Origin of the sequence: Nocardia sp. NPDC058114 (assembly GCF_042884695.1) — a bacterium.
GTDB lineage: Bacteria > Actinomycetota > Actinomycetes > Mycobacteriales > Mycobacteriaceae > Nocardia.
Genome location: NZ_JBHVTK010000004.1, coordinates 519045 through 576715, shown reverse-complemented (window position 1 = coordinate 576715; position 57671 = coordinate 519045). Strand labels below are relative to the sequence as shown.

At 67.5% G+C, this 57671-nt stretch carries 52 protein-coding genes (2 of these 52 cut by a window edge); 33 read left to right on the top strand and 19 right to left on the bottom strand.

Annotation, left to right across the window (positions count from 1 at the left end; translation table 11 throughout):
* Positions 1 to 805: the 3' portion of an ABC transporter ATP-binding protein gene (locus tag ACFVVI_RS18720; RefSeq protein ID WP_379314159.1), read on the top strand. It extends 275 nt beyond the left edge of the window; the window shows 805 of its 1080 coding nt (coding positions 276-1080); its start codon lies beyond the left edge, outside the window; it ends in the stop codon at positions 803 to 805.
* A 146-nt stretch (positions 806 to 951) separates the two neighbouring features.
* Complete coding sequence (locus ACFVVI_RS18715; protein ID WP_378989251.1) at positions 952 to 1599, top strand: NADPH-dependent F420 reductase; 648 nt, start codon at positions 952 to 954, stop codon at positions 1597 to 1599.
* Here the strand turns inward: ACFVVI_RS18715 and ACFVVI_RS18710 are convergent.
* A complete protein-coding gene (locus ACFVVI_RS18710) occupies positions 1596 to 2126 on the bottom strand; it encodes a winged helix-turn-helix transcriptional regulator (protein WP_378989252.1) in 531 nt (176 codons plus the stop codon). The two genes, ACFVVI_RS18715 and ACFVVI_RS18710, sit on opposite strands and share 4 nt — an antisense overlap.
* 84 nt (positions 2127 to 2210) lie before the next feature.
* Between ACFVVI_RS18710 and ACFVVI_RS18705 the strand changes: the two genes are divergently transcribed.
* Positions 2211 to 3380, top strand: coding sequence for a thiolase family protein (locus tag ACFVVI_RS18705; RefSeq protein ID WP_387446100.1), 1170 nt, complete (start codon positions 2211 to 2213; stop codon positions 3378 to 3380).
* 73 nt (positions 3381 to 3453) lie between these two features.
* Positions 3454 to 4419: an o-succinylbenzoate synthase gene (locus tag ACFVVI_RS18700; RefSeq protein ID WP_387446099.1), complete on the top strand. Its 966-nt coding sequence runs from the start codon at positions 3454 to 3456 to the stop codon at positions 4417 to 4419.
* Positions 4420 to 4431: 12 nt separating this feature from the next.
* Here the strand turns inward: ACFVVI_RS18700 and ACFVVI_RS18695 are convergent, their stop codons facing one another.
* The gene (locus tag ACFVVI_RS18695; protein WP_387446098.1) at positions 4432 to 4962 is read right to left on the bottom strand and encodes a TIGR04338 family metallohydrolase; all 531 of its coding nucleotides are present in this window, start codon (positions 4960 to 4962) and stop codon (positions 4432 to 4434) included.
* 84 nt (positions 4963 to 5046) lie between these two features.
* The gene (locus ACFVVI_RS18690) at positions 5047 to 5847 is read right to left on the bottom strand and encodes a DUF2786 domain-containing protein (RefSeq protein ID WP_379314161.1); all 801 of its coding nucleotides are present in this window, start codon (positions 5845 to 5847) and stop codon (positions 5047 to 5049) included.
* 271 nt (positions 5848 to 6118) lie between these two features.
* Between ACFVVI_RS18690 and ACFVVI_RS18685 the strand changes: the two genes are divergently transcribed.
* The 6 genes from ACFVVI_RS18685 (at position 6119) to ACFVVI_RS18660 (ending at position 12753) form a co-directional block, all read left to right on the top strand.
* Entirely contained in the window at positions 6119 to 7396 is a 1278-nt protein-coding gene (locus tag ACFVVI_RS18685) for an ABC transporter substrate-binding protein (protein WP_056823877.1), read from the top strand.
* Between the two features lie 45 nt (positions 7397 to 7441).
* Complete coding sequence (locus tag ACFVVI_RS18680; protein WP_378989256.1) at positions 7442 to 8419, top strand: carbohydrate ABC transporter permease; 978 nt, start codon at positions 7442 to 7444, stop codon at positions 8417 to 8419.
* 11 nt (positions 8420 to 8430) lie between these two features.
* The gene (locus ACFVVI_RS18675; protein ID WP_378989257.1) at positions 8431 to 9318 is read left to right on the top strand and encodes a carbohydrate ABC transporter permease; all 888 of its coding nucleotides are present in this window, start codon (positions 8431 to 8433) and stop codon (positions 9316 to 9318) included.
* A gap of 97 nt (positions 9319 to 9415) precedes the next feature.
* Positions 9416 to 11689 carry a transglycosylase domain-containing protein gene (locus tag ACFVVI_RS18670; RefSeq protein WP_378989258.1) on the top strand — a complete coding sequence of 758 codons (2274 nt, stop codon included), beginning with the start codon at positions 9416 to 9418 and terminating at the stop codon, positions 11687 to 11689.
* 177 nt (positions 11690 to 11866) lie between these two features.
* Positions 11867 to 12322 carry a GyrI-like domain-containing protein gene (locus ACFVVI_RS18665; RefSeq protein ID WP_358066940.1) on the top strand — a complete coding sequence of 152 codons (456 nt, stop codon included), beginning with the start codon at positions 11867 to 11869 and terminating at the stop codon, positions 12320 to 12322.
* Positions 12322 to 12753 (top strand): GyrI-like domain-containing protein, encoded by a 432-nt coding sequence (locus ACFVVI_RS18660; RefSeq protein ID WP_378989259.1) that lies wholly within the window; start codon positions 12322 to 12324, stop codon positions 12751 to 12753. The genes ACFVVI_RS18665 and ACFVVI_RS18660 overlap by 1 nt, the downstream gene beginning before the upstream one ends.
* A gap of 59 nt (positions 12754 to 12812) precedes the next feature.
* Here the strand turns inward: ACFVVI_RS18660 and ACFVVI_RS18655 are convergent, their stop codons facing one another.
* The 3 genes from ACFVVI_RS18655 to ACFVVI_RS18645 all read right to left on the bottom strand — a co-directional run bounded on the left by ACFVVI_RS18655 (position 12813) and on the right by ACFVVI_RS18645 (position 14796).
* Complete coding sequence (locus tag ACFVVI_RS18655; RefSeq protein WP_378989260.1) at positions 12813 to 13922, bottom strand: inositol-3-phosphate synthase; 1110 nt, start codon at positions 13920 to 13922, stop codon at positions 12813 to 12815.
* Complete coding sequence (locus ACFVVI_RS18650; RefSeq protein ID WP_056823890.1) at positions 13915 to 14472, bottom strand: PadR family transcriptional regulator; 558 nt, start codon at positions 14470 to 14472, stop codon at positions 13915 to 13917. The genes ACFVVI_RS18655 and ACFVVI_RS18650 overlap by 8 nt, the downstream gene beginning before the upstream one ends.
* A 156-nt stretch (positions 14473 to 14628) precedes the next feature.
* On the bottom strand, positions 14629 to 14796 hold the full coding sequence (locus ACFVVI_RS18645) for a hypothetical protein (protein WP_378989261.1): 168 nt from the start codon (positions 14794 to 14796) through the stop codon (positions 14629 to 14631).
* Between the two features lie 123 nt (positions 14797 to 14919).
* Here ACFVVI_RS18645 and ACFVVI_RS18640 point away from each other — a divergent pair, with 123 nt between their 5' ends.
* The 3 genes from ACFVVI_RS18640 to ACFVVI_RS18630 all read left to right on the top strand — a co-directional run bounded on the left by ACFVVI_RS18640 (position 14920) and on the right by ACFVVI_RS18630 (position 20220).
* A complete protein-coding gene (locus ACFVVI_RS18640) occupies positions 14920 to 15336 on the top strand; it encodes a DUF5318 domain-containing protein (protein WP_170112103.1) in 417 nt (138 codons plus the stop codon).
* A 942-nt stretch (positions 15337 to 16278) separates the two neighbouring features.
* Positions 16279 to 18459 (top strand): transglycosylase domain-containing protein, encoded by a 2181-nt coding sequence (locus ACFVVI_RS18635; protein WP_378989539.1) that lies wholly within the window; start codon positions 16279 to 16281, stop codon positions 18457 to 18459.
* Positions 18460 to 18480: 21 nt separating this feature from the next.
* Complete coding sequence (locus ACFVVI_RS18630; RefSeq protein ID WP_378989262.1) at positions 18481 to 20220, top strand: glycosyltransferase family 87 protein; 1740 nt, start codon at positions 18481 to 18483, stop codon at positions 20218 to 20220.
* Between the two features lie 23 nt (positions 20221 to 20243).
* Here ACFVVI_RS18630 and ACFVVI_RS18625 read toward each other — a convergent pair whose 3' ends face one another.
* Positions 20244 to 21797, bottom strand: a complete 1554-nt coding sequence (locus ACFVVI_RS18625) for a TerD family protein (protein WP_387446097.1) — start codon at positions 21795 to 21797, stop codon at positions 20244 to 20246.
* A gap of 20 nt (positions 21798 to 21817) precedes the next feature.
* A complete protein-coding gene (locus ACFVVI_RS18620; protein WP_378989264.1) occupies positions 21818 to 23173 on the bottom strand; it encodes a TerD family protein in 1356 nt (451 codons plus the stop codon).
* A 184-nt stretch (positions 23174 to 23357) separates the two neighbouring features.
* Between ACFVVI_RS18620 and ACFVVI_RS18615 the strand changes: the two genes are divergently transcribed.
* The 3 genes from ACFVVI_RS18615 to ACFVVI_RS18605 are packed head-to-tail and all read left to right on the top strand — an operon-like array spanning position 23358 to position 25461.
* Positions 23358 to 23981, top strand: a complete 624-nt coding sequence (locus tag ACFVVI_RS18615; protein WP_378989265.1) for an AIM24 family protein — start codon at positions 23358 to 23360, stop codon at positions 23979 to 23981.
* A gap of 9 nt (positions 23982 to 23990) precedes the next feature.
* Entirely contained in the window at positions 23991 to 24692 is a 702-nt protein-coding gene (locus ACFVVI_RS18610) for an AIM24 family protein (protein ID WP_378989266.1), read from the top strand.
* A 4-nt stretch (positions 24693 to 24696) separates the two neighbouring features.
* Positions 24697 to 25461: an AIM24 family protein gene (locus ACFVVI_RS18605; RefSeq protein WP_062990545.1), complete on the top strand. Its 765-nt coding sequence runs from the start codon at positions 24697 to 24699 to the stop codon at positions 25459 to 25461.
* Positions 25462 to 25507: 46 nt separating this feature from the next.
* Here ACFVVI_RS18605 and ACFVVI_RS18600 read toward each other — a convergent pair whose 3' ends face one another.
* Genes ACFVVI_RS18600 through ACFVVI_RS18585 form a run of 4 tightly spaced genes read right to left on the bottom strand, consistent with a single transcriptional unit; the run spans position 25508 to position 31410 of the window.
* Complete coding sequence (locus ACFVVI_RS18600) at positions 25508 to 26302, bottom strand: HAD family hydrolase (RefSeq protein ID WP_387446178.1); 795 nt, start codon at positions 26300 to 26302, stop codon at positions 25508 to 25510.
* Positions 26303 to 26340: 38 nt separating this feature from the next.
* Positions 26341 to 29049: a phosphoribosyltransferase gene (locus ACFVVI_RS18595; protein ID WP_387446096.1), complete on the bottom strand. Its 2709-nt coding sequence runs from the start codon at positions 29047 to 29049 to the stop codon at positions 26341 to 26343.
* Complete coding sequence (locus tag ACFVVI_RS18590) at positions 29046 to 30257, bottom strand: HpcH/HpaI aldolase/citrate lyase family protein (protein ID WP_387446095.1); 1212 nt, start codon at positions 30255 to 30257, stop codon at positions 29046 to 29048. Before ACFVVI_RS18590 ends, ACFVVI_RS18595 begins: the two co-directional genes overlap by 4 nt.
* Positions 30258 to 30291: 34 nt before the next feature.
* Positions 30292 to 31410: a hypothetical protein gene (locus tag ACFVVI_RS18585; RefSeq protein ID WP_387446094.1), complete on the bottom strand. Its 1119-nt coding sequence runs from the start codon at positions 31408 to 31410 to the stop codon at positions 30292 to 30294.
* 287 nt (positions 31411 to 31697) lie between these two features.
* Here ACFVVI_RS18585 and ACFVVI_RS18580 point away from each other — a divergent pair, with 287 nt between their 5' ends.
* Complete coding sequence (locus ACFVVI_RS18580) at positions 31698 to 32273, top strand: TerD family protein (protein WP_062990541.1); 576 nt, start codon at positions 31698 to 31700, stop codon at positions 32271 to 32273.
* A gap of 69 nt (positions 32274 to 32342) precedes the next feature.
* A complete protein-coding gene (locus ACFVVI_RS18575; protein ID WP_378634866.1) occupies positions 32343 to 33452 on the top strand; it encodes a DUF475 domain-containing protein in 1110 nt (369 codons plus the stop codon).
* Between the two features lie 60 nt (positions 33453 to 33512).
* Here the strand turns inward: ACFVVI_RS18575 and ACFVVI_RS18570 are convergent, their stop codons facing one another.
* Entirely contained in the window at positions 33513 to 34889 is a 1377-nt protein-coding gene (locus ACFVVI_RS18570) for a hypothetical protein (RefSeq protein WP_387446093.1), read from the bottom strand.
* A 170-nt stretch (positions 34890 to 35059) separates the two neighbouring features.
* Here ACFVVI_RS18570 and rpsF point away from each other — a divergent pair, with 170 nt between their 5' ends.
* The 5 genes from rpsF to dnaB all read left to right on the top strand — a co-directional run bounded on the left by rpsF (position 35060) and on the right by dnaB (position 39941).
* Complete coding sequence (rpsF, locus tag ACFVVI_RS18565; RefSeq protein WP_056823926.1) at positions 35060 to 35347, top strand: 30S ribosomal protein S6; 288 nt, start codon at positions 35060 to 35062, stop codon at positions 35345 to 35347.
* 89 nt (positions 35348 to 35436) lie between these two features.
* Positions 35437 to 36009, top strand: coding sequence for a single-stranded DNA-binding protein (locus tag ACFVVI_RS18560; RefSeq protein ID WP_378904447.1), 573 nt, complete (start codon positions 35437 to 35439; stop codon positions 36007 to 36009).
* A 32-nt stretch (positions 36010 to 36041) separates the two neighbouring features.
* On the top strand, positions 36042 to 36293 hold the full coding sequence (gene rpsR, locus ACFVVI_RS18555) for a 30S ribosomal protein S18 (RefSeq protein WP_056823934.1): 252 nt from the start codon (positions 36042 to 36044) through the stop codon (positions 36291 to 36293).
* Positions 36294 to 36310: 17 nt separating this feature from the next.
* On the top strand, positions 36311 to 36763 hold the full coding sequence (rplI, locus tag ACFVVI_RS18550; RefSeq protein WP_378634861.1) for a 50S ribosomal protein L9: 453 nt from the start codon (positions 36311 to 36313) through the stop codon (positions 36761 to 36763).
* Positions 36764 to 37346: 583 nt separating this feature from the next.
* Complete coding sequence (dnaB, locus tag ACFVVI_RS18545; RefSeq protein WP_387446092.1) at positions 37347 to 39941, top strand: replicative DNA helicase; 2595 nt, start codon at positions 37347 to 37349, stop codon at positions 39939 to 39941.
* 23 nt (positions 39942 to 39964) lie between these two features.
* Here dnaB and ACFVVI_RS18540 read toward each other — a convergent pair whose 3' ends face one another.
* Positions 39965 to 40414: an SgcJ/EcaC family oxidoreductase gene (locus ACFVVI_RS18540; RefSeq protein WP_387446091.1), complete on the bottom strand. Its 450-nt coding sequence runs from the start codon at positions 40412 to 40414 to the stop codon at positions 39965 to 39967.
* Between the two features lie 285 nt (positions 40415 to 40699).
* Here ACFVVI_RS18540 and ACFVVI_RS18535 point away from each other — a divergent pair, with 285 nt between their 5' ends.
* Both ACFVVI_RS18535 and ACFVVI_RS18530 read left to right on the top strand, forming a co-directional pair.
* Positions 40700 to 41077 carry a hypothetical protein gene (locus ACFVVI_RS18535; protein WP_378989541.1) on the top strand — a complete coding sequence of 126 codons (378 nt, stop codon included), beginning with the start codon at positions 40700 to 40702 and terminating at the stop codon, positions 41075 to 41077.
* Positions 41074 to 42213 (top strand): cation:proton antiporter, encoded by a 1140-nt coding sequence (locus ACFVVI_RS18530; RefSeq protein WP_387446090.1) that lies wholly within the window; start codon positions 41074 to 41076, stop codon positions 42211 to 42213. The genes ACFVVI_RS18535 and ACFVVI_RS18530 overlap by 4 nt, the downstream gene beginning before the upstream one ends.
* 83 nt (positions 42214 to 42296) lie before the next feature.
* On the opposite strand, the gene ACFVVI_RS18525 is transcribed toward ACFVVI_RS18530, so the two are convergent.
* The gene (locus tag ACFVVI_RS18525) at positions 42297 to 42662 is read right to left on the bottom strand and encodes a darcynin family protein (RefSeq protein WP_378989274.1); all 366 of its coding nucleotides are present in this window, start codon (positions 42660 to 42662) and stop codon (positions 42297 to 42299) included.
* A gap of 45 nt (positions 42663 to 42707) precedes the next feature.
* Entirely contained in the window at positions 42708 to 43622 is a 915-nt protein-coding gene (locus ACFVVI_RS18520) for an NAD(P)H-binding protein (protein WP_387446089.1), read from the bottom strand.
* 79 nt (positions 43623 to 43701) lie between these two features.
* Between ACFVVI_RS18520 and ACFVVI_RS18515 the strand changes: the two genes are divergently transcribed.
* Complete coding sequence (locus ACFVVI_RS18515) at positions 43702 to 44682, top strand: LysR family transcriptional regulator (RefSeq protein WP_387446088.1); 981 nt, start codon at positions 43702 to 43704, stop codon at positions 44680 to 44682.
* 88 nt (positions 44683 to 44770) lie between these two features.
* A complete protein-coding gene (locus ACFVVI_RS18510) occupies positions 44771 to 46483 on the top strand; it encodes a cutinase family protein (RefSeq protein WP_378989277.1) in 1713 nt (570 codons plus the stop codon).
* A gap of 63 nt (positions 46484 to 46546) precedes the next feature.
* Here ACFVVI_RS18510 and ACFVVI_RS18505 read toward each other — a convergent pair whose 3' ends face one another.
* A complete protein-coding gene (locus ACFVVI_RS18505) occupies positions 46547 to 47725 on the bottom strand; it encodes an MFS transporter (protein WP_387446087.1) in 1179 nt (392 codons plus the stop codon).
* A 106-nt stretch (positions 47726 to 47831) separates the two neighbouring features.
* Between ACFVVI_RS18505 and ACFVVI_RS18500 the strand changes: the two genes are divergently transcribed.
* From ACFVVI_RS18500 to ACFVVI_RS18480, 5 genes are all read left to right on the top strand, one after another.
* Positions 47832 to 48281 (top strand): MarR family winged helix-turn-helix transcriptional regulator, encoded by a 450-nt coding sequence (locus ACFVVI_RS18500; protein ID WP_387446086.1) that lies wholly within the window; start codon positions 47832 to 47834, stop codon positions 48279 to 48281.
* 67 nt (positions 48282 to 48348) lie between these two features.
* Entirely contained in the window at positions 48349 to 49209 is an 861-nt protein-coding gene (locus ACFVVI_RS18495; RefSeq protein WP_387446085.1) for a hypothetical protein, read from the top strand.
* Between the two features lie 286 nt (positions 49210 to 49495).
* Entirely contained in the window at positions 49496 to 50848 is a 1353-nt protein-coding gene (locus ACFVVI_RS18490) for a wax ester/triacylglycerol synthase family O-acyltransferase (RefSeq protein ID WP_387446084.1), read from the top strand.
* A gap of 44 nt (positions 50849 to 50892) precedes the next feature.
* Positions 50893 to 52017 (top strand): NAD(P)H-dependent flavin oxidoreductase, encoded by a 1125-nt coding sequence (locus ACFVVI_RS18485; protein WP_387446083.1) that lies wholly within the window; start codon positions 50893 to 50895, stop codon positions 52015 to 52017.
* A gap of 261 nt (positions 52018 to 52278) precedes the next feature.
* Positions 52279 to 53715 carry a threonine/serine exporter ThrE family protein gene (locus tag ACFVVI_RS18480; RefSeq protein ID WP_387446082.1) on the top strand — a complete coding sequence of 479 codons (1437 nt, stop codon included), beginning with the start codon at positions 52279 to 52281 and terminating at the stop codon, positions 53713 to 53715.
* A gap of 10 nt (positions 53716 to 53725) precedes the next feature.
* Here ACFVVI_RS18480 and ACFVVI_RS18475 read toward each other — a convergent pair whose 3' ends face one another.
* Both ACFVVI_RS18475 and ACFVVI_RS18470 read right to left on the bottom strand, forming a co-directional pair.
* Positions 53726 to 54499, bottom strand: a complete 774-nt coding sequence (locus ACFVVI_RS18475) for a GntR family transcriptional regulator (protein WP_358185311.1) — start codon at positions 54497 to 54499, stop codon at positions 53726 to 53728.
* A gap of 276 nt (positions 54500 to 54775) precedes the next feature.
* Positions 54776 to 57148 (bottom strand): lysylphosphatidylglycerol synthase domain-containing protein, encoded by a 2373-nt coding sequence (locus tag ACFVVI_RS18470; RefSeq protein WP_387446081.1) that lies wholly within the window; start codon positions 57146 to 57148, stop codon positions 54776 to 54778.
* 161 nt (positions 57149 to 57309) lie between these two features.
* On the opposite strand from ACFVVI_RS18470, the gene ACFVVI_RS18465 reads away from it, so the two are divergent.
* Positions 57310 to 57671, top strand: partial view of an NAD-dependent epimerase/dehydratase family protein gene (locus tag ACFVVI_RS18465; protein ID WP_387446080.1) — the 5' portion only. 565 nt of this gene lie beyond the right edge of the window; the window shows 362 of its 927 coding nt (coding positions 1-362); it begins with the start codon at positions 57310 to 57312; the stop codon falls past the right edge of the window.

The following is a 57671-nucleotide window of genomic DNA, read 5'->3' as shown; positions in this document are numbered from 1 at the left end:
GTCGGTCGCGGAGAACATGGGCTTCGCGCTGAAGCTGGCCAAGGTGTCCAAGGCCGAGCGCGACGAGCGGGTGCTCGAGGCAGCCAAGCTCCTCGACCTCGAGCAGTACCTCGACCGTAAGCCGAAGGCGCTCTCGGGCGGACAGCGGCAGCGCGTGGCGATGGGGCGCGCGATCGTGCGGCAGCCGCGGGTGTTCCTGATGGACGAGCCGCTGTCGAACCTCGACGCGAAGCTGCGCGTGCAGACCCGGACCCAGATCGCCCAGTTGCAGCGCCGGCTCGGCACCACCACCGTCTACGTCACGCACGACCAGGTCGAGGCGATGACGATGGGCGACCGGGTGGCGGTCCTCAAGGACGGCCTGCTCCAGCAGTGCGCCTCGCCGCGCGACCTCTACCGCGATCCGGCGAACATGTTCGTCGCCGGGTTCATGGGTTCGCCCGCGATGAACCTGTTCACCCTCCCCGTCACCGACGGGGCCGTCACCATCGGTGGCTACCCGGTACGGGTGCCGCGCGCGGTGGCCGACGCGGGAGAGGGCTCCGTGGTCCTCGGCATCCGCCCCGAACATCTCGAGGTCGGCGACGGCGGCCTCGAATTGGAGGTCGACGTCGTGGAGGAGCTGGGCTCCGACGCCTACGTCTACGGTCGCGCCCTCTCGGCGGGCGCCGGCGGGCAGACCGGGGAAACGATTGTGGCGCGCGTGGATTGGCGCAACCCGCCGTCCAAGGGCGATCGCCTCTGCCTGACCACCGACCCCGAACACGTGTACTTCTTCAGCGTGGACGGCAAGCGCCTGCGCTGATTCGGATGCGCGGGCGGCTCGTGACTCGAGTCGCCCGCGCACGATTGCGCTGTGCGCGTAGATGCTCGGCTCGATTCCGGTGCGGCCCTATGCTGATGCTCGGACCCGGTGATCGCCGGGCGGGTTTGTCGACATGGGGTAGTGACATGCGCATAGCAGTACTCGGCACCGGCCAGGTCGGTCGACGGCTGGCGAGCAAGCTGGTCGAGGTCGGGCACACGGTGACGATGGGGTCGCGGACCGCCGACAATGCCGACGCCACCGCGTGGGCAGCCGAAACCGGCGGGGCGCACGGCACTTTCGCCGAGGCGGCGGCAGCGGCCGAACTGATCGTGAATGCGACATCGGGCACGGTATCGGTAGCGGCGCTCACCGCGGCCGGGTCGGACAATCTCGCGGACAAGATCATCGTCGACGTCTCCAACGCACTCGACTTCTCGCAGGGCTTTCCGCCGAAACTCGTTGTCCCCGAGGCGGGCAGCGTCGCCGAGGAAATCCAGCGGGCCTTTCCGGCCACCCGCGTGGTGAAGACGCTCAACACCACCAACAACCAGGTGATGGTCGACCCGGCCCGAATTCCCGGACAGCACACCATCTTTCTCAGCGGTGACGACGCCGATGCCAAGTCGCAGGTGGCGCGGCTGCTGAACTCCTTCGGCTGGGCCGACGAACAGCTGATCGACCTCGGCGCGCTCAACACGGCCCGCAGCACCGAGCCGGTCGTCCTGCTGTGGGTCAGCTTGTTCCAGGCCCTCGGCACGGAGGACGTGACGATCGGCGTGTTCAGCGCCTAGCTGTCCGGGTTCTTCCTTCGGCGTTCGGCGCGGTCGCGGAGGTAGTCCTCGTTGACTCGGACCGCCAGGCGTTCCAGGGGGATCTCGGTGCCGTCGGAGGTGCGCAGGTCGACGCGGACCGGTTCGCCGGTTTCCGCGTCTACCCGCAGCAGGGGTGGCGGGCCCGGCTGGAGGTAGGCGTCGCCCCATTGCCAGAGGGCCACGACCGCGGGGAGCAGGTCCCGGCCCATCTGGGTGAGGGCGTATTCGTGCCGGGTGCGCTTGCCTTCCTCCTGGTAGGGGCGTTTTTCCAGGAGGCCGGCGGCGGTGAGTTTGCGGAGTTGGGCCGCCGCGGCGGCGTCGGTGATGCCCACTCGGTGGGCGAAGCCGTCGAAGCGGCGGGTGCCGTAGTAGGCCTCGCGCAGGATGAGCATCGCGGAGCGGGTGCCGATGAGGTCCATGGCTCTGGCGATCGAACAGCCCGCCGTTTCCCATTTACTGAGATCGGCCAGGGGTCCTTCCATCACGGCTGCCATGAGAGACATCATAGCCAATCTGACTTGAGTCGATGATAGTTAGGATCTAAGCTGGCTATTGTCAGATAGAGCCAGCGTTGGCGAAAGAGGACTTCCATGCGAGACGCGGTCATCGTCGAAGCGGTACGCACCCCGATCGGGCGGGGCAAGCCGAACGGCGCACTTCACGACGTTCATCCGGTCGATCTGCTGGCCCACAGCCTGCGGGCGGTGGTCGAGCGCAGCGGGATCGATCCGGCGCTCATCGACGATGTGATCGGCGGCATCGTCACCCAGGTCGGGGAGCAGGGATCGAATATGACCCGGCGGGCCGCGCTGGCCGCCGGATATCCGGAATCCGTGCCCGCCACGACAGTGGACCGGCAGTGCGGCAGCAGTCAGCAGGCGATTCACTTTGCCGCACAGGGGGTTATCGCGGGCGCGTACGACATCGTGGTCGCCGCCGGCGTGGAATCGATGGGGCGAGTTCCCATGGGCGCCAACCTGGTCGGCGCCACCGACCTGTCGGGCATCGCCTTCTCGCAGCGTTATCCCGAGGACCTCGTCCCACAGGGAATCAGCGCCGAACTCATCGCGGCGAAATGGGGTCTGACGCGAACCCAGCTCGACGAATTCGCTCTCGGCAGTCATGAAAAGGCCGCTCGGGCAACCAAAGACGGACTCTTCACCGCGGAACTCGCACCGATCAACGGGCTGACCACGGATGAGGGAATCCGGGTCGGCAGCACCATCGACACCCTCGCGAAACTGAAGCCCGCCTACTACGACCCCGCGATGGCGACGCGGTTCCCGCAGATCGGCTGGGAGATCACCGCCGCCTCCGCCAGCCAGGTCAGCGACGGGAGTTCCGCCGTTCTGATCATGTCCGGCGAACGCGCCGAGCAGCTCGGCCTGCGGCCGCTGGCCCGCCTGCACAGCTTCTCGGTCGCGGGCGACGACCCGTTGCTGATGCTCACCGCGGTCATTCCGGCCACCGAGAAGGTGCTGCGCCGGGCTGGTCTGGACATCGGCGACATCGACCTGTTCGAGATCAACGAGGCATTCTCGCCGGTTGTGCTGGCGTGGGCGAAAGAGACCGGGGTGGACATGAGCCGGGTCAACGTGCACGGTGGGGCGATCGCGCTCGGGCATCCGCTGGGCGCTTCCGGGGCGCGGTTGATGACCACGCTGGTCCACACGATGCAGCAGCGTGGAGCGCGCTATGGGCTGCAGACCATGTGCGAAGCGGGTGGCCTGGCCAACGCCACCATCATCGAACGCCTGTGACACCGGACGGCGGCGCTCACCGTGAGCGCCGCCGTTCGTCTCGACCCGCGTAGCGAGATCTACGATCGGTCGGGTGAGCACCGAACTGTTTGTCTATGCGATTCCGTTGCGGACACGGTTTCGGGGGATCACTGTGCGCGAGGGGATGTTGATCCGGGGCGAATTGGGGTGGGGCGAGTTCTGCCCGTTTCCCGAATACGACGATCGCGAAGCGGCCGGGTGGTTGGCTACCGCCGTCGAACAGGTGACAGTGGGGTGGCCGGCCCCGGTGCGTGATCGGATTCCGGTGAATTGCACTGTGCCCGCGGTGGATCCCACCCGAGCCCGCCGAATTGTTCGGGAATCCGGTTGCGCGACCGCGAAAGTGAAAGTGGCGGATCACCCCGACTCGCTGAGCGAGGATGTGGCTCGGGTGGCCGCGGTACGCGAAGCGATCGGGGAATCCGGGGCCGTTCGGATCGACGCGAACGCGGTGTGGGACGTGGAAACCGCCGTCCGCCATATCGGAGAGATCGACAAAGCCGCCGGGGGTTTGGAATACGTAGAACAGCCGTGCCGGACCGTGGCGGAATTGGCCGAGGTGCGTCGGCGGGTTTCGGTGCCGATCGCGGCCGACGAGTCGATTCGCCGGGCCGAGGACCCGATGCGGGTGGCGGTGGCCGGCGCCGCTGACGTGGCGGTACTCAAGTGCACGCCGCTGGGTGGGGTCCGGCGGGCATTGGCGGTCGCCGGGGCGGCCGGGCTGCCGACCGTCGTCTCGTCGGCGCTCGAGACCAGCGTCGGCCTGTCGGCGCAGCTGGCGTTGGCGGGCGCGCTGCCCGAGCTCGAATTCGCCTGTGGATTGGGCACTCTCGCACTGTTCGACGGTGATCTCGTCACAGCGTCGTTGCTGCCGGTCGACGGATGGTTGCCGGTCCCGGCCTCGCCACCGGAGCCCGACCCCACATTGCTGGACAAATACCGACACCCCGATCCAGACCGTGCCGACTGGTGGCTGCGACGCTACGAGCGAGTCAGCGCCTTGCTCGAAGACCGCTGAGCGAGCAAATCCCTAGCCGAACCGAACACCGCATCCGGCGAAAGTGGCCCGGATCAGCAATGCGGCCTCCGGGCCGATCACACCGTCCACCAATTCGATATAGCGGCTACAGAATTCGGGTCCGTGTGGCGCCTGCGCCGAATCGGGTGCCAGGTGGTGGGCGAGTTCATGCAGGACCACCAGTTCGCGAAGCGCCCACGCGGTAGAGCCGGTGTGCAGCGGGACGGCGAGGACGGCGCTCTCCGGCTCGTAGTGAGCAGCCGCGGCACCACCCCGGGCCCGGACCCTGATCGATACTGTGGCTCGCTCCCATTGCGCACGAACCCAATTCAGTGCCAGCACCTTGTCCGCATAGCTCTGTACCGACTCCACGGAGGCGAAGCGGCGCTCCACCGGCAACGTCAGTTGCGAGCCGTAGACCTCGACCGTCCGGTGGCCGAACTCGTCGGCACGATCGAATACCCCACGCACCAACTGCTCACCGTCATAGACCTTGGCACGCTGGCTGTCGCGCTGCGGCCGTGGCGAACTACCCGGCGCCACAGCCCTGCCCGCCGCTCCCCATCGGGAACGCACCGCCGAGCGGGCCGCCGACGGTCCGGCGGAATGCCGACAGCCCGGTCGATCTCATCGGCCCGACAGCTTTCCGCGTGCGGCAGGCAGTTCCGGTGAGGTGCCGAGGCGGGCGGTACGGCCCGCTCGGTCGCCCGCGCGACGAGCCGCGGCGGAGTGCCCGGTGGAGGTCTGCGGCCCACGCCAGGTTCCGCGCGCCTCGGAGGTGGCCGTGTAGAAGTCCGTGAGGGCTACTTCTTTGTCCCGCAATGCCAGGGCGGTCCCCGTCGATTCGACCACCGATTCCTCGGCGACGACTTCGGCTTTCACCTCGGCCAACCGCGCACCGATGCGGGCGGCGAAGGCCATCTGGAAGTTCAGCCGCGCGGTGACTCCCGCGACCGGTGCCTCCACCTTGCGGCGGACAGAACGGCCGAGACGCTTCTCGGTGACGACCTTGACCACTGTCGCCTCGCGGTAGGCGCCGGATTTGATGTAGTGGTCCGACGCGCGGACCATCTGGATGAGCAGACTCGCGTAGAGCGCTTCGCAGGTGTCGATGTCGGCGGCGAAACCGTAGGCGTAGACCTGGGCGGAAGTACGGGCGACATCGCAGCGAACGTCGTTGGCCGTAGCGATCGCCACGAACAGCTGGACGTAGGTACGCAGACCTTTTCGGCCCGGTTCGCCGATCGGGATGATCCGCTGCACCGGCGCCGACCTGCGCTCGCGCGAGGCCACATGTGAGCGCGCCACCGCGAGATCGATCGAGGATTTCGTCGCCAGTCGCTGCGCCGCGGCGAGGAAGGCCTCGGCCTCGTGCGCGTTGTCAGTGGACTCGGCCTTGCGCAGCAAACCGCCGATGCGGGTGAGCATCCGATCGGGCGTAGCGGCCGGCGAGGGACTTGTCACAAGCAATGACCCTAAGCCACCACACTGACAGAAAAACTGTGCAAGTCTGTGCCCGTTCTCGGCAGCCTCGATCCGGACCGACCGAAGGGTGCGACGACGGAGTGCCCGTAGGAAGGGAAGATCGAGGCCTCCCAGGCCGAGAACACGCGGCGCCCGCGCCGCCGAGAATCCTGTATGTTGCCTGTTGCACCGCACGGTGTGCTGCTGCTCACGTCTTGACCCTGGAGTGTCTGCGATGGCCTTGAAGTTTGTCCCCAGAGCGACGATGGCTGCTGCCTCGATCGCGTTGCTCACCGCGACGTTCGCCAGCGGTTGTTCCAGTGACGACGGGGGCAACGCACTCGACCAGAACCTGACGGGCCGCGGCCCGATCACCTACGTCGAGGGCAAGGACACCACCGAAACCGGTGTGGTCAAGCAGCTCATCGACCGCTGGAACGCCGCGCACCCGAACGAGCAGGTGACGTTCAAGGAGCAGTCGGCCGACGGCACCCAGCAGCACGACGACCTAGCCGAGCACTTCCGCGCCAAGCAGGACGGCTACGACGTGGTCGCCCTCGACGTGCCGAACACCGCCGAATTCGCGGCCAAGGGCTGGATCCAGCCGCTCGAGGACAGCTTCGCGATCGACACCGCGCCGCTGCTCGCGCCGACCGTGGCCAGCGCCACCTACAACGGCAAGCTGTACGCGGCGCCGAAGAACACCAACGGCGGTCTGCTGTACTACCGCAAGGACCTGGTGCCCAACCCGCCCAAGACCTGGACCGAGATGCTCGGCCAGTGCCAGGTGGCCCGCGACAACAACATCGGCTGCTACGCCGGTCAACTCGCCCCCTACGAGGGCCTGACCGTGAACACCTCCGAGGTCATCAACGCCTTCGGCGGCAGCTTCGTCGGCGCCGACGGCAAGACCCCCACCGTGAACAGCCCGGAGTCGAAGGCGGGCCTGAAGGTCCTCGTCGACGCCTACAAGAACGGTGACATCCCCAAGGAAGCCATCACCTTCAAGGAAGGCGAGAGCGCCAGCGCGTTCGAGTCGGGCAAGCTGCTGTTCCTGCGCAACTGGCCCTACCTCTTCGCCCAGGCCTCCGCCGAGGGCTCCGCGGTGAAGGACAAGTTCGGCGTCGCCCCGCTGCCGGGCAACACCGGCGTCGGCGCCTCCACCCTCGGCGGCTACAACGCCGCGATCAGCGCGTTCTCCAAGAACAAGGCCACCGCCGCCGACTTCGTTCGCTACCTGATCAGCGAAGAGGCGCAGCAGATCATCGCCTCGGGCTCGCTGCCCTCGGTGCGCTCCTCGCTCTACGACGACCCGGCCCTGATCGCGAAGATGCCGTACCTGCCCACGCTGAAGGAATCCATCGCCAGCGCCGTGCCGCGTCCGGTGACCCCGTTCTATCCCGCGGTGTCGAAGGCCATCCAGGACAACGCCTATGCTGCCCTCAACGGCACGAAGTCCGTCGACGACGCGGTCGCCGGCATGCAAAAGGGCATCGAGACCGCCGGTTCGTAGCGGTACGCGCAGCGGACCCGACCAGACCGTAGGAGAGTAGTAACGGTGTCGGATCCTTCGGGAGCCAAGCAGCGCGGGCTAGCGCTGCAACTGCGACAATCCGGCAAGGCGTGGCTGTTCGTCGCGCCCGTGCTTGTCGCGCTGGCCGTGGTCATCGGATATCCGGTGGTCGAGGCGATCTGGATGTCCTTCTCGAAGGACTCCGGCATCGACCCGGCCACCGGGATGTTCGTCGAGGGCGGCAGCGCCGGATTCAGCAACTACACGCATTGGCTGCTGCAGCAGTGTGGGTCGCTGAACGGCACGGTGTCGTGCCCCACCGGCACGCTCGGCTCGCAGTTCTGGTCGGCGGTCGGGATCACCCTGTTCTTCACCGTGGTGATGGTGTCGATCGAGGCCCTGCTCGGGCTCGGCATGGCCATGGTGATGGGCAAGACCTTCCGCGGCCGGGCGCTGTTGCGCGCCGCCGTGCTGATCCCGTGGGCGATTCCCACCGCGGTCACAGCGCGACTGTGGGAGTTCATGTTCCAGTACGACGGCGTGGTGAACCGGGTGCTCGGCACGCACATCCTGTGGACCTCGGACATGTGGGCGTCGCGGTTCGCGGTGATCGCGGCCGATGTGTGGAAGACGACGCCGTTCATGGCCCTGCTGATTCTGGCTGGGCTGCAAGTGATTCCGGCCGACGTGTACGAGGCGGCCAAAGTCGACGGCGCGACTGCCTGGCAGCGGTTCGTCCACATCACGCTGCCGTTGCTCAAGCCCGCGCTGCTGGTCGCGGTCCTGTTCCGCACCATGGACACGCTGCGCATCTACGACCTGCCCGCGATCATGACGCTGGGCAACCCGGCGACGAACACGCTGTCGATCCTGGTGGTCGAGCAGGTGCGCCAAGGGCCCAACAGCGCCGCGGCACTGTCGGTGATCACCTTCCTGCTTGTCTTCGCGATCGCGTTCATCCTGGTGAAGGTGCTGGGCGCCAACGCTGTTCGCACGCAAGAAGACCAGCGGAAGGCGAACTGATGAGCATGTCGATGACGAAAGAACCTGTCGCGGAATCGAAGACGCTGCCGGTGCAGCCGGTGTCGTGGCGCAAGCGGATCGGCACGGTGCGGCTCTATCTCGGTGTCGCCATCGTGCTGGTGTGGGGCCTCGGCCCGTTCTACTGGATGGCCGTGGTGGCGTTCCGCGACCCGGCCCACACCTTCGACAGCACCCCGTGGCCCACCCACGTGACGCTGGAGAACTTCCGCAACGCCTTCGACACCAGCCGCGGCAACAACTTCGGCAAGGCACTGCTCAACAGTGTGATCATCGGATCGGCGACCACCGCCGTGGCGCTGATCCTCGGCGTGCTCGCGGCCTACGCGCTGGCCCGGATGGCCTTCGCGGGCAAGTACCTGGTCTCGGGACTGATCCTGTCGGCGTCGATGTTCCCGGCCGTCGTGCTGGTGACGCCGCTGTTCCAGCTGTTCACCGATATCGGCTGGATCGGCCAGTACCAGGCGATGATCATCCCGAACATCTCCTTCGTGCTGCCGATGACGGTCTACATCCTGGCCTCGTTCTTCGCCGAACTGCCGTGGGAGCTCGAAGAGGCCGCGCGCATCGACGGCGCGAGCAAGTTCCAGGCCTTCCGGTTGATCATGCTGCCGCTGGCCGCCCCCGCGGTGTTCACCACCGCGATCCTGGCGTTCATCGCCTCGATCAACGAGTACCTGCTGGCCCGGTTGCTCTCGGGCGACGACACCAAGCCGGTGACGGTCGCCATCGCGAGCTTCTCGGGCAACGACCCGCTGGTGCAGCCGTATGCGGCCATCATGGCGGCGGGCGTGATCGTCACCGTGCCGCTGGTGATCATGGTGCTGATTTTCCAGCGTCGCATCATCTCCGGTCTCACCGCGGGCGGCGTCAAGAGCTGACCTGCCGGGTTCTGCCGCCCACGCCGGGTAGAGTCGCCTGCACCGATATCGACGTCGGTGCAGGTGAGTTCTTCTGCTCGCTCCGAAAGGAGATGGTGTGGCCTCCCAGCGCGGGCGCGGGCGTTCCGATGGGGACGTTCCGTATACCTCGATTGCCGGGTTCCGCGATCCGCTGGCGAAAGAGCAGAAGCCGGCCAAGGGCGCGGCGCGACGGGCACAGGCCGCCCGACTGGCCGCCACCGACGGGTCCGGCGACCCGCCCCCGGAACGCAAGCCACGCACCAGGGGTCAGCGCATCCGGCGGTTGCTGCTCGCGCTCTTCGTGATCTTCGTGTGTGTGCCCGCGCTGCTGTTCGTCGCGGTGTACTGGAGTTCGGAGATCCCCGAACCGGCCGAGGTCGCGGTCGAACAGCCCGCGACCGTCCTCGCCGCCGACGGCACCACCGTGCTGACCAAATTCATTCCGCCACAGGGCAATCGGATTCCCATCCCGCTCACCGATGTGCCGTTCCCGGTGCGGGACGCCGTGCTGGCGGCCGAAGACCGCACCTTCTATACGAACGCCGGTTACTCGACGAGCGGCTTCCTGCGCGCCGCTCGCGACAATGTGACGGGTCAGGACAACGCGGGCGGCGGCTCGACGATCACCCAGCAGTACGTGAAGAACGCCTTCCTGAGCTCCGAGCGCACCGTCACCCGCAAGATGCGGGAGTTGATCATCGCGGCCAAGATGGCGCGGCAGTGGAGCAAGGACGAGATCCTGTCCGCCTACCTCAACACCATCTACTTCGGGCGCGGGGCGTACGGGATCGCGTCCGCGGCGAAGGCCTATTTCGACAAGCCGGTGCCGGACCTGACGCTCGCGGAGGGGGCCGTCTTGGCGGCGGTGATCCGCTCGCCCTCGGTGCTGGACCCGGAGAACCATCTCGATCAGCTGCGGGCGCGCTGGCAGTATGTGCTCGACGGGATGGTCGAGATGAAAGCGCTCGCGCCCGGGGACCGGGACGCGACGGTGTTCCCGCCGATCATCCCGCTCGACGACGTGCCCGCGGAGTCGGCCGCGCTCGGACCGGAAGGCCATATCCGCACCCAGGTGCTGCGCGAACTGCGGGCCGCGGGCCTCGACGACGCCGACATCAACACGGGCGCACTGCAGATCACCACCACCATCGACGCCGCGGCCCAGGCAGGCGCGGTCGATTCGGTGCGTGAGCGGCTGTCGTGGCAACCACCGGAGCTGCGCTCGGCCGTGGTGTCGATCGATCCGCGCAGCGGGGCCGTGCGGGCCTACTACGGCGGAGAGGACGGGACCGGGTTCGATTTCGCGCAGGCGCCGCTCCAAACCGGTTCCGCGTTCAAGGTTTTCGCGCTCGTCGCCGCCCAGCGGCAAGGCATCCCGGTGACGCGGGCGATGGACAGCTCGCCCATCACCGACCGCGGTACCGAGATCACCAACGTCGAGGGTGACTCGTGCGGACGCTGCTCGCTCGCCGAGGCGCTCAAACGCTCGCTGAACACCAGCTTCTACCGGCTCACCATGACGATGGCCGACGGCCCGCGCTCGATCGCCGAGGCCGCGCACCTGGCCGGCATCCCCGAGTACATTCCCGGCGTCGAGGGCATGAGCCTGTCGGAGCCGGACGGTTACCCGCTCAACGGGATCGTGCTCGGCCAGTACCTGGTGCGACCCATCGACATGGCGTCGGCGTACGCGACGCTGGCTGCCTCGGGGGTCTATCACCAGCCGTACTTCGTGCAGAAGGTGAGCACCGGGGACGGGCGGGTGCTGCTCGACCGCAGCTGGGAAACCGCGACAGGCAAGCGACATTCGGAGCCCGAACAGCGGATCACCCCGGCGATCGCCGATGCCACCACCGCCGCGATGCTGCCGATCGCCAACTACTCCAACGGCCACGGCCTCGCCGACGGCAGACAGTCGGCGAGCAAGACCGGAACCACCCAGCTCGGCGAGACCAAGGACAACAAGGACGCGTGGATGGTGGGGTACACGCCCTCCCTGTCCACCGCGGTGTGGGTGGGCACCGAGCACCCCCAGCCGCTGCGCACCGGTCGCGGTGGGGCCGTCTGGGGTTCAGGGCTGCCCGCCGACATCTGGAAGCAGTCGATGGACGCCGCGCTGGCCGGAACGCCGGTCGAACAGTTCGAAGTGCAGCCGGTGCCGAGCCCGCCGCTGGTGCCATCGCCGGGCACCGGACCGGCGCCGACACCGGGCGGCGGCTTCGACATCTTCGGTCCGCCGACGAACTCACCGCGCCCCGCGCCGCCGCCGCTGATCATCATCCCGCCCGCACCGACGCCCGTCGTCCCCGGTGAGCTGTTCCCCGGACTCGGCGGCGAAGGGCCGCGATAGATCACGAGTTGGCGCAGCCGGACCCGACTACCCTGAGGACATGGCAACATCGTTGCCCAGAGCGCGAACCGCCCGACCAGGGGTCGAATGATCCCGGCGCGGAACCTGTCGGACCGATACGGGAGGATGTGCGGTCGGTACCGACATGCGACGACACTAGACATAGGGGCTACGCAGGTGGATTTCAATGTCGTTGACCGTCCCGAGACGCTGATCGCGGGCACGGTGCTTCGCAGTCCGGCGCTCGCCGTCGAGGGGCCGCGCCGCGCCAAAGTGGTCGAGGCGTGGGCGAACCTGCGGGCGAGAACGTTACCGGGACCGGTCGCGACGGGGTATGTCGATTTCGCGCCGGAGATCAATTCCTACCTCACCCACATCGTCGGCTACGAGTGCAAGACTCTCGCCGACCTGGAGGTAGGCGACGTGCTCGGCCGGATTCCGGCCGGCCGCTACGCGCGATTCGTGGCCAGCGGCGACAACCTCGGCGACACCATCGTCGGGCTCTGGCGCCAGGTGTGGGACGCGGAGGCCGCAGGTGAATTCGTGCGTGCCTATACCGGCGATTGCGAGCAGTATCCCGACGAACGCACGGTCGAGATCTTCGTGTCGCTGACCGAGGAGAAGGACAGCTGATGGCCGTGGATTTCGAAATCGTCACCCTCGCCGACGGTTTGATCGCGGGTCTCACCGTGCCGTTGGCCGGGCGTGAAGTGACCGCGCGCGATCTCGACCTGGTGAACTTCACCTGGGATCGGTACCTGTCGCGGGAGAAGACGGTGCCTCGCGCGGCCGCCTATATCGGTCAGAACGATCATGCGGTGGCCGTGCTCGGCTACGAGGTCGGCGGCTTGGACGACATCGACGAAGGCGACGTGCTCACCCGCATTCCCGCGGGTCGCTACGCCAAGTTCGTGGTCGCGGACAAGCCCTACGATCTGCTGCGCACCGCGTGGGCGCAGGTGATCAAGGCCGAGAACGCCGGCACCATCACCCGCTCGCACACGGCCGAGCTGGAGCGCTACACCGGTCCGACCTCGGTCGAGGTGTACGTCTCCCTGGACTGAAGACGACAAGAGCCGGTGTGCACGAGAGTTCGTGCGCACCGGCTCTTTTCGTTCAGTGACTAATCGGCACCGATGATGAACGCCTCGAGCTGAGTGCGCGCCACATCGTCGGCGATCTGCACCGGCGGGGACTTCATCAGGTAGGCCGAGGCCGGGATGACGGGTCCGCCGATGCCGCGGTCCTTGGCGATCTTCGCCGCGCGGACAGCGTCGATGATAATGCCCGCCGAGTTCGGCGAGTCCCACACCTCGAGCTTGTACTCCAGGTTCAGCGGAGCATCGCCGAACGCACGACCCTCGAGGCGCACGTAGGCCCACTTGCGGTCGTCGAGCCACTCCACGTAGTCCGAGGGACCGATGTGGACGTTGCGGTCGTGGACCTTGCCCGCGAGCGCCCCGGTGAGGTTCGAGGTGACGGCCTGGGTCTTGGAGACCTTCTTCGACTCCAGACGCTCACGCTCGAGCATGTTCTTGAAGTCCATGTTGCCGCCGACATTGAGCTGGTAGGTGCGATCGAGCACCACGCCGCGGTCTTCGAACAGCTTGGCCATCACGCGGTGGGTGATGGTCGCGCCGACCTGCGACTTGATGTCGTCGCCGACGATCGGGACACCGGCGTCGACGAACTTCTGCGCCCAGACCGGGTCGGAGGCGATGAAGACCGGCAGCGCGTTGACGAAGGCGACGTTCGCGTCGATCGCGCACTGCGCGTAGAACTTGTCGGCCTCTTCGGAACCGACGGGCAGGTACGAGACCAGCACGTCGACCTCAGCGTCTTTGAGCGCCTTGACCACGTCGACCGCGGGCGCCTCGGACTGCTCGATGGTCTGCGCGTAGTACTTGCCGATGCCGTCGAGGGTCGGGCCACGCAGGACCGTCACGTCGGTCGGCGGCACGTCGGAGATCTTGATGGTGTTGTTCTCGCTGGCGAAGATGGCCTCGGCCAGGTCGAAGCCGACCTTCTTGGCGTCGACATCGAACGCGGCCACGAACTTCACGTCACGGACGTGGTAGCTACCGAACTTGACGTGCATGAGGCCGGGAACGACCTGGTTCTCGTCGGCATCCTTGTAGTACTGCACGCCCTGCACCAGCGACGATGCGCAGTTGCCCACACCGACGATCGCGACGCGAACTTCGCCGGATCCAACCTTGTTGACATCACTCATGGCCGCTCTTTCCCTCTTTCTGTGGTGCCGCCTTCGTCGATTGCTCCGCCGCAATCAACTCGTTGAGCCAGCGCACTTCGCGCTCGCTTGATTCCAATCCGAGCTGGTGGAGCTGCTTGGTGTAGCGATCCAGTGACCCGCTGGCCTTCTTGATCGCTTCCCGCAGACCCTCTCGGCGCTCCTCGACCTGACGACGTCTGCCCTCCAGAATCCGCATTCTCGCCTCGGCGGGAGTGCGGCTGAAGAAGGCAAGGTGAACGCCGAAGCCGTCATCGGTGTAGTTCTGCGGACCGGTGTCGGCAAGGAGTTCGGAGAACCGTTCCCGGCCGACCGGCGTGAGCCGGTAGACGCGGCGCGCACGGCGCGCGAGCGCGCCGTCCGGAAGCTCCTCGGCGATCAACCCGTCGGCCTGCATTCTGCGCAGCGTCGGGTAGAGCGAACCGTAGGAGAAGGCCCGGAACGCTCCGAGCAGGCCCGTCAACCGCTTGCGCAGCTCGTAACCGTGCATGGGCGCGTCGAGGAGCAGGCCGAGAATCGCCAATTCGAGCACTGCCGACCTCACTCCCTGACTATGTCGACCTGAAAGGCCGAACAGACCTAACCGTGGATGCGACTTACAACTATATCGGAGCGATACATCTACGCACAGTCGAATGTGACGCATGCGTCATCGACGCAGGTCAGCGCGGAGACAGGAATCAGGGGGTCAGCGGGCGGATCGCGCGCGGATCGCCATCGAAGGCGAGTTCGAGACGGCGCCGAGTGGCCCCTCGGCGTAGGCCGCGTCAAGCACGGTCGACGCCTGTGCGCGATTGATGTCACGTGCGCGCAGCACCGAATCGACGGCTGCCCGTCGCCGCCCGGATTCAGCCATGGCCGTGGGTCACCTCACCTGCGAAGACACCCGGATGAACCCCGGTATCGGGAGTTCAGTCCGGGAGATCGGATCAAACGATGCCGTGGGCACGCGTATCCGAACCCCGCTACTCTGGTGATCGTGCGAATTCAGCGGCAGGTGGTGGACTATGCGCTCCGGCGCCGGTCGCTGCTGGCCGATGTCTACGCGGGGCGGGTCGGCGTCGCCGAGGTGTGCGACGCGAATCCGTATCTGCTCCGGGCCGCGAAGTTTCACGGCCGGGGTAGTGAGGCGACCTGCCCGATCTGCCGGAAAGAGCAGCTGACGTTGGTTTCGTGGGTGTTCGGCGATGGGCTCGGCCAAGCGGCCGGGTCGGCGCGGACGCCCGAGGAACTGATTCGGATGGCCGAGTCGAACGAAGAATTCTCGGTGCATGTCGTCGAGGTCTGTCGCTCGTGCAGCTGGAATCACCTGGTGCAGTCGTACGTGCTCGGCACGGCGCCCGCCCCCGCCCGGCGACGGACGAGTTCGCGAGCCCGGCGCTCTGCTGCCGAATGATGGCGTGTGGAGCGACGCGGCTGCGCAGTGACGGGCGGCCCGAACAAGTGATGGTGGCCACCGCGTGATGCGCCACTGTTCGGGGTGCACCCTCTCCGCGCCGGTACTCCGGCGCGGATGTCGTGTGCCCGAACCTTACAAGTTATGGAGATCTGGTCAGTGAGTTCGCCCTACGAGTCCTCCCCCCACGGCGATGATCCGCGCGGCGGCCGTCCGGCTCGGGGTGCGCAATCAGGTCTCCCCCCGCAGTCGGGTGATCGGCCCGGTGGTCCCCCGCCGCGTCGGCCGATGCCGCCCACCGGTCCGCGCCCGCAGGGTGCGCCCGGTGCTCCCGCGCAGGGCGGGCGCCCGCAGGGTGGCGGCCCGGTGCCTGGTGGACGCGGTCCGCAGGGACCGCCGCCGAATCGTCAGCAGGGGCCGCCGCCCGGTGGGATGCCGCCGCGTCGGCCGGGTCAGCCGCCCCAGCGTCCCGGTGGTCCGCAGGGCGGACCGCCTCCGCAGGGTGTGCCCGGTCAGGGCAGGCCGCCGCAGGGTAGGCCCCCGCAGCCGGGCCGGGCCGCGCCGCCCGCGGCGGGCGCCACACAGAAGTTGCCGCGTCCCGGCAGCCCCGACGAGTCGACCGTGCGGGCGAATCAGCCGGGGCGGACCGTGCGCGGCGCGAACGACGACGTAGCCAGGACGGCTCGCGCGGGCGGTGCCGCCGCGGCCACCCGGGCCGGCGCTGGCCGGCGCCCCGGTGGGCCCACCACCGGTGAACGTCGCGCCACCACGCCGGGTGGTCCCACCACCGGTGAACGTCGCGCCGCCGGCGTGGGCGGCACCCCGCCGCCGACCGGTCCGCGCAACCGCCGCGACGGGGGCGGGGGCGACGACGGCTCCGGTAGTGATGGTGCGGTGAAGAAATCGCCGTGGCGGATCGTGCGCCGGACACTCTATGTCCTGATGGCCCTGGCCATCGTCGTGCCGAGCGCGGTGTTCCTGGTCGCCTACACGGCGGTGTCGGTGCCCAAGCCGGGCGATCTCGAGACCAACCAGGTGGCGACGATCTTCGCCAGCGACGGCTCCACCGAGATCAGCAAGGTGGTCCCGCCGCAGGGCAACCGCACCGAGGTCTCGATCGATCAGATCCCGCCGCACGTGCGCAATGCCGTGATCGCCGCCGAGGACCGCGACTTCTACACCAACCCCGGCTTCTCGGTCTCGGGCTTCGCCCGCGCCGCCCGCGACAACGTCCTCGGCAAGGAAAGCGCCGGTGGTGGTTCCACGATCACCCAGCAGTACGTGAAGAACGCGCTGGTCGGTGACGAGCGGTCGATGACGCGCAAGATGCACGAGCTGGTGATCTCGGCCAAGATGGCGCGGCAGTGGAGCAAGGAAGACATCCTCGCCGCCTACCTGAACACCATCTACTTCGGTCGTGGCGCGTACGGCATCGACGCCGCGTCCAAGGCCTACTTCGGCAAGCCGGTGCAGGAGCTGACCGTGGCCGAGGGCGCTGTGCTGGCCGCGACCATCCAGCTGCCCTCGATGCTGGATCCGGAGAAGAACCCCGAGGGCGCCAAGACCCGCTGGAGTTACGTGCTCGACGGCATGGTCGCGGAGAACAACCTGCCCGCGACGGAACGTCAGGGGATGCAGTACCCACAGGTGGTGTCGCTGGCTTCGCTCGGCGACAAGAACAACGACGAGGGCCCGAACGGTCTGGTGAAGAACCAGGTGCTCCAGGAGCTCTCGACCGCGGGCATCAGCGAGCAGCAGCTGAACACCGAGGGCTTGCAGATCACCACCACGATCGATCAGAAGGCGCAGGACGCCGCGATCAAGGCCGCACAGGGCAAGCTCGACGGTGAGCCGGAGAACCTGCGCACCGCGGTGGTCTCCGTCGACCCGCGCACCGGTGCGGTGCGCGCCTACTACGGCGGCAGCGACGGGCAGGGCTACGACTTCGCCAATGCCGGTCTGCCGACGGGCTCCTCGTTCAAGGCGATCGGTCTGGCCGCGAATCTCGAACAGGGCGTCCCGCTTTCGCAGCTCTACGACAGCTCGCCGATCACCGTCAACGGCATCAAGATCGGCAACGTCGAGGGTGAGGGCTGTGGCATGTGCACCATCGCCGAGGCGCTCAAGCGTTCGCTGAACACCAGCTTCTACCGCATGCAGCTGGACATGCAGAACGGTCCGCAGAAGATCGCCGATATGGGCCACAAGCTCGGTATCGCGACGGAACTGCCCGGCGTCGGCGCCACGCTGACCGAGCCCGGCGGCGTCGGCCCCAACAACGGCATCGTGCTCGGCCAGTACCAGTCGCGCCCGCTCGACATGGCCTCGGCGTACGCCACCTTCGCGGCCTCGGGCGTCTACCACGCACCGCATTTCGTGCAGAAGGTCGTCACCGCCAAGGGTGAGGTGCTGCTCGATCGTGGCGAGCCCGCCGGTGAGCAGCGGATCAGCGCGGCCGTGGCCGACAACGTCACCGCGGCGATGAAGCCGATCGCGGCCTACTCGCGCAACCACAACCTGGCCGGCGGCCGCGAATCCGCCGCCAAGACCGGCACCCACCAGCTCGGCGACACCGGCAACAACCGGGACGCCTGGATGGTCGGCTACACCCCGTCGCTGTCGACCGCGGTGTGGGTCGGTACCGAGCAGGGCGACGCGCTCAAGAACTACGGCGGCGGCAGCATCTACGGTTCCGGTCTGCCTTCCGACATCTGGAAGGCGACGATGGACGGCGCGCTGTCGGGCACGTCGAACGAGTCGTTCCCCAAGCCCGCCCCGATCAAGGGCCAGGCCGGTGTGCCGGAATGGTCGGCGCCCTACACCGCGCCGTCGACCACCGCGCCCGCGATCGTGCCGCCGGTGATCGTGCCCTCGCAGGTCGAGATCCTGCCCGGCATCCGGATTCCGGTGCCCGGGGTGCAGCAGCAGCCCGCGGTGCCGCAGTCGCAGTCCACGCCCGAGACCGGTGCGGGCCCGCTGCCCGGCCAGCCGACGGCGGGGCCGGACGGCGCGCCCGCGACCCCCGGAAACGGCAACGGCGGGTCGAACAGACCGGGTAATGGCGCCAACGGCAACGACAACGAGAGCAGCGGCGCGGGAACCACGCCGACCCGATCCCGGTAACCACCGGTAGCCTCGGATGTCGTGACCGATCAGCAACTCGCGGACCAGCCGGCGTCGAGTGGTACCCGGCCGGGCCGCGAGGCGGGGTACGTGGCGCCCGCCCGGCTGGCGCCCGACCTCCGCTCGATCGATGCCCGCGACCGGCCGAGCCGCAACGACTCGCTGACCGCACAGCTGTCCACCGTGGTCGGCGGCCCGGTCGGCGATCACGCGCTGATCGGGCGGGTGCGGTTCTGGACGCCGCTGCGGGTGATGTTCGCCTTCACGGTGATCTTCCTGGCGCTGGGCTGGTCGGCGAAGGCCGGCTGCATCCAGCAGACCAGCGATGGCGACGGCGGTCTGATGCTGGACTGGAACAACGGCCGCCAGTACGTGGCCATGTGCTACTCCGACACCGTTCCGCTCTACGGTGCCGAACGGCTCAACGAGGGCGCGTTCCCGTACAAGAAGTCCTGGACCGAATCGACGCCCGACGGCGGCACCGAGACCAGATACATGGAGTATCCGGTGCTGTCGGGCCTGTACCAGTACGCGGCGATGCAGATCGGCAACGTCTGGGATCACCTGCCGTTGCCCGGCGCGATGTCGGTGGTGGTGTATTTCAACGTGGTCGCACTCGGCCTTTCGGTCGGCTGGCTGATCACGGTCTGGGCGTCGTCGCGATTAGCCGGGCGACGGGTGTGGGATGCCGCGCTGATCGCGGTGTCGCCGTTGGTGATCGTGCACATGTTCACGAATTTCGATGCGCTGGCAACGGCTTTCGCGGCTACCGGGCTGTTGGCGTGGGCGCGTCGTAAGCCGGTGCTCGCGGGCATCCTGCTCGGACTGGGCGGGGCGGCGAAGTTGTATCCGCTGCTGCTACTCGGGCCGATCGTGGTGCTGTGTCTGCGAGTGGATCCGATGCAGCGTCAGCCCGCCGCGCGGGCCGGGCTGCGGTTGCGCGATGTCGACAGTCTCGATTCCGCCCGCACCTGGCTGCGTGAAACGCCCGCGCGGACACATCTTTTCGCATTGCGGCCACTGGGCACGGCAACCCTCACGGTCATCGCCGCGGTGGGCACCTGGGCGGCCGTGAATCTGCCGATCGCGGCGCTGTACCCGCAGGGTTGGCGAGAGTTCTTCCGGCTCAACACCACTCGCCACGCCGACCCCGATTCGATCTACAACGTGATCACCTCGTTCACCGGCTGGACCGGCTTCGACGGGCCGATCGGACACGGTGTACCCCCGACCGTCCTGAACACGGTCTCGCTGCTGGCCTTCGTCGCCGCCTGCGCGGGCATCGCCTACCTGGCACTCACCGCGCCACGGCGTCCCCGGCTGACTCAGCTGTGCTTCCTCGTCGTCGCGGCCTTCCTGCTGACGAACAAGGTGTGGAGCCCGCAGTACTCGCTGTGGCTGGTGCCGTTGGCGGTCCTCGCGCTGCCGCATCGACGAATCCTGCTGGCCTGGATGACCATCGATGCACTCGTCTGGGTGCCGCGCATGTACTACTACCTCGGCGAGGACAACAAGGGCCTGCCCGAACAGTGGTTCACCGGCACCGTCGTCCTGCGCGACCTGGCAGTCCTCGGCCTGTGCGCGCTGATCGTCTACGAGATCCTTCGCCCCCAGAACGACGTGGTCCGCCGCGACTTCGTCGACGACCCAGCGGGCGGGGTCCTCGACCGAGCCCTCGACCCGCTACTCCCCTGGCTCCCGGAATTCCTGCGCCCGAAACAGGCCACGATCAGCGCCCGACCGATATCGGTGCTGAACTGATCCGAGCGGGCGGAGGTGCGGGTCTACATCCGCAGGTAGCGGGCCTGGAGTTCGGGTTCGGCGGGGAGCATGTCGAGGTCTAGCTCCCAGGCGTTGCCGGTCCAGGGGTCGAACAGGGGGGTGCCGGGCAGCGTGGGGAGGTGCCTGCACGACTGGGCGAGGAGATCTACCGGGCCGTCGCCGAATTCGCCGCCGCCGCTGCCGACGATGACCAGGGACAAGCCGATCAGGTCGCCGCGGACCATCAGTTGGCCCAGGCGCACCACGTCGCTGCCCTGGTAGCCGTGGGGGAAGTCGGCGGCGACGAGGATGCGGTGTTCGGTGGGGGGTACGGCTTGTCCGCTGGTGTAGGCGATGTCGGCCAGCTCGGCCGCGTGGGCGAGCTCGGCGAGGCGGGCGGAGATGTCGCCGTGATCGGCGATCACCGGGCCCGCCAACAGCGGGGCGAGCGGGACGGCCAAGGTGCGCAGGCCGCCGGTGAGGTCGATCAGATCGACCTTGGTCGGCTTGTCGGGGATCGCGGCGACGAGCCGGGCCACCAGGGCGCCGATCACGCGCGCGGCCGCGGCGGTGGATTCCGTGTCGACCCACAGCGGCCGGTTCAGCGGCACCGGAACGCAATACGGCACCCGCAGACCACCGCGGTCGAGCGCGTACAGCTCGCCGAGCCGGATGCCGTCGCTGCGGGCGGCGCGGGTGGTCCACGCGGGCGCGAGCCAGGAGGCCAGCGCGGCGGGCATGGCGGCGTCGGCTTCGGCGATCTCGAGGCCGAGTTGGTCACTGTCGCGGCGATGGTCTGCGTCGGCGAGGGCAACCAGGTCGTCGTGGCGACGTTGCGCTTGCGCGCGGGCCGCGTCGGCGGCGGGGGTGTTGCGGGTCGCCGGATTCGACACCGCTTCGGAGAGTTCCTGATCCAGGCGTTTGGTCGCGTAGTCGCGAGCCGAGACCAGGGCGGCGGCGGAGCGAGCGGCGTCTTCGAAGATCATCCACATGCGTTGCAGACCGTGCTCGACTTCGAGCGGAATGCCCGATGCGGGAACAGGTCTCGCGACCGTCTCCGTGGGAGCGCTCGGCGGTGCGAGCGGTGCCGCCTGCCAGGCCTGCGCGGGGGCGGGCTCGGGCGCCGTCACACCGTGCGCGGTGAGCAGCTGAGCCGAGCCGCCGGCGTACCCCTGACCGAGCGCCCGCAACTTCCAGCCACCACCGCGCCGATACACCTCGAGGCAGATCAGCGCACTCTCACCAGCGGTCGGCGAGATGACGAATTCCGCGGCGGGACTACCGTTTTCGTGCAGCGACGCCGTCACCGTACCGAGCGCGTGCCCGCCCGTGACGAACAGCAGCACAGCATGCGCGTCGGACCTGATCTGCGACAGCGTCAGCTCCACCGCCGCCCCCGCGAAGCTCACGCCGGAGGCTGAGGGCCGCGACGCGCACACGTGATCGTGCACGTCGCGAACCCGCAGATCCTCGCCGACCACCAGCGCCCCGAGTTCGACGGCGCCGGTGGTCTGCGCGGTGAAGCGCACGGAATCAGCGGTCAGCGCAGTGTTCTGCCCTGCCTTCAGGTGAATCACGGTGTCTGCCCTGTCTTGGTTCAATTACCGCCGAGGAATCGGCCCAGCTGCGGCACCGCTTCACCGGGGTGCTTGGCATTGAAGCCCTCGCCGAGCGCCTGCATCTTCCAGTCGCCGCCGACGCGGTACACCTTCGCCATCGCCATCGCGGTGAACGGCATTCCGCCCGCGAGGGTGTAGCGGGCCAGCTCGCCGTTGGTGGCGCCGTCGATCAGGCGGCTGAAGGCGTTCTGCACCTGTTCGAAGGAGTGACCCTTGTACGAGGTGACGATGAACAGCAGCGTGGTGATGTGCGCCGGGATCCGGGTGAGGTCGACGAGGATCATCTCGTCGTCGCCGTCGCCCTCACCGGTGAGGTTGTCACCCTGGTGGCGCACCGACCCGTCCTTCGACGACAGCTGGCCGTAGTAGGCCACGTCGACGAGGTTCTGGTCGGCGAACAGGCAGACCGAGGCGTCGAGGTCGATGTCGACGGTGCGGTTGCCGAACATCCCGCGCGTGCGCACCGGGTCCCAGCCGAGGCCCATCTTCACGAAGGTCAGCGCGGCGCCGCCCTCCTTGCGCAGCGTGACCCGCTGCCCCTTCTGCAAGCTGACCGGGCGATCCTTGCTCAAACTGATCTCGCCTGCGGGCTGCTGCGGCGCACCCTGCGCGGGCGGCGGGTAACCCTGTCCGGGCGGCGGCGGGTAGCCGCCACCGGGCGGCTGCTGGGCCGGGCCGGGAGGCGGCGGGTAGCCACCGCCGGGCGGCGCGTAGGCGGGCGCGGCCTGCTGCGGGTAGCTGGGCGCGGACTGCGGCGGGTAGGCGGGCGGGGCCTGCTGCGGCGGAGGCGGCGGGGGCGCGGCCTGCTGCGGGGCGGCCTGGGCGGGTGAATCATCCACCTGCACACCGTGATCGGTGACCAGCGCGGCGAAACCACCGGCGTAACCCTGGCCGACCGCGCGCACCTTCCAGCTGCCCTGTCGGCGGTACAGCTCGAGCGCGATCACGATCGACTCGGCGTTCAGGCCGTCGATCTGGTAGCTGAACAGCTGGTTTCCCGAAGCATCGGAGACCAGCGCGGTGGGCGGCGCGAAGCGGCCGAAATTGCTGGTCGCGTCGTCGAGGGTGATCACCGCGCGGATCTGATCGATGTCGGCGGGCACCGCGGACAGCGAAACAGCAAGTGAGGCAGGCTGACCCGTCGGCCCGGGCCGCAGATCGACACCCGGCCCACTCGGCTGGTTGTAGAAGACGAAATCAGCGTCGGTGCGGACCTTGCCCTGCTCGGTCACGAGCAGCGCGGACAGGTCGGCCGGTGCGGTGACCTGGAGCGAGATCACCACGTCACTGACGGCCAACGGGCCGTTCTGGCCCTTGGCGAGTGTTGCAGACAAGTTAGACCCTTCGCTTGTCGTTTGGTGGGTGTTCCACGGCAGTGCTTGCCACTCTACGAGAAACCGGCCGCACGCGTCCGTGCTCTGTGGCCCGGGCGTACTTTCCCCTGATCGGTTAGGGTGACGTCGCAGTCGGAACGGGCGGTAGAACCGCCTTCGCAGAGGGGACGGGCACACACCTGTCATGGCGCAATTGTTCGAACAGTCGAAGAAGGTGATCGAGGCGCAGCTCGCGGGGACGAGTATCCGCGCGATCTCCGGCTCGATGGTGGCCTACGAAGGCAATGTCCAGTTCAAATCGGCCGGGTTCGGCGGCGGCGAGGGCGTGCTCAACGGCCTCAAGCGCCGCGCCACCGGCGAGAAACTGTCACTGATGGAGTGCACCGGCAACGGGCGCGTGTTCCTGGCGGTGAACGGCCAGAACGTCACCGTGGTGAACCTGAACAACGAGACGCTCCAGGTCGAGTCACAGCAACTGCTGGCCTTCGCGGGCAATCTGCGTACCGATGTGCGGTTCGCCGGGGTCGGCGGGATGTCGGCGGGCAGCGGGCTGTTCACCACCACGGTCAGCGGGCAGGGCCAGGTGGCGCTGCTGTCGGCCGGTGGGCCGCTGATCCACCTCGAAGTGTCGCCGCAGTTTCCGCTGATCGTGGATCCCGACGCGTTCGTCGCCTCGCGCGGCAATCTCAACCAGTCGTTCATCACCGACGTTTCCTGGCGGTCGATGGTCGGACAGGATGCGGGCGAGGCGTTCTCGCTGCGGTTCGACGGCCAGGGTGTCGTGCTGATCCAGCCGGCGGAACGGTAGGGACAGGCGATGTTCGAGAAGGTCAACGGCAAGGTAGTCAAAGTCAACGTCGGTCAGGCGGGTGGCGTCGTCGCCCGTTCCGGCGCGATGCTGTTCTACACGGGTCAGGTCGCGTTCGCACCGCACCAGATTCCCGGCGCCGGTCAGGGCATGGGCGGCGGCGGTCTGATGCGGATGGCCGGGCAGATGATGGCCGGTGAGCACGAGCGGACCATGCTGGCGCAGGGCAACGGCGAGGTCCATTACGGATTCGCCGGGCTCGAGGTGCACGTGGTGCAGATGCAACCGGGCGCGGTGTTGCGGGCCGAGGCTTCACGCCTGCTCGCACAGTCGGCCGGTTTGCAGGCTTCGGTGGTCTCGGTCGCCAGTTCGGGCGGTAGCGGTGGTGGCGGCGGCGGTCTGATGGGCGCGCTGCGCGGCGCCGCGGCGGGCGTCGCGACCGGGCAGGGCATGTTCACCACCCAGCTCAGCGGACAGGGTTCGGCGGTGCTGCTCGCGCACGGCGGCTTCCTGGAACTGCAAGTGGGCGGACCGAATCCGATCGTTGTCGACCCGCAGGCGTTCGTCGCCGCGTACGGCAACGTGCAGACCGAGCTGAAGTCCGCGATGAGCTGGCGCGACGCGGTGGGTCGCGGCGCGGGCGAGGCGATGCAATTGCATTGCCACGGACAGGGTGTGGTGTACGTGCAGGCCTCCGAAGAGAAGTTGTGAACCGATGAGCGAAATCCTCTCGCCGATGAATCTCGGTGCCAGCGACAACATTCCGGGCAACAGCTACGCCTACTGCATCGACCTGACCGGACCCTGGTTCATGCGCAAGGGCGCGATGATCGCCTACTACGGGCAGATCGAGTTCCAGATGCTCACGCACGGGCTGCAGGGCGGCCTGATGCACATGGTGAGCAGCCAGTTCTCCGCGCCGCTGTTCGCGGGCGACTACGTGGTGGCGCAGGGTCACGGCAAGCTGATCATCGGCGACCGCGGTTACGACATCAATTCCTATGACCTCGAAGAAGGCAACCTCACCATCCGCGGCGCGAACCTGCTGGCCTTCGAGCCCGGACTGGCGCTCAAGCAGTCGATCGTGCCCGGATTCCTCACGCTGATCGGCACCGGCAAGTTCCTCGCGTCGTCGAACGGGCCGGTGATGTTCGCCGAACCGCCCCTGCGCGTCGACCCCGAATCCCTGGTGGGCTGGGCTGATTGCCCGTCGCCCAGTCACCACTACGACCAGGGCTGGATCGGCAGTTTCCTCGCGGCGGGTGCGGCCAGGATGGGCGCCAACTCCGGTGAGGAACGGCAGTTCGACTTCACCGGAGCAGGCACGGTGCTGATCCAGTCGACCGAGAAGATCATGAGCGACAACGCCCTGGTGCGCACCATCGAGGGGCAGCTCCAGAGCGGCGTCACGGTGGGCGGTCTCCAGCGTATTCAGGGCGTGATCGCCCAGCAGCTGGCCGGTCAGCAGCAGCACTACTGAGCACTTCGAACCCGGGTGCCGTTGCTGCACCCGGGTTTTCGGTTGCCTACGCGGGGACGGTGGCGCGCTCAGCCGCCGCGTGGAACCACCCGAGGATCTCCTCGCCTGCCAGGATTCCCGAGGACGTGGTGATCGTGAGGTTGGGGGCGGTGAAGTTCAGTTCTTCCAGCTCGCCGTGGCGGGGGCGGATCGCGGCATCGGCCGCCTTCAGCATCTCGGCGTCCAGTGCGCCGTCGCCCGCGGTGAACAGCGTTGCCCCGTCGGATAATTCGCCGGATTCGGTCAGCCTGCGACGGACTTCGGCGACAGCGAGACTCTTACAGACGGCGTCGGGCATCGTGTAGATCTTGCGACCCTGCTGGGACGCCGACCAGCCGTTGGCGCGGCACCAGGTGTCCCATTCGGCGAGGAAACCCGCGGGGACCAGGTCGGGGCGGACCACCAGGTAGCAGAACAGCTCGTCGGCCTCGCGATACTTGGTGACCCAGGAATCGTCGATGCGGGAGCGTAATTCGGCGCCCACGTCGGCGAGGGTAGCGCCCGACGCGTTGACCTGGTCGTCGATGGCCACGCGCCACGCGGGGTCGGGGATCCCGTCGACCAGGATGTTGCCGCCGTTGCTGGTGATGGCGTACCGCCACGGGGCACCGGGGAGGGCGATGCGCTGGAACTGTTCGATGGTGCGGGTGGTCGTCGGAATCACCGGAGCGCCTGCCGCGAGTTCGCGCAGGGCCGCGATGGCGCTGATGGTCATGTAGGAGAGCGGTTCACCCTCGTAGTACTCGACGCACTCCTTCGCGACGGCCTCGGCACCACCGAAGCCGTTGCGGGAGAAGATCATCGTGCGATCCAGATCGGTCGCGAAGAGGGACTCGGCGGTCACCGGGGTAGCTCCTTGATCAGGCCCATGCAGGAGTAGGCCAGGTCGGGGACCACTTCCACCGGGACATTGCGCGCCGCGGCGAGCAGGCGGATGTGGGCGTGCTCCGGTGCGTCTGCCTCACGGACCAGCACTCGCCACGGTACCCGGCGCAACAGCACCCGGGTGGTCTCGCCGACGCCGGGCTTCACGTAATTGACTGTGCTGATGCCGTATTCGGCGCGGACCTTCTCCACCGACGCCCACCCGGACCAGTCCGGCGTGCGGTCGGAATCGCGGATGGCGGCGACGGCGGCGGGCACCTGCTCGCTGATCGTGCCGAAAGCCGCTGTGACGGTGTCGATCAGCTGGTTCGAGACATCGGCGCCGATCAGGTCGCGGTAGAACTTGGCGCCGTGGAACTCGCCGGGGCCGATCAGGCTGTCGTTGAGGACCGTCCGTGAAACCAGGCCGGACACCGTCGAATTGAGGCAGGCCGAGGCGATGAGGAAGTCGTCGCGGGTGCCGTAGGTGCGCACACAGTTGGCGGGATCGGCCAGGACCACGAGCTCGTCGTTGAAGCGGGCGCCACCGGCGGCGTGATAGTCGTCCAGGGCGGCGGTGAGTTCGTGGGTGATGGCGCCCTTGCCGGTCCAGCCGTCGACGAAGACGATCGAGGACGGATCGTGATGGCGGGCGAGGTAGTCCAGCGCCACGGCGTCGATACCGCGATCACGAACGATCGAGACCGCGTAATGCGGCACGGTCAGGGGCTCGCGGCCGATCCCGCTGACGAGCCAACGCCGCATGAGCACGCCGACGGGCGTGCCCGCCCTGGCCAGCGACACCAGGACCACGTTCGCACCACGTTCGGCGACAACGAGTTCGGCCACGGTCGCGACGGCCAGCGCCAGTCGCTCGGCGCTGTCGGCCAGCACGCGATCGAAGAGCTCGCGATATTCGGCGTCGGGCTGGAACTCCACGGGCAACGACTCGGCGTAATGGGCCACACCGGCTTGGATGCGCCGTTCGCGTTCCGTCACATCGGCTTCCAGATCGGCGTCCGAGAGATCTTTCAGCAGCCACGAAACATCCTCGGGCGCATACGAACCGAACGCGGGGCCGTGCAGGGCTTCGGGGAACGGCCCCGCACCCGGCTGCTTCGGGGCCGCGGCAGAGCTCGAGCCGCCACCGTGTTCCGCGCGGCCCGCACGGTCCGCAGAATCGGTCGCCACGGTCGATTCCTTGCGACTCGGCGCGTTCGCGCTGGTGGCGGAATCGTTGTACGACACCGACAGTGACGCAGTCCCAGCCACTCGCTCAGCGGTCCGGCCCGCGTGCAGCGCACGAGGATCCGCACCTGGCACGACTGCGATCAGGATATCGGCGCCCGACGCGGTGAGGACGTCGACCAGGCCGCCAGGGGCGACGAGTTCCGGCGTATCGGCGGGCGGATCGATGACGACCAGCAGGACCGGGTCCGCGTCGGGCCACTGGGCGTTGTAGAGGTAGCGCTGGGCGGTGGGGTCGGGTTCCGGGGCGGTGAACCGGAAGCCGCGGCGTAGGGGGTAGCCGGGTTCGTCGAGGACGTATGCCGGTGAACGGGTGGTGGTTTGGAAGCGGGCGGGGATGCCTGCGTCGGCCAGGTCGGCGGCCAGGCGCAAGGGGAGGTACATGAGTTCTTCGTGGCCGATGACGATGACCGGACGGCCGGCGAACTCGGCGTCGAGGCGGGAGTTCACCTCGTCGGCGATGGATTTCACCGCGACGTCGAAGGCGGCGTTGTCCGAGCGAAGGGTGCCGTGCCGACCGCCCTCGGGAACGTCGGCGGGCCAGGTCAATTCGATGCGTCCGTACGAACCCCGCTCGGTGGCGATCGGATTCAGCCGCGGTTCGGGCAGTGCGGTCACCGTGTCTATCAGCCCGGCCGGTAGCTCGGTGCGACCGGATGCCAGGCAGACCGTGTCGATGCGCGCACCGAGTTCGGCTGCGGCGGCTTCGAATTTGATCCGATCGGCAGGTGTGCGCATGTCGACCAGTGAGGCGAGGACGTAATGCGAGCGGGGAGCGAACGCGTGCAGTGCGCGGACCGCGTCGATGGCGGTGTCGCCGGTGGAGATCTCGTCGTCGACGAGCACCAGCGGCAGATCGTTGGCGAAGATCGCTGCGGGGGCGGGCTGGAGCAGGTGCGAGGTGGCGTGCGAATGACCCTCTTCGAAGCCGGTCAGTGTGGTGGCCCGTGACTCGTGCCTGCGGGTGGAGTGCAGGTAGCAGCCCGCGTCGATCCGCGCGGCCACGCAGTGACCGAGACCGGTAGCGGTCTCGGCGAATCCGAGCACCACGGCTTCACGATCACCCAGCACCTCGCGCACCAGATCGGCCAAGCGGTTACCCGCACCGATCACGATGCGCGGATCGGTCGGCAGGTGCTTGCCCAGCACCGTGGAAACCAGCAGATGGGCCCGCCGCGGATTGCGGCGCAGACCCGGCTGCACCAGCGCACCGATCGCGAGCTCGCCCGTCAGCACGCTCTCGGCGGACAACGCCACGAACCTCTCGGCCGAGGTCGCGGCGACATCGACGCTCTCACCGGTCACGCCATCGGCCGACCTCGCCGCGAGCACCTCACCCGGCACGTCGTCCTCGGCCGAGCGCGCGGCGAAGGACTCGCCGTGGTGCAGCTCGATGCCGAGATTCACTGTCGCCCACGGTGTTTCGAACGCACTCATTCGGCGATCATCGCTGTCAGCAAGTCCACGAAAGACACTCCCTTGTTCGCGACCCCGAACGCACGGGCCCGAACCAGCGTCTGGCGGGCCCAACTGCGGTGCGGGCGCATCTCGTTCATCTTGTTGCGGTATTCCGAGGCCGCGACGCCACCGACATCGGCCGCCATGATGTCGAGCGCGTCGGCGTACTCCTCGTGGGTCACCACCGACAGCGCGTGCACCACGGCCACGTGCGAGGGGTGGATCACCGTTTTGCCCTGGATGCCGTTGGCGCGGTCGAGGGTGATCTCGCGCAGCAGGCCGTCGAGGTCGCGGCTCACCAGGTACTGGCGGAACTTCACCGCGTCGGATTCCTCGAACGGCGCGCTGCGCAGCTGCGGCCGGAACATCCGCTCGTGATCGGCGAAGTACTCCCACACCGGTCCGGTGATGATGAAGCCGGTGCCGTCGACGCGGCCGAGGTAATTGACGATGTCGGCGATCACGTCGGCGACCACCCGCACGTCGTAGATCGTGAGGTCGCGGTCGCGGCGGATGCCGAAGGTCGAGCACATGTCGGTGGCGCCGATCCGCACCGCCAGCAGCTGCTCACGGTGTCCGGCGAGCAGATCGGCGATGCGCGAGAGCTGCTCGTCACGGGTCTGGCGGTGCACCAGGTTCGACGATTCGAGCACCGGCATCGCGTAGACCGGACGGCCGAGGCTGCGGTTGGCGTCGTCGAGCGCGGCCAGGTAGGTGGGCCCGCTGACGGCGTCGAACTTGGGGAAGACGAATCCGGTGAGCACGTCGGCGCCCGGTCCGAGCGCGGCGACCAGTTCGCCGACCGAGGCCGCGTCGCGGACCCGGATGAACAGCATCGGGTTCGCGTCTTCGCCGCGTGCGAGCAGATCCAGGGTGTCCACCGCGTGCTGTTTGGCGGCCTCCACCTGGTGATCGGCGACCGCGTCCTCGAGGTCGATCACCATCGAGCACACCCCGCGCGCGGCCCGCCGGAGAATCGTGGCGGCCAGATCGGGGCGGGTCGCGGGCACATACAGGGTCGCGCCGAGCGCGGTCGCCAGCAGCTCCCGGTCGTCGTGGCCTTGAATCGGCTCCGGTTCGACCAGGAACAACTCCCGGCGGCGGGGACCCTGCAACTGCTGGAAATGGCGCAGCGGTACCTGCTTACGCAAGCAAACTTCCGGTGCGATGGCGTAGCCCGCGGTCATTCCCCCCACCTCATCTGTCGACCCATGTCATTTCTTACTTTTCGGAAGCGTGTTTTCTGATGCGCTCGACTACGCCCGCGATGAACTCTGCGACGGTACCCAGCTCGGTAACATACGCCCAGTAGTCCGGGTGGCGACCAGTAAGTCCAGCGGTGATGCGATCGAGGCGTTCTGCTTGTGCATCGAGAACCGAGCCCCACTCGGCGACCAGTCCTCGGTCGACCGCCAGCATCTGCGCGTCCCGCAGCCGGAATCGTACGGTGCGGGCCTGAGCTTCGGGGTCGGTACGTACCTCACGTAACAATTCGAGGCGCCGGGTGACGGCGTCGACCAACTGCTCGGCCTCGGCGAGGTACGCGCGTGCGGTGGCGGTCAAATCAAGGGCGGTCTCCGGATCACGATCGGCTGCCGCGACGCGCGCGCCGACCAGCGCTTCGTCGGCGGCGTCCATGCCACGACGGCTTTCCCGCTCATTGTTGGTCAAGTCCGCCGAACTCGCAGCACTGAACTCACGCAACAGCGCGGAGTAGGCCGGTCCGAGCGCGCCGGCACGGTTGCCGACGGCAGCAAGGCGAGTGGTCACCGACGCGATCGCATTCGCGGCAGCCGAGGCACGAGAAGGGGCCTGCGCCAACGCATTCGATAGTTCCGCCGTCGCCTCTTGCACAGCATTCGCAGCCTCGCGCGCGGCCGCGACCGACGTGCCGGGATCGCTGGAAGAGGCTGTGATCAGAGCCTCATTCAGCCTCCTTACACCCGCGGAGATCGAGGGGTAATTCGCGAATCCGGACGACGCCGCGGCGGCCAGCACCTGCTCGGCCTCGGCCCGCACGTGTGTCAGCAACTGCGGCACCGACGCTCGCACAGTCGCGGCTTCGGCGAGGCCGGCGCGGTGCGCGTTATAGAAATCGTCGACCCCACGCGCGGCCTCGTTCAGCTGCCGGACCAACGCGTCCGCCCTGGCCGGACCGTCCGCGATCGGGGTGCCCGCGGCCTCGGCGGCGTCGAGTTCCTCGGTGAAACTCAGATACGCGCCCGCCGCGGCGTAGCACCGCGCCCGCACCGGCTCCCAGACCGCGCCGATCCGGCGGTCGGGGAAGACCTGCTCACTGGCCACCACGCCCGCCTCCGCCGCCGTCTGCCTGCGATCCATATCCAGAAAGGCGGCCGACGCCGCGGCCCGCGCCCCGCTGATCCACTCATGATCCGCCCCCGATCTGAACCATCCGCGTCTGCGAGGTGTCACCGGCACATCCCCTTTCCGAACCACGGCCGCGGTTCGCCCACTCACTGCCGTCGATGGTAGGAGATTCACCCCGTTAACCTGGGCTGCAGACGGTTCCTACGCAAGATCCACGAAACCTATTACTGTCGTAGCGGTACCCGGCGATTCGGACATGCTGGGAAACGACACACCGGACTAATCGAAGGGATTCCCGCATGGGTGTCAGTCTGTCCAAGGGCGGCAACGTTTCGCTGAGCAAAGAGGCTCCGGGCTTGACCGCGGTCTCGGTCGGCCTCGGCTGGGACGTGCGCACTACCACCGGCACTGACTTCGACCTCGACGCGAGCGCCATCGCGACCGGCGCCGACAAGAAGGTCGTCTCCGACAAGCACTTCGTCTTCTTCAACAACCTGAAGTCCCCCGAGGGCGCCATCGAGCACAAGGGCGACAACACCACGGGTGAGGGCGAAGGCGACGACGAGGTCATCGACGTCGACCTCGCCAACACCCCGCCGACCATCGAGAGCATCTTCTTCCCGGTATCGATCTACGATGCCGAGACTCGCTCACAGTCGTTCGGTCAGGTACGCAACGCCTACATCCGCGTGGTCAACAAGGCCAACGGCACCGAGCTCGCCCGCTACGACCTGTCCGAGGACGCCTCGACCGAGACCGCTATGGTCTTCGGCGAGCTGTACCGCAACGGTGCCGAATGGAAGTTCCGCGCCGTCGGTCAGGGCTACGCCTCCGGTCTGTCCGGCATCGCTCGCGACTACGGCGTCAACGTCTAGTCACCCTCGCGAACAGGGGGCTCGGCACATCGGGCCCCCTGTTCGTGCGAAACAGAAAGGTCCCTCCGCGTGATAACGCGCATCTTCGGCCTGTCCATCGTCATCACGGTGTTCTCGCTGGTCGTGGCCTACCTCTACGGTGGCTTGACCGCTCTCGCACTGTGCGCCATCCTCGGCATTCTCGAGGTGTCGCTGTCGTTCGACAACGCCGTCATCAACGCCACCGTCCTGGAACGGATGAGCGAATTCTGGCAGCGGATCTTCCTGACTGTCGGCGTGCTGATCGCCGTGTTCGGTATGCGTCTGATCTTCCCGCTGGCCATCGTGTGGGTCACCGCGGGACTGAACCCGGTCGAGGCCTTCGACCTGGCGCTGAACCCGCCGGTGGACGACGCCGCCTACTTCCCTGACGGCAGCCCGAGCTACGAGACCCTGCTCACCGACGCGCACCCGCAGATCGCGGCGTTCGGTGGCATGTTCCTGGCGCTGCTGTTCCTGAACTTCATCTTCGAAGAGCGTGACATCACCTGGCTCAGCTGGCTCGAGAAGCCGCTGGCCAAGGCGGGCAAGCTCGACATGCTGTCGGTGGTCGTCGCCGGTACCGGTCTGGTGCTCGTCGCGGAGTTCCTGGCCGACGCCGACGATCGCTCCACCGTGCTGGTCTCCGGCCTGCTCGGCATGATCGTCTACATCCTGGTCGACGGCCTCGGTTCGATGTTCCACACCGAGGAGTTCGAAGAGGGCCCGCAGGGTGGCCCGTCCACGCTGGTCAAGGCGACCGGTAAGGCCGCGTTCTTCCTGTTCCTCTACCTGGAAGTGCTCGACGCGTCGTTCTCCTTCGACGGTGTCATCGGCGCGTTCGCCATCACCTCCGACCCGATCATCATCGCGCTCGGCCTCGGCCTGATCGGCGCGATGTTCGTCCGGTCGATCACGGTGTACCTGGTTCGCCAGGGCACGCTGTCGGACTACGTGTACCTCGAGCACGGCGCCCACTGGGCGATCGGTGCGCTGGCTGCGATCCTGCTCGTCTCGATCGGCGTGCACGTCAACGAGCTCATCACGGGCTTGATCGGCGTGGCGTTCATCGGCGCGGCGCTCGTCTCCAGCGTCCTGCGCAACCGCAAGGCGGAGCCGGACGCCGTGGAGGACGCCAAGGAGTCCGCTCCGGTCAGCTGATCCACAGCCGAAGATCAACAGCGGCGGCGAGTCCCCTCGGGGATTCGCCGCCGTTGTCGTTCACGCGGGTTGCAGTTGGCGACCGAGCGCGGTGCTCGGCTCGACGCGCGGGCCGCGCACCCTCGCCCGCAGGAAGAGGAAGAACAGGGTGATCAACAGCGCGGTGCGCAACCACACGCCGAACTGGACGATCCCTTCCATCAACTCCACGCCCTCGCCCTCGCCCAGCGCGGCGAAGTACCGGAACACCCCGACGCCCACCGCCGCGTCGGCCACCAGGTAAGCCGCGACCAGCGACCACGGCACCTCCAGCAACACCAGGAACGGAATTATCCACAGGGTGTACTGGGGTGAATGCACCTTGTGGAACAGCATGAAAGCGGCCAGCATCGCCGCGCTGACACCGACCCACGGATACGCCGAAGTGGGGGTCCAGCGCCGCCAGCCCAGCCACAGGGCCAGCGCGAATCCGCCGAAGATCAAGACGGGCGAGGCGATCGCGACCGCGTCGTGCCAGGTCTGCGTCGTTTCCGCCGAGCGGCCGAAGATCAGCTGGTGACCCCAGTACCAGATCGAGTTGGTGGTGATGTCGGCCTGCCGCAGCTGCTGGAACGTGATCGAGGCGCGCCAGCCCTCCACCCCGGCCAGCACGAACGGCAGATTCACGGCCGCCACCGTGCCCATCGCGGCCAGCAGAGTCTGCGCGGCACCCGCCACGTCCAGCTCACCGATCGGGCGACGACCGCGCGGCGCGCCCTCGGTGAGCACGAACACCGCGAGCGGCAGCACGAAGATTCCCGGATAGAGCTTGAGACAGAAACCCAGCGCGAGCAGCACCGCGGCGATGATTCCGCGGATGCGCACCGACAGGCCGGTCAGCATCGTCATCACATAGACCGCCGCCACCGCCGTGCACACCACCGGCAGTTCCCAGTTGTGGAAGGCATAGAACACCAGCGGCGGGCCGATCGCCCACAGCAGCGCCGCCGGGCCGGCGAGCCTGGCCAGCATCCACGCTGTGAGCAGGGCGAACGGCGCGAGCAGCAGCGCCGAGTGCCACAGGAAGTCGGCGTCGTTGTCCACCCCGATGGCGCCCGCCCACATCAGCACGCCGCTGAGCACCGGGTATTCCACCGCGCCGCCCGTCAGCGCACCGTCTTCGGTGATCGCGCCGTCCACGTACGGGAAGACGTGATTGTCGATATCGCGGCCGAGCCACAGGAATTGGATGTCGGAATAGCAGACATCCGAATCCTTGCGCTCCTCGAATACCAGACTGCGACCGGATTCATCGATCGCGCCGCCCGCGCACCGGGCCTTGTTGGCATAGGCCAGCGCGAGAGTGAGGCCACACAGCAGCATCACGAAGATGCTCAAGGCCGCGGCCCACGTCGCGCCGCGTCGTGCTGCGCGCTGCCGCGGGCCGACTGTGGTCATGGCGACCACATTATGCGGCGGTGTCCCGATCACCCGGGTACACCCGCGGCAGGCATCGATTTCGCTGGTCACCACCCGCTCATGTAGCCTTGGCGGGTTGCTGACGCAACGAACCCTCCTGCCATGGAAAGTCCATGGCCGTTTCCTAGTCCACAGGAGGTGATTGGTCCGTGCGTCAATATGAAGTAATGGTCATCCTCGACCCGAGCCTGGACGAGCGCATCGTCGGGCAGTCCCTGGATACCCTGCTCACGGTCGTCAAGACCGAGGGCGGCAACGTCGACAAGGTCGACATCTGGGGCCGCCGCCGGCTCGCCTACGAAATCGCCAAGCAGGCCGAAGGCATTTACGCGATCGTCAACCTGACCGCGACCCCGGCCACCGTGAGCGAACTCGACCGCCAGCTGGGCCTGAACGAGACGGTGCTGCGCACCAAGGTTCTGCGCAACGACAAGTAGTCCGCACCCTCGAATTTGTCAGAGCCTGGCTTTAGGCTCGAGCGCAAATCCCCGAGATGCGGACTGCACCCCGAGCAGGAGGAACCCCCATGGCAGGCGACACGGTCATTACCGTCATCGGAAACTTGACGGCAGACCCGGAGCTTCGTTTCACGCCCGCAGGTGCGGCGGTGGCAAATTTCACCGTCGCGTCGACTCCCCGTGTGTTCGATCGCAATTCGAACGAATGGAAAGACGGCGAGGCTCTGTTCCTGCGCTGCAACATCTGGCGTGAAGCAGCGGAGAACGTCGCCGAAAGTCTGACCCGAGGCGCTCGCGTCATCGTGAGTGGCCGGCTCAAGCAGCGCTCCTACGAAACCCGCGAGGGTGAGAAGCGCACTGTGGTCGAGCTCGAGGTCGACGAAGTCGGTCCCTCGCTGCGTTACGCGACGGCGAAGGTCTCCAAGGCCGGTCGCGGTGGCGGAGGCGGCGGTGGCGGCTTCAGTGGTGGTTCCGGTAATGCCGGTGGTGGATCTAGCGCAGGCGGCTACAACGCCAACAACGGCGGCGGACGTCCGGCCGGCGGCAGCAATGCCGGTGGCGAAGACGATCCGTGGGGTAGCGCGCCCGCGGCCGGCTCCTTCGGGGGCGGCGGCCGCATGGATGACGAACCGCCGTTCTGATCGAACGGCACTCATAGTACGGAGAGAAACCCATGCCTAAAGCGCCCGCGCGCGAAAAGGTACTGAAGAAGAAGGCCTGCGCTTTCTGCAAGGAAGCAAAGTCCGGAATCGTCAATATCGATTACAAGGACACCACGCTGCTGCGTAAGTACGTCAGCGATCGCGGCAAGATCCGCGCTCGCCGCGTCACCGGCAACTGCGTGCAGCACCAGCGTGACATCGCTGTCGCCGTCAAGAACTCGCGTGAGGTGGCTCTGCTTCCTTACGTGTCGACCGCTCGCTGAGAAAGGGAGTCACACAGATGAAGCTCATCCTCACCGCTGATGTCGACAACCTCGGCGCCCCCGGCGACCTTGTCGAGGTCAAGGACGGCTACGGCCGTAACTTCCTGCTGCCCCGCGGTCTGGCCATTCAGGCCACCCGTGGCGCCCAGAAGCAGGTCGACGGTATCCGTCGCGCCCAGGACGCCCGCAAGGTGCGCGACCTGGATCACGCCAACGAGCTGAAGCAGGCCATCGAGGGCCTCGCCGCGGTTTCGCTGACCGTGAAGACCGCCGACAGCGGCAAGCTGTTCGGTTCGGTCACCACCACCGACGTGGCTTCGGCCATCAAGGCGGCCGGTGGCCCCGTGGTCGACAAGCGCAGCATCGAGCTGCCGAAGTCGCACATCAAGGCGACCGGCAAGCACGGCATCGTGGTGCACCTGCACCCCGATGTGGCCGCGAAGTTCAACCTCGAGGTTGCTGCGAACTGAGTTCGCCGGAAACCACCCCTGCGCGTGCGCAGGGGTGGTTTCTGCTTGCCTTTTTCAGGGCGATTTTGCGATAACTGGTAGGTAGCCGATAACGCGACCGGTATGGGTGGTGTTGTGCGGCTCACGGTCGGGTATCGCTCGACCTCCGGTTATTCACCCTGTGGATGACTGTGGAAACCGACCGGCAGATTTGTGACTCCAGTCATAGCCTGCACCATCGCTGTTAACCCAACACGCCCGGCTGTTCACCTCGACCGACACGCCGGAACTTCTTTCATCCACAGGGACGAAGTTGGGCAAACCGGGGTCTAGCAGGGCGTTTTACCGTACTGACCTGGGTTTTCCCCATGTTTTCCACAGGCGCTGCACAACAACGGGTGAACTACCCCCAAGTTATCCACAGTTGTGTGCACATGTCGGGTTGGCGAGTCCCGAAAACGTCGCCTAGGTTCGTCGCATTGCCCTGCGCGCGGCCCCGGGATTCACGCAGGCAACCGATTGCTGACATCCGTGTCGGTGTCCGGGAGTACAACGAGAACATCGATGTGAAACCCCGGTTCTGCGGGCAGAGAGGACTCCCCTGGTGACAACCACCGGTGACCGCGCGCAAACCGAGTTCACGCCTGAACCCCCCGGCGAGGACTTCGGTCGTCAGCCTCCGCACGATATGGCCGCTGAGCAGTCCGTCCTCGGCGGCATGCTGCTGAGCAAGGACGCCATCGCCGATGTGGTGGAGGTGCTGCGCCCCGGCGACTTCTACCGCCCCGCGCACCAGGCGATCTACGACACCATCCTCGACCTCTACGGCCGCGGCGAACCCGCCGACCCCGTCACCGTCTCGGCAGGCCTCGACCGCCGCGGCGAACTCAAGCGCATCGGTGGCCCGCCCTACCTGGTCACCCTCACCCAGACCGTCCCCACCGCGGCCAACGCCGGCTTCTACGCCGAGATCGTGGCCGAAAAGGCCATCCTGCGCCGCCTCGTCGAAGCGGGCACCCGCATCGTCCAGTTCGGCTACGCCGGCGCCGACGGCCAGGACGTCGCCGAGGTGGTCGACCGCGCCCAGGCCGAAATCTACGAAGTCACCGAACGCCGCACCACCGAGGACTTCACCCCGCTGGAAGAACTCCTCCAGCCCACCATGGACGAAATCGACTCCATCGCCTCCCGTGGCGGCATCTCCCTCGGCGTCCCCACCGGCTTCACCGAACTCGACGAACTCACCAACGGGCTGCATCCCGGGCAGATGATCATCGTGGCGGCCCGACCCGGTGTGGGTAAGGCGCTGGCGCTGGACACTCCGCTGCCGACGCCTGGTGGTTGGACCACCATGGGTGAGGTTCGTGTCGGTGAGGAGCTGCTCGATGCACAGGGCCGTCCGACGCGCGTCGTCGCAGCGACCGAGGTCATGGTCGACCGGCCGTGCTACGAGGTCGAGTTCTCCGATGGGACAGTGCTCGTCGCAGACGAGCAACACCAGTGGTTGACCGAGACGCGCGCGTCACGCCGTTCAGCGCAGGTGTTCGCCGAAGTCCGCACCACAGCACAGATTGCCGACACCGTGCGTTGCGATACCGCGGACAAGAGGATCAACCACTCCGTCACCAACGCGGAGCCACTGCAACTACCTGAGCGCGAGCTTCTCGTCCCGCCCTACACACTGGGCGCCTGGTTGGGCGCCGGCACCTCCGCGGCAGCTCAGATCACCAGTGTCGACCCGGAAATCATCGCGCGTATCGAGGCCGAAGGCATCGTGGCGGTTCCTTCACGATCGGCGCAATGGCGATTCCAGCTCACGCTCCCCGCTGATGAACCCGTCGCGGCCCGACCCTGCGTGGTGTGCGGCACCGAATTCACTCCGTTCACCAGTGAGGTCCGTACCTGCGGCCGTTCCTGCGGCGGTAAGGCACGATTCGTCTCCGAACCCGTTCCCGCGCCGACCTGCTCGCAGTGCGGCGGCCCATCGATCGGTTTGCGTCTGTGCCAGTCGTGCCGGAATTCGGTCGGCAGCGTACAGGCCCGGCTCCGCACGCTCGGGGTACTCGGTGACAAGCACGTTCCTACTGCCTACCTGCGCTCGTCCGAATCTCAGCGTCGGGCACTCCTGGCAGGTCTGCTCGACACCGACGGGACCGTCACCCACGGCGGGTCTGCGCAGTTCGCGGTCACCAGCGAACGACTGTTCCGCGATGTTCAGGAACTGGTCGTCAGCCTCGGCTATCGCTGTGGTGTGTCGACAAAGCGGGTGCGCGGCCGTTCGGAGCAGTCGTCGACGTGCTACACACTGACGTTCGCTACGGATGACGAGGTGTTCGGTCTGTACCGGAAGGCGCTGCTGCACAAGGAACGTCGCGCCGCGGTGAGCACGGCTCGATCGAACTCCCGCTACATTGTCGATGTGCGGCGCGTCGAGTCAGTGCCCGTGCGCTGCGTCGAAGTCGACAATGCCGATCATCTCTACCTGGCCGGTCGCTCGATGGTGCCGACGCACAATTCCACGCTCGGTATGGATTTCATGCGGAGTTGCTCGATCAAGCACGGCATGGCCAGCGTCATTTTCTCGCTCGAAATGAGCCGGACCGAGATCGTGATGCGTCTGCTTTCCGCCGAGGCGAAGATCAAGCTCGGTGATATGCGGTCCGGGCGGATGAGCGACGACGACTGGACCAAGTTGGCTCGGCGGATGAGTGAGATCAGTGAGGCGCCGCTGTTCGTCGACGATTCGCCGAACCTGACCATGATGGAGATTCGGGCGAAGGCGCGGCGGCTCAAGCAGCGTCATGACCTGAAACTCGTTGTGGTGGACTACCTGCAGCTGATGAGCTCGGGCAAGAAGGTCGAATCACGTCAGCAGGAAGTCTCGGAATTCTCGCGACATCTCAAGCTGCTCGCCAAGGAACTCGAGGTTCCGGTGATCGCGATCTCGCAGCTGAACCGTGGTCCGGAACAGCGAACCGACAAGCGGCCAATGGTGTCCGATCTGCGTGAATCTGGATCGCTCGAGCAGGATGCGGACATGGTCATCCTGCTCCACCGGCCGGATGCCATCGAACGCGACGACCCCCGAGGCGGCGAGGCCGACCTCATCGTCGGCAAACACCGTAATGGTCCGACCGCCACGATCACCGTCGCCCACCAGCTGCACCTCAGCCGTTTCGTCGATATGGCCCGCGGCTGACCAGCCGCCGCGCCACGGTGGAATCACCCCGCTGACGGGACCAGGGTGTTCTGCCGGGCGGCGGTCCACCACTGCCCGTTCTGCTCGACCAGTACATACAGCGCGACCATTGCCGGTTCGGTGTCGATCAGGGTGCCGTCGGCGGTGGTGGCGCGTGCGGTCTTGTGGGCGATGGCCACATCCGGGCGCAGAAAGGTCACGTCGACGACGTCGTATCGGACGTATTCGTCCTTCAGGAATCCGGCCAGCCCGCGCCGGTTCGCGTCGAGCAGCGCGTCGTGTCCGCTGATCAGCATGCCGACGGCATTGCCGACCACCGCGTTCGCGGTGAACTGTGCGGTCATGAGTTCCGCGTCGTTGGTGTTGTAGGCGGTCTGCGTGTCGGTGATGATCCGGCGAATCTCGGCGATGTCGGCGGTGTGGTCCACGGTGTCGTCTTCGACGACCGGGGGCTGAATCATGTTCGTGCTCATGAGAGAAACTCTCGACCCTCAACAGTGGTTCAGGTCAAGGGAGTCGCGAACGATTCGGCACCGATTCCCGGAAGGCGCCACGCTGCCGATGCTGGTACGCGGACGCGCCGCGGGATTCGATCTGTCGCTGCGCCCGCACTGGGTCGACCTCTGGTGAACGCGGAAGCCGACCTTCCCGCCCGAGTTCGCTGACGCCGATACCGATCGCGAAACCGATCGGCGACATCCGGCGACCTCCCGGGGAATCGGTCGGGTGCGGCGGATGATGGGTCGATGGCTGACCAGATTCTGCAGGTGGAGTGGAAGTCCGCTCCGGAAGATCATGACTATCCCGCTGCCGCCGACTATCTCGATCTGCTGGGCGACAAGGCGACGGTCGACGCGATCGTGGCCGAGCTCAGGGCCGCGCCGGTGGTGGTCAAGAAGGCGAAGGACATTCTGCGGGCGTCCCAGCTCGAAGCCCTCACGCCGGACAATCCGCATGTGCGCAGAGACCTGCTCAAGGTGAACGAGGGCAAGAAGCTCTCGCCGATCCTGCTGGTGCGGGGTGACTGCCGCGCGAATGTGCCGATGCTGATCGCCGACGGTTATCACCGTGTGTGCGCGCTGTACTGGGCCGACGAGAACGTCGAGATCCCCGCCAAGATCGCCGCGATGCCATGACGTTCGCAACCCTGGCGCTGGTGGTGGCGCTCGGGTTGATCGGGCCACTGCTCGCCCTGCCGAGACAGCTGTATCTGCCGGTGCTGCTCGGCGAACTCGTCGCGGGAATCATCTTCGGCACCACCGGTCTACGCATCCTCGACCCCACCGATCCGATCTTCGTCTTCCTCGCCGACATGGGCTTCGCGCTGGTGATGTTCGCCGCGGGTACCCATGTGCCGGTGCGTGATCCGCGGGTCCGGACCGCGCTCGGTATCGGCGTGGCGCGTGCCGTGCTGGTCGGCGTGGTCGCGGCGGTGGCGGGCTGGGCGGTGGCGCAGGCGTTCGACGTCGGGCACGCGGCGGTCTACGCGGTGCTGATGGCGTCGTCGTCCGCGGCGATGGCGTTGCCCATCATCGACTCGATGCGGTTGAGTGGGCCGCCGGTGCTCGCGCTCACCGCGCAGGTGGCCATCGCCGACACCGCCTGCATCGTCGCGCTGCCGCTGGTGATCGATCCGGCGAACGCCGGCAGAGCCGCGATCGGCGCGGTGGTTGTGGCGCTCTGCGCGACCGTGATGTTCTTCGTGCTGCGCTATCTCCAGACATCGGGTGCGCAGCGTCAGGTGCACGAGGTGTCCGAGGACCGGAAATTCACGCTGGAACTGCGGGTGAGTCTGGTTCTGGTGTTCGCGCTGTGCGGGGTGGCCAGCGCGATGCACGTGTCGATCATGCTCGGCGGGTTCGCGGCGGGGTTGGCGGTGGCCGGTGTCGGCGAACCACGTCGGGTGGCCAAGCAGGTGTTCGCGATCAGCGATGGGCTGCTCGCTCCGCTGTTCTTCGTCTGGCTCGGCGCCCGGCTCGATCTGCGCGAGTTCGGGGAACACCCGCGGTTCATCCTGCTCGGCTCGGTACTCGGCCTCGGGGCTGTCGGCGTGCACTGTGCGGCGCGACTGCTCGGCCAGCCGGTCGCCTACGGCACACTCGCCGCGGCACAGATCGGGGTGCCGGTCGCGGCGGTGACCGTCGGCAGTCAGCTGGGGGTGCTCGTGCCGGGTGAGGGCTCGGCGATCATGCTGGCGGCGCTGTGCACCATCGCGGCGGCGACGGTAGCGGCCGGACGACTCGCGGCGAAAGCGCCGGCGAGCAGCCCATGAGCCGCGCCAGAGCACCCCGGACGGGTGGCGCGGCACCGCATCGACGGCACTGCGCACCCGAACACTGAGTCGGACAATCGGTTTCAGGTGCTGATAGTGGCGACGGTATCGAGACCGTAGGTGCGCGCGTAGCCGTTCTCGGTGCCCACGAGGAGGTCGACGACCTCGAAATAGCGGTCCCAGAAAGGGGTTTCGCGCAGGGCGTCGATGAGCAGTTGGTAGGCGAGGTGACTTTCCGCTTCCCATACCCAGACATCGGTGACGCGGACGGAGTAGAACTCGGTGTCGTAGAAGCGTGACCGCACACCGGTGGTCTTGGCTTCGATGGCGGGCAGGACCTGGGTGGTGAAGGCGTCCACACGTTCCGGGACGGTCAGGGCGAGCCATTCGGGTGTGGTCTTGACGAGCATGAATGCCGTGACCGGGGGTTCGGTGTGCGCAGCGGGCATGAAAATGTCTCCAAAGGTTTTGGTGGTACGGGTCGGAGGGTGGGTTCAGGAAAGGACAGCGGGCTTCAGGGTGGTGGCGCACCACTGCTCGAAGCTGGTGGGAGACGCCGTTTCCGGAGTGCGGGCGACACCGGCGTCGAGGCCCTGGTCCTTGGCTCGCTTCATGTCGACGACTCCCTGGGCGAACGCCGCGTCGAGGCCGTAGCCCACGAGAGTGGTGTGTAGTTCGTCGAGGGACTGACGTTCGTAACGGACGGGGCGGTCGAGCTGTTCGGTCATGATGCGGGCCAGGTCGTTGGGTGAGAGGTCCTGCGGGCCGAGGACGGGGACGCTGTCGGTACCGGTCCATGAGCGGTCGAGCAGCAACTCGGCGGCGACGGCCGCGATGTCGGCGACCGCGACCATCGGGGCCTTGCGGTCGGCGTCGACGACATCGACGAACACGCCCTCGTCGCGGATCGAGTCGATGTCCTCCAGGAGGTTCTCGAAGAAGGACGGATTGGCCAATGCCCGGTAGGCGACGCCGCTCCCGGCGATGAGGTCGTCCATGGCCAGGGACGCGGTGACCAAGCCGGCGTGGTCGGCGAGCGGGGTGCCGCGGCCCAGTGCCGACACCGCGACGACCCAGCCGACACCATGGGCTGCGAGCGCCCGTGCGGCGGGGCTGGTGAAACCGCTCCAGCCGTCGTGCGGGGGTCGGGAGGAATCAGGGGGGACGAGCCAGAACACGGCGTCCGCGCCGTCGAAGGCTCGATCGAGGACGTGGGCGTCCGCGTGCGAGCCGGTGATCACCTCGACGCGTCCGCGTGGGGTGTCGGGCAGGCGCGCGGGATCACGCACGATCACCCGCAATTCCTCCTCCGAATCCAGGAGCTGGGCGAGTAGGGGACGGCCGATGTTCCCCGTGGGAGCAGTGATGACGATCATGTTCGCCTCGCAGGTAGTGGTGAATCGGGACACCCGTCATCCTGCGGAGAACCACGTATTGCCACAATAGGAATTTCAGCACTGAATTATTGACTGAAATGGAATGATGCTGGTGAACAGCTCTGATCCGGTCGTCGACGCCAATCTCGCCCTCGCGCTGGACGCCTTGCTGGCCGAGAACAGCGTCACCCGCGCCGCCGCCCGCCTGCACACCTCGCCCGCGGCGATGAGCCGCACCCTCGCCCGGTTGCGCCGCCTCCTCCAAGATCCCCTCCTGGTCCGGGCCGGACAGACCATGGTCCCCACCCCGCGTGCCGAGGCCCTGCGCGAAGAAGCCGCCGCGGTGGTGCGGAGTCTCGGAGCACTGCTCAGTCCCGGTTCCGGCGTCGATCCCGCCGGTCTGAGCAGCACCTTCACCCTCCAAACCGCCGACCTGGTCGGCGCGGCGCTGGCGCCCCGGCTGCTGGCGCTGGCCGCACAGGAGGCGCCGGGGGTCTCGTTCCGGCTGCTGGCCGAAGAGTGGGAGGCGGGATCCGCGCTGCGCGACGGCCGGATCGATCTGGAGGTCGGGTCCATCGATCACGTCGATCCCGAAACCCAGGTTGAGGAATTGGTGACGCTGCGCATGGTGGCGGCCGTCCGACCGGGCCACCACCTGACCGAAGAACCCTTGACCCCGGCCCGGCTCGCTGCCGCCCAGCACGTCGCGGTCAGCCGCCGTGGCCGATTCACCGGCCCGCTCGACGCGGCGCTGGCCGAGCAGCACCTCCGGCGGCGGGTCAGCGTCGTCCTGCCCAGCCACCTGGCCGCCATGACCCTCGCCGCCCGCTCCGACATCGTCTGCCTGGTCCCCGCCGCGCTCCCCGGCGCCGAACCGTCGCCCCTCACCGACGACGCGACCGCCCTCGGCCTGCGTCTGCTCGACATCCCCCTGGCCCTACCGCCCCTCACGATCGGCATGGCCTGGCACCCCCGTCACACCGCCGACGGCGCCCACCAGTGGCTCCGCGACGCCATCCGCCGGACCTTCTCGGTGAGAGCGATCGCGCATGACCCAGGAAATGGGGGCAGGGCTTCCCGTTTGCGTCAGTAACGATCTTGCTGGTGGGCGCGACATTGTTCGTGACATGCGGCCCGTCGGGGGGCCTGCCCACCTGTAGGTCATTCGAACGGGATCACATATGAATCTGCGTGAGTTTCTCGCGAAACATCGCATTGCTTCAGCTGTTGCCGCGCCTGCGGCGTTGGGTGTCGCGGCGATTGTCGCCGCGTCCTTCGCGGTGACGTCGCAGCCGAAATCACCCAGCTACGAGCTGACGACGTCGGTGACGGAGTGCCGCGAGATGGTGACCATCTCGGTGGCCGGACGCAACGACACCCCGGTCGAGGGCACGACGGCGATGCTGCTCGATGCCAACGGGAATCCGCTGCCCGCCGCGCTGTCGGGCGACCACAGCAGTGTGTGGGTGGATCCGGTGGTGAACGCCCCGCGTGACGACGTGGCCGAGGGCGACTACGCGGCGGTGTACATCGCCTACCCGGCCGATCTGGCGAGCTATGAGGACGCGGTCAACCGGGGTGTGGAGAACACCCAGCAGGTGATGCGCGAGATCTCGGCGGCCTGCCCGGACACCAAATTCTCGATCGTGGGCTACAGCGAGGGCGCCGATGTGGTGCGTCGGGTGGCCGAGGGCATCGGCAACGACGACCCCGCCGACGGGTACGCGACCGTGAACCCGGACGACGTGCTCGGTGTGGTGATGTTCGCCGATCCGGGCCGCAAGGCAGGCGACGGCACCTTCCTCGGTGCGGACGACCCGTTCGCGCGCCCCGACAACTTCGACCAGAAGTACCAGGACGGCAAGACCCCGATCTCGGGTCAGGGCGTCACCACGGGCGCTGATTTCGGCGCGCTCAACGGCAAGATCGCCTCCTTCTGCTCCGAGGGCGACCTCACCTGCGCAGCACCGGACAACATCTCCCTGCTGCAGCTGGCCGCCAATGTGGGTCGTCAGATCAATATCGACGAACTGCAGCGCGCCGACCTGGAACGCAACGGCATCACCGCGATCACCCCGGCGATGGGCCAGGACATGGCGTTCACGCTGGGCCGGATCGCGATGGCCGCGTTCTCCGACATCGGCTCGAACCCGAACTGGATGGCCAGCGACGAAACCTTCCTCGACGTGCTGCTGAAGGTGTCGGACCCGGACTACAAGCCGGGACAGACCACCACGCCCGCGAAGGCCGACGTGATCGCTGGTGAGCAGCTCTCGCCGCTGGCCTACCTGCCGCAGAAGATCTTCAACGAGATCGTGGGGCTGATCGTGACGAACCAGAACACGATCCCGGTGGTGATGAACGATCCGTACCAGCTGACTCTCGGCCCGAACGGCACCGGTCACCACTTCGACTACTGGCGTGATTCCGACGCCGCGAACGGCAAGCCGCTGACCTCGGCGGAGTACGCGGCAGCCTGGCTGACGCACCTGGCCAAGCAGGCGCAGGCGGGCGAGACCATCGACACGAAGGCCGCGCCGGACGATGCCTCGGTGACCGCCGCACTGGCGGCTCCGACGAAGCCAGCGACGACCACCACCGCGCCGACCAGCACGTCCAAGACCTCTGCGAAGTCGACGACGACCAGCCCCAAGCCGAGCACCACGTCCAAGACGGGCACCAGCACCACGGCACCGTCCACGACGGTGGCCCCGTCGACGACCACACCGTCGACGACCACACCGGAACCGGCGACCAACCAGGCGGCCGCTCCGGCCCCGACGACCACCGTGGCCCCCACCACGACGGTCGCCCCGACCACGACGGTGGCTCCCACCACGACGGTCGAGCCGACCACCACCGTTGCCCCGACGACCACCCCGTCGGCCAACTAGTCACGAACCACGAAATCCCCGGTGGGCAGCGTTATCCGCTGCGCACCGGGGATTTTCGTCTGTCTAGACCGAGACGGGTTCGGGGACCGAAGGCCGAACGGCGCGTTCACCGCGAGTCGCGGCGATCAACACCAGCAGCCCGGTGACCGCGAATCCCATTCCGACCCACAGCGGCGACACCCAGCCGAACCCGGCGCTGATCGCCAGCCCGGACAGCCACACGCCGAGGAAGTTGCCCACGTTGAAGGCCGCGATATTGGCCGACGAGGCGAGAGTCGGTGCGGCACCGGCATTGTCGAGCACCCGCATCTGGAGACCGGGGGTGGCGCCGAAGCCGAAGAATCCCATGGCGGGGAGCAACAGCAGTGCCGCGATCCGGTAGTCGGCGAGCAGTGCGAATGCCGCCAGCGAGAGCGCGAGGGCCAGCGTGAGCGCGAGCAGAGTGCGGGTGAGTGCGCGGTCGGCCCAGCGGCCGCCGAGCAGATTGCCGAAGAACAGGCCGACCCCGAACAGCACCAGCAGCCAGGGCACCATCGCTTCGGAGAAGCCGGTGACGCGGGTGAGCAGCGGTTCGATGTACATGAAGGCACCGAACATCCCGCCGAACACGAGCACGGTCATGACCAGCGAGTACCAGACCTGGGTGTTGCGGAAGACCGACAACTCGGCCCGCAGGTCCGGGCGTTCGCGGGTGGCGGGCGCGTCGGGGACGAGCGCGGTGATGCCGGCCAGCGCGACCAGCCCGACCACGGTGATCACCACGAACGTGGCCCGCCAGCCCCACTGCTGGCCGATGAACGTCCCCAGCGGAACGCCGAGAACATTGGCGACGGTGAGCCCGCCGAACATGATCGAGATGGCGCCGGCCTTCTTCTCGGGCGCGACGAGCGAGGAGGCCAGCACGGCCCCGATGCCGAAGAACGCACCGTGGGCGAGGGCCGCGAGCACCCTCCCGCCGAGCAGCGCGGCGTAGCCGGGAGCCAGCGCCGAGGCCGCGTTGCCGACGGTGAACAGGACCATGAGCAGCTGCAATGCCCGCTTGGGCTGCCACCGGTTGACCAGTGGGGTCAGCGCGAGCGCGCCGATGACGACGGCCAGCGCGTATCCGGAGATGAGGTAGCCGGCGGTGGGCACCGAGACGCCGAGGTCGGTCGCTACCGGGGAGAGCAGCCCCGCGATGACGAATTCGGTGAGTCCGATGCCGAAGCCCCCGAGCGCGAGAGCGATGAGACCGAGTGGCATGTGAACGCTTCTTTCCATCAGGGGCCGATTACCCGCGTATGCAACTAACGCTGACCGACGATAGTTGCACACGCGCTATATTGCAACCGCCAGCTATACTCGTCGCATGGGTATTGCTGATGACGCCGTCGAGGTACGGGCGACCGGCTGGCGCACCCTGGCCGCGCTGCACGGGCACATCGAGACCGCGCTCGAACGCGAGCTGGTGCGCGAACACGAGCTGTCGATCGTCGAGTTCACCGTGCTCGACGCACTGGCCCGGCAGGACGGCTGGCACATGCGGATCTCCCAGCTGGCCCGCGCGGCCGCACTGTCGGCGAGCGCGACCACCCGACTGGTCAACCGGCTGGAAGACCGCGGCTTCCTGGTGCGCGTACTGTGCGCCGACGACCGCCGCGGCATCTACACCGAACTCACCGAAACCGGCAGGGCCGCCTACGAAAAGGCGAAACCTACCCACGATCGAGCACTCGAGAAGGCACTCGCCGACGCGGAGCAGATCCCGGAACTCGCCCCCCTGGTCGGTTTTCTGCACCGGGTTCCGGCGCCGAGCTGACACGCGACATCGATACCAACGCGCCGATCATGGTGACTGTTGCGAGCACCGGTGCAATGATCGCTGGGTGACTCAGTGGCTCCCACTCCTCGGCTCGCTCCCCGTCGCCGGCGCAGTTCTGGTCGGCGTCATCGCCAACAACCGAACCCACCGGGAAGGAATCGCGGCCGCCGACGAGCGCGGCAGGCAGGCACTCGACGCCGCGCAGCGCAATGTCGAACTGTCGAACATGGTGGGTGACCAGCGCGATCACGAGGCGTGGCGCCGCGAGGCGGTGCTCGCCGCGGTCGCCTCGATCCTGGAGATGTCGGCCTCGGTGCGCGCCGACCTGACCACCTGCGGTGAATGGGATCTGGTCACCACCGACGAGATCGACAGCGTCAGCGCGCAGATCCACAAAGTGATCTGGGATCGCCCGGGCGGCACGCTGACTCGTCTTCGGGTGGTGGCGCATCGCCGGATTCCCAACAAGTGCGAAGACCTGCTGCGCACCCTCACCGCCGCCCAGCACATCACGATGCAGCGGCTGAAACTGCACATCGACGTGGAGGCGACCGTCGAGGAGCTGGAGCAGATGGCGTCGCTGTGGCAGAAGGCGATGCGCCATGCCGCCGAACAGGAGCGTGCGCTGGTCGAGACGACGCGCATCGAGCTCGGTATCGAGATCGCCTCGAAAGGTGGCGGGGCGGACCCGGTTCCGGCGCCGCAGCCGGTGGTCGCCGAAACCCGTTCGGAAGAAGTCGCATTCGAGGAAGTCACCGCCGAAAATCCCACCGAGCCCGAGCCCGAGCAGTCGACCGAGCCAGAGCCGCAACAGCCCACCGAGGCACCGCAGCTCATCGAGGCGCAGCTCACGAATGAGACACCGCAGGAAGACGATCCGCGCGACGCCGTCGACCCGCGCGAAGCGCAGACCGTCAAAGTCTGACCGAACAAGAAATCGGGCCGCGACATGTGATGTCGCGGCCTGTTTTCGTCGAGCTCTACTCATCCACGGCGCGCCGTGTTCGCTCAGCTCGAGCATCCAGTACTCTTCCGCGAGCTGAACATCCGGTGAACACCATGGAGTTCGTGATGGTCCGGGCGTTCAGCTGACGTGACCCCGGACGGACGGGTAACTTGGATATACGGCACGCAGGGGTGCCGAACCCGACAGCGTGGTCGATCGTCTGAAGACTTTGCACCGATCCACTCTCGTCAGGGGGCGATCTTTCATGGATCTCATCGCGCCGTTGGATGCGCTGTTCCTGCTCGCGGAATCTCGTGAGCACCCGATGCACGTCGGCTCACTGCAATTATTCGAACCGCCCGAGGACGCCGGGCCCGACTATCTGCGCGAGTTCCGCGCGGCCCTGCTGGCCGACAAGACCGTTCGGCCCACGTTCGGCAAGCGGCCCGCCACCTGGCTGGGCGCACCGCAGATGGCGTGGACCCAGGACGACGACGTCGACCTGGACTATCACGTGCAGCGCAGCGCCCTGCCCGGGCCGGGCCGTATCGACCAGCTGCTCGACCACGCGTCGACCTTGCACAGCGCCCTGCTCGACCGGCACCGCCCGATGTGGGAGCTGCACTTCGTGGAGGGCCTGGCCGACGGGCGCTTCGCGCTCTACTCGAAGATGCATCACGCACTGGTCGACGGCGTGTCGGCCCAGCGCCTCATGCGGCGCACGCTGACCACCGACCCGTTCGCGACCGAGCTCAGGCGGCCGTGGAACCTGCCGCGCAAGCTCGGCCCGCCGCGCCCCGGCAAATCCCGGCTCGGCAGCCTGATCGATACCGTCACATCGGCACGCTCGTCGACCACGGCGTTGATGAAGGCCACCCGCACCGGCCTGGTGCAGCAGCAGCTCACCCTGCCGTTCGAGGCGCCGCGCACGCTGTTCAACGTGCCGATCGGCGGTGCCCGCAAATGCGCGGTGCGCAGCTGGTCGATGGATCGGGTCAAGCAGGTGAAGAAGGCGACCGGGGCCACCGTGAACGATGTGGTGCTGGCGATGTCGGCGGGCGCGCTGCGGGCCTACCTGCTCGAGCGCGACGCCTTGCCGGACAAGCCGATGATCGCGATGGTGCCGATGTCGTTGCGCGAGGAAGACGACGTCGACAGCCAGGGCGTGAAAGTCGCGGCGCTGCTGTGCAATCTGGGCACCGATATCGCGGACCCGCTGGAACGCCTGCGGGTGGTGAGCGAGTCGACGCGTCGCAACAAGGAGGTGTACCACTCGCTCACCCCGGCGCAGACGCTGGCGATGGCCGGGGTGATGTTGAGTCCGATGGCGGCGATGCTGCTGCCCGGGTTCGCCTCGGTGGCGACGCCGCCGTTCAATATCGTCATCTCGAATGTGCCCGGAGCGCGCGAGTCGCTGTACTGGAACGGTTCGCGTCTGGACGCCACCTATCCGCTGTCGATCCCGCTCGACGGGCAGGCCGTGAACATCACGCTCACCTCCAGCGGTGACAACCTCGATTTCGGTCTGGTCGGCTGCCGTCGCACGCTGCCCGACCTGCATCGACTGCTCGATCACCTCGAGGATTCGCTGGCCGCGCTGGAGGATGCCGCGCTGTAGAAATTAACCGTTCTCGACCAAACTAGAACGTGTTACAGTTCGGTATGCGTACCGAATTCTGCGAACAGCTCGGCATCGAGTTCCCCATCTTCGCCTTCACCCACTGCCGCGACGTCGTGGCGGCGGTGAGCAACGCGGGCGGATTGGGGGTGCTCGGCGCGGTCGGCTTCACCGCCGAACAGCTCGAGGTGGAGCTGGCCTGGCTCGACGAACACGTCACCGGGATCTACGGCGTCGACCTGGTGATCCCGTCGAAGTACGAGGGCAAGGGCGTCGACGGGCTCACCCCCGAACAGCTGGAAAAGCAGCTGGCGCAGATGGTTCCGCAGGGCCATCGCGACTTCGCCCAGCAGATCCTCACCGACCACAACGTGCCCGCGCTGCCCGACGGTGAGCACCACAACGAGCTGCTCGGCTGGACCGCGACCACCGCGGGACCGCAGGTCGACGTCATCCTGAACCACCCCAAGGCCAAGCTCGTCGCCAACGCGCTGGGCACCCCGCCCGACGACGTGGTCAAGCGCATCCAGGACTCCGGCCGGGTGATCGGCGCGCTGTGCGGTTCGGTCAAGCACGCGATGAACCACAAGGCGGCCGGCCTCGACTTCGTGGTGTGCCAGGGCACCGAGGGCGGCGGGCACTGCGGCGAGGTGTCCTCGCTGGTGCTGTGGCCGCAGGTGATCGACGCGATCGGCGACGTACCGGTGCTGGCCGCCGGTGGCATCGGCAACGGCGCGCAGGTCGCGGCGGCGCTGGCGATGGGCGCGGCGGGCGCGTGGACCGGGTCGCTGTGGCTCACCGTCGAAGAGGCCAACGTGCCGCCCGCCCAGATGGACACCTACCTCGAGGCGACCAGCCACGACACCATCCGCTCGCGTTCGTGGACCGGCAAGCCGTGCCGCATGCTGAAGAACGACTGGACCGACGCCTGGGAGTCCACCGACACCCCCGACCCGCTGCCGATGCCGCTGCAGATGATGGTGGCCCTCGACGGCGTCAAGCGCGGCCACCGCTACCCCGAAGCCGCCAAGGACGTGAACTTCAACCCGGTCGGCCAGGTGGTCGGCATGATGAACAAGGTCGAACGCAGCGCCGACGTGGTCAACCGCCTCGTCGAGGAATACGTCACCGCCTACGACCGGCTGGTCCGCCTCGCCGGGGACTCCTAGCTGGTCCGCCTCGCCGGGAACTTCCAGCCAGACTCGAGTGCGGGGTAGTCGGCGACGCGGCGAGCTCCCAGCCTCGCCGGTGAGCCCGTTCCCGGTGAGTTACCCATGTAGTCGCGAGATCTCGGGATGCGGTCCGATTCCATCCGTTTGCTGGGTCCATTCATTGCGCGGAAGAGGCACTACACTCGGCGTATCTACCCTGCGGGGCGGTGTTAAGACACCGTCCCGCAGCATTGCCCAGCGGTTGCGGACGGCGGTGACATGGGTTCGGAGGAATACGCGAGCAAGACCTGGAACGTGGCCAGAACCCGGGTTACGCACGCCATCGCCAAGGTCCGCGAGCAATACGCGAAGGCCGCGCCGCGACCCACCGAGCACGCACCCGTCGACCCGCCCGTACCCGCCGATCTGCTGAATCTGCTGTGTCGCATCGGTGTGGCGCTGGTCGGCGCCGGCGAGACCTCCGCACGGGTGCAGGTCATCCTCGACAAGCTGTCGCGGCGCTACGGCACCGCCAATATCCATTTCATGGTGCTGCCCACCGCGGTCTTCGTCCGGGTACGCACCGACGAAAGCTCCGCCATCGACATGCTCGACGCCCGCGTCGGCACCCTGCCACTGGACCAGATCGACGGCCTCTACCGGCTGATCGACCAGATCGAGCAGGACGCGCCGCCGCCGAGCCGGGCATCGAGGGATCTCGACAAGATCCTGACCCAGAAACCCGGCAGCCCACCGTGGCTGATCCTGCTCGGGCAGGTCGTGCTGACCGTCGGTATCGGCATGATGCTCAACCCGGGCGCACGGGCGCTGGTCGGCTATGTGGTGCTCGGGCTGGTCGTCGGTGTGCTGACTCAGCTCGCCGATCGGGTGCGGCTGCTGTCGATGGCGTTGCCGGTGGTCGCGTCGGCGGTGGTCGCGGTGCTCGCGTACGGCTTTCCCGGGGCGCTCGCCGGTGGGCAGCCGCAGCAACTGCTGATTCCGGCGGTCGCGACGCTGCTGCCCGGTGCGATGCTCACCAACGGCACGATCGAGTTGGCGACCGGGTCGATGGTGGCCGGTGCCAGCCGGGTCGTCTACGGCATCAACATGCTGTTCCTGCTCGCGCTGGGTTCCTACGTGGGGGTCAGTGTGCTCGGGCCGCTGTCGGATCCGCCGGTGAGCAGTGCCCAATTGGGGTGGTGGGCACCGATAGTCGGGGTGCTGCTGATCGGGTACGGGCATTCGTGGCGGTCGAGCGCACCGCAGAACACGGTGGGCTGGCTGCTGCTCGTCCTCTACATCACCTACGCGGCGCAGGTCCTCGGCAAGCATGTGTCCGGTCCGCTGACCGGCACGTTCCTCGGTGGGCTGGTCGCCGTGAACGCCGCGTATCTGATCCAGGGCCGCAAGCACGCGCCACCGACCCAGGTGGCGTTCCTGCCCGCGTTCTGGATGCTGGTGCCCGGCGGGATCAGCCTCACCGGGATCTCCGACCTCGTCACGCATTCGCTGTCGGGGGTGTCGACCGGCGGGCTGGAGGTGCTGGTCTCGGCGCTGCTGTCGGTGATGTCGATCGCGCTGGGCGTGATGGTCGGCTCCGGTCTGGCCACCGCGCACACACCGCGCGTGAGCACCATCATCGACACGGTGGTGCCACACCATCTGCCGTGGGTGCACACCGCGGAGACGACGAAGAAATCCGACTCAGACAGCTAGCCGGGGTGGTTCAGACGGCCGAGCTCAGCGGCACGGTGTGGACCGGAGTCTCGCCGACGAGTTGCCCGAAGCGGGCGATCACCTTCTCGTGGTACAGCGCGAACAGGTCGCCGAACAGCGCGAGTTGCGCCTCGCTCGGCGCGGATTCGGCATCCCACACCGCGAGCAGCGCGCGCCAGACGAGCACGTGCAGATCGGGCGCGACGGCGAAATAGGCGGCGACCGCCTCCGGCACCTCGACGACCATATCGGCGATCGAATTCAGTACCGCGCGTTGCATACTCATCTCGAGCACGCCGAGTAGCTTGCGCACCAGCGCGATCTCGGCGGCGATGATGCGCGCGTGGTCGGGCACGGCCTGACGTGCCATCGCCTCCAGCTCGTCGACGGCGGCGGCGAGCTCGGCCGGATCGAGCACCTTCTCCCCCGCCGTATAGGCGAGCAGCGCCTCACCCACGATGCCGCGTTCGACCTCGACGATGTCGGTGAACATCTCGGCGGCGACCGCGGGCGCGGTGATCGAGAACCGGAACAGGTGCCGGTAGACGTCCATACCGCCCTCGACGCGGACATCGCGGATGGTGAAGCCCTTACCTCGCCTGGCCTCGACGAATCCGTAGGACTCGAGGCGTCCGAGGATGAGCTGGGCGGTAGCGCGGTTCATCCCGAACTCGTCGGCGACCTGGCGAACCGACGGCATCAGCTCGCCGGGCCGGTACTCGCCGGTGGCTACGCGGCGCGCCAACTCATCGGCGACGTCGGCGACCACCGTCCGGGATCCCATCGAAACAACACCTCTCGGTCATGATCCGGCTACGTCCCAGACAGTTTAGGCGCTGAATGCCTGGAGCGCTGGTGCGCTCGAGTCGAGACTTTCAGCGATCACATCGCTATCGATGCGCCGCCCTGCCTCCGATCAGCGAACTTTCCTTCTGGCGTGCCGTTGAGCTGGATCAGACAGCGCTGTGCGACACCGTGACTGAATACGCAGGCAACGGGGCAGCTAAACATTTTGGGCGGAACCGCGCGAGCCGGGCCTTCGGGCCGGCCCTCCGAGAATTCAGATCATGTCTTTCTTGTCGAGCCACCGCATGACCGGCCAGCCCAAACCTACGGGGATCCAGCAGGTCAGCACGCGGTAGAGCAGGACGGCTGGGACCGCGATCTCGGCCGGGACGCCGAACGCCGCGAGACCACCGATCAGGGCCGCCTCGACCGCGCCGACGCCACCGGGTGTCGGCGCGGCCGAGGCCAGCGTGCCACCGATCATGGTGACGATGGTGACGGCCACGAAGTCCGTGCCGCCGCCGAAAGCCTCGACGCTGGTCCACAGGGCCAGCGCCTGGCCGAGCGTGATCGCGCCGCAGCCGGCGACGATGACCACGAATCGCATCGGATCCTTGGCGAGGTCGGCGAGTTCGCCCAGCACTTCCTTGACCTGCGGACGCACCGAGTGATTGACCCAGCGCCGCAGCGTCGGCACGAACATGAACGCGCCGATCAACCCCACGCCGACGCCGGCGATCAGATACAGCACGGTCGCGTCGGGCACGATGTGGGCCAGGTTGGTCGAGGTGCCCGCCACCACGCTGAACACCACGAGCAGCACCAGGTGGGTGAGCACCTGCATCGACTGCTGCATCGCCACCGCGGCGGTCGCGCGCAGGGTCGTCATGCCCGCCTTCTGCAGGAACCGCACACTCAGCGCCAACCCGCCGACACCGGCGGGGGTGGTCGTCGCCACGAAGGTGTTGGCCAGCTGCTCCACGAGCAGATAGCGCATCTTGACCAGCCCGTCCGCGCAGGCGCCGAGCGCGGCGGCGGCGCCGACATAGGTCAGCCCCGACACGGCCAGTCCCGCGAGCGCCCACCACCAGTTGAGCGTGCGCAGCTGACTGAAGAACGTCGGCACCTGGCTGAAGAACGGATACGCCACATAGACGAGCGCGACCAGCAGGACGAGCTGGATGATCTGGTTGCGGGAGAACCGCGTGATCTGTTCGGACTGGATGCGGTCGTGGCCGGTCTGCCTGCGCACTTCCTCACGGGCGGTGGCCATCACTTTGGTCCACTGCGGCACCGACTTCCGGATGCCGATCGACATGGCCGATTTCGTCAGGCGCCGGGCCGCGTAGGCCACCCTGTCCTCGCCGAGTACCTCGATCGCCGCCGAGACCGCCTCGTGTTTTCCGTAGAGCGAGGTGGTGGTCACCAGCAGCTGGGCGATATCGGTCTGCCGTTGCGCCTCGGCCGCGCCGAATTCGGCGGCCGAAAATCCGCCGAACAAGGTGTCGCCCTGGCTGACTCGCACGAAGTCGGGTTGCAGATCGCCGAGGCTGATCTGGTTCTCGTGCAGCCGCAGCAGCGACCGCCACACCCCGGGCAGCACCTGCGCGGACAACGTCGCGATCTGGGTACCGCGAGGCATGGTGTGCGCGTACAGCATCCAGCCGCGACTCAGACCGGCCACCGCCACCTGATGGCTGTCGGCCATCCCGAGGTCACCGATCGCGATGCCGAGCAGCGCGCGATGTTCCACCGCCCGGTGCATCGATCCGTGCAGCGGCGCGGTCTCACTGGTGCGGAACGTGATCCAGCGCCACACCTGCCGGATCGCGCCGAAGCTGCGCTGGTTCTTGCCGTACAGCTCGACCATGATCTCGTCTTCGGGCCCGTCGACCTCGGTGGCGAGCAACAGCGGTCCGCGCCCGGCCGGTCGATCGACCCGGAAGGCTTTCACAGTGTGGCCGCGCCCCGCGAGCACCCGGACCGCGCCGTCGAGCGGCACCTCGAGCGCGGGCGTGCCGACCACCCAGACGATCACCGCGCCGACCAGCCAGCCGACCACCAGGCCGAGCATCGCCCGCGCGGGCACCACCGAGCTGACCACCAGGTGGATCGGCGCGAACATCAACAGCAGGAACCACATCCAGCGTCGCGGCCGCACCGGCAGCCACGGGCTCGACACGGTGAGCATCGCCGCGAGCATCGCGATCCAGCGTGGATCGTCGAGGAATTGGGAGAGGAAGGTGTCGAAGCGGTCCGGGACCGGCATGTGCCATTTCGGCGTGGAGATGCCCGCCCCGGTGATCGACAGCGCCAGCACCGCGAGCAGGCCCGCCGCCCCGTACCCGAACAGGAGCTTCCATTGCCTGCGCAACACGAGTTCGATGAAGATGGCGAACGGCAGTGCCAGGATGAGCATTCCGTAGATCAGGTAGACCATGGTCGCCTGGTCCTGGCTGAGGAAGTCCACGATCTTGGCGACCGAGCGTTCCAGCGCCAGCCATTCCGGCCGGGTGATCAGCGAGCCCGCGATCACCACGGCTACGCCGATTCCCGCCAGCACCACCCGGACGATATCGCTGGTACGACGGATCATCGGCTGCAGGAGTTTCCCCGTGACCGGGATCTCCCGACCGTCGACTCGCATGAGCCGCACGATACACACCGACACGCCGCAGACCCGCCGTGACATCACTCAATCGGCACGGCCGTCCCGCGTGCCGTGAAGCCGATCACAGGCCGTCACGAACACTGGCGATACCCCGTCCAGGAAGTAGGGAAACACTCACTCAGCCGGAAGGAACGATCATGCAGGTTCTGCTCGCGGGCGCCACCGGCGCCATCGGCCGCCCTCTGATCCGCGCGTTGACCGCGAACGGACATACAGTGTGGGCGCTCGTCCGGAATCCGGGTGCGCACCCACTCGTGCGCGAGCTCGGCGCCACCCCGGTCACCGCCGATGTGCTCGACCGCGACGGCCTGTTGCGCGCCGTCGAGGGTTTGCGCGCCGAGGCCGTCATCCATCAGGCCACCGCCCTGCGCGACGCGAAGGTGCAGCGCCGGATTCCGGCCGACGATCCGACCGGGCTGCTGCGCACGGTCGGCACCGCCAACCTGCTCGACGCCGCGGCGGTGGTGGGCGCCGGTCGGTTCGTCACCCAGTCGCTGAT

Excerpts from the sequence above, each read along its gene's own strand:
- ACFVVI_RS18715 (WP_378989251.1), top strand. The coding sequence starts at position 952 with ATGCGCATAGCAGTACTCGGCACCGGCCAGGTCGGTCGACGGCTGGCG.
- ACFVVI_RS18710 (WP_378989252.1), bottom strand. The coding sequence starts at position 2,126 with ATGATGTCTCTCATGGCAGCCGTGATGGAAGGACCCCTGGCCGATCTC.
- ACFVVI_RS18705 (WP_387446100.1), top strand. The coding sequence starts at position 2,211 with ATGCGAGACGCGGTCATCGTCGAAGCGGTACGCACCCCGATCGGGCGG.
- ACFVVI_RS18690 (WP_379314161.1), bottom strand. The coding sequence starts at position 5,847 with ATGCTCACCCGCATCGGCGGTTTGCTGCGCAAGGCCGAGTCCACTGAC.
- ACFVVI_RS18685 (WP_056823877.1), top strand. The coding sequence starts at position 6,119 with ATGGCCTTGAAGTTTGTCCCCAGAGCGACGATGGCTGCTGCCTCGATC.
- ACFVVI_RS18675 (WP_378989257.1), top strand. The coding sequence starts at position 8,431 with ATGACGAAAGAACCTGTCGCGGAATCGAAGACGCTGCCGGTGCAGCCG.
- ACFVVI_RS18660 (WP_378989259.1), top strand. The coding sequence starts at position 12,322 with ATGGCCGTGGATTTCGAAATCGTCACCCTCGCCGACGGTTTGATCGCG.
- ACFVVI_RS18655 (WP_378989260.1), bottom strand. The coding sequence starts at position 13,922 with ATGAGTGATGTCAACAAGGTTGGATCCGGCGAAGTTCGCGTCGCGATC.
- ACFVVI_RS18645 (WP_378989261.1), bottom strand. The coding sequence starts at position 14,796 with ATGGCTGAATCCGGGCGGCGACGGGCAGCCGTCGATTCGGTGCTGCGC.
- ACFVVI_RS18635 (WP_378989539.1), top strand. The coding sequence starts at position 16,279 with ATGGCCCTGGCCATCGTCGTGCCGAGCGCGGTGTTCCTGGTCGCCTAC.
- ACFVVI_RS18615 (WP_378989265.1), top strand. The coding sequence starts at position 23,358 with ATGGCGCAATTGTTCGAACAGTCGAAGAAGGTGATCGAGGCGCAGCTC.
- ACFVVI_RS18610 (WP_378989266.1), top strand. The coding sequence starts at position 23,991 with ATGTTCGAGAAGGTCAACGGCAAGGTAGTCAAAGTCAACGTCGGTCAG.
- ACFVVI_RS18605 (WP_062990545.1), top strand. The coding sequence starts at position 24,697 with ATGAGCGAAATCCTCTCGCCGATGAATCTCGGTGCCAGCGACAACATT.
- ACFVVI_RS18600 (WP_387446178.1), bottom strand. The coding sequence starts at position 26,302 with ATGATCTTCTCCCGCAACGGCTTCGGTGGTGCCGAGGCCGTCGCGAAG.
- ACFVVI_RS18595 (WP_387446096.1), bottom strand. The coding sequence starts at position 29,049 with ATGAGTGCGTTCGAAACACCGTGGGCGACAGTGAATCTCGGCATCGAG.
- ACFVVI_RS18590 (WP_387446095.1), bottom strand. The coding sequence starts at position 30,257 with ATGACCGCGGGCTACGCCATCGCACCGGAAGTTTGCTTGCGTAAGCAG.
- ACFVVI_RS18585 (WP_387446094.1), bottom strand. The coding sequence starts at position 31,410 with ATGGATCGCAGGCAGACGGCGGCGGAGGCGGGCGTGGTGGCCAGTGAG.
- ACFVVI_RS18580 (WP_062990541.1), top strand. The coding sequence starts at position 31,698 with ATGGGTGTCAGTCTGTCCAAGGGCGGCAACGTTTCGCTGAGCAAAGAG.
- ACFVVI_RS18570 (WP_387446093.1), bottom strand. The coding sequence starts at position 34,889 with ATGACCACAGTCGGCCCGCGGCAGCGCGCAGCACGACGCGGCGCGACG.
- ACFVVI_RS18560 (WP_378904447.1), top strand. The coding sequence starts at position 35,437 with ATGGCAGGCGACACGGTCATTACCGTCATCGGAAACTTGACGGCAGAC.
- rpsR (WP_056823934.1), top strand. The coding sequence starts at position 36,042 with ATGCCTAAAGCGCCCGCGCGCGAAAAGGTACTGAAGAAGAAGGCCTGC.
- rplI (WP_378634861.1), top strand. The coding sequence starts at position 36,311 with ATGAAGCTCATCCTCACCGCTGATGTCGACAACCTCGGCGCCCCCGGC.
- ACFVVI_RS18540 (WP_387446091.1), bottom strand. The coding sequence starts at position 40,414 with ATGAGCACGAACATGATTCAGCCCCCGGTCGTCGAAGACGACACCGTG.
- ACFVVI_RS18530 (WP_387446090.1), top strand. The coding sequence starts at position 41,074 with ATGACGTTCGCAACCCTGGCGCTGGTGGTGGCGCTCGGGTTGATCGGG.
- ACFVVI_RS18525 (WP_378989274.1), bottom strand. The coding sequence starts at position 42,662 with ATGCCCGCTGCGCACACCGAACCCCCGGTCACGGCATTCATGCTCGTC.
- ACFVVI_RS18510 (WP_378989277.1), top strand. The coding sequence starts at position 44,771 with ATGAATCTGCGTGAGTTTCTCGCGAAACATCGCATTGCTTCAGCTGTT.
- ACFVVI_RS18505 (WP_387446087.1), bottom strand. The coding sequence starts at position 47,725 with ATGCCACTCGGTCTCATCGCTCTCGCGCTCGGGGGCTTCGGCATCGGA.
- ACFVVI_RS18500 (WP_387446086.1), top strand. The coding sequence starts at position 47,832 with ATGGGTATTGCTGATGACGCCGTCGAGGTACGGGCGACCGGCTGGCGC.
- ACFVVI_RS18490 (WP_387446084.1), top strand. The coding sequence starts at position 49,496 with ATGGATCTCATCGCGCCGTTGGATGCGCTGTTCCTGCTCGCGGAATCT.
- ACFVVI_RS18485 (WP_387446083.1), top strand. The coding sequence starts at position 50,893 with ATGCGTACCGAATTCTGCGAACAGCTCGGCATCGAGTTCCCCATCTTC.
- ACFVVI_RS18480 (WP_387446082.1), top strand. The coding sequence starts at position 52,279 with ATGGGTTCGGAGGAATACGCGAGCAAGACCTGGAACGTGGCCAGAACC.
- ACFVVI_RS18475 (WP_358185311.1), bottom strand. The coding sequence starts at position 54,499 with ATGGGATCCCGGACGGTGGTCGCCGACGTCGCCGATGAGTTGGCGCGC.
- ACFVVI_RS18470 (WP_387446081.1), bottom strand. The coding sequence starts at position 57,148 with ATGCGAGTCGACGGTCGGGAGATCCCGGTCACGGGGAAACTCCTGCAG.